Here is a 57,671-nt window from a genome sequence, read left to right on the forward strand (position 1 = left end):
TTTTGACAAACTCAAGTCAAGCTTTGAAGCCATGATCTGCTTAGCGCTTTGCGAGATCAGCTTTAGGAGAATCGATTCGTCAGACAGAGCCTAGTCTAGCTGGATGAAGACGAGCGACACTGGATAGTATTTATCAAGGCATATCAGATGCTTGTATTGGAAACGTCAACAGACCCCGGAGCTACTCTCAATATTTCTAAAGACTAAACCGATTCTAGGGAACCGTAAACCAAGTGAGAACTCCACGATGCTCAAACTCATCTTGTCTGTGTTTCTAGCCACGAGTTTAACGTCCTCTTTATTCGGTGCTACACGATCCGAGCTGAAGCAGTACAAGGTCGACTGGAAGCCCCTACAAAAATATCCAAGAATGTATGACGAATATCATCAGATTTATCAGGCTTCCAAAGATAGGCAGAGTATCGATGAGATGGCTAGGGCTTTAAACTTAGTGGAGCGAGTGCTTGAAAAGGAAGAGCAGTGGCTTGATGGCTATTGGCTTGTTGGTAGCATCGCATTTCAACTTGGGTCTAGCTACACCCATGAGAAGGATTTGCCCGTTGCCCGTGAAATTTTCGTGAAAGGCCGTCATGCCACCGAGCAGTGCCTTAAAAGAGATCCAAGTCACGTTCTTTGCAAACTATTTCTTGGGTCATCTCTCGGAAAAATCGGCACTATCGATGGTATTTTTGCATCCCTAAAAAAGGCTCGGAAGATTCAAGACCTCTGGACCGATGTCGCCGAATCGGACGTGGACTATCGCTTTATGGAAAGCGTCACCATGCAGGGCTCCGTCAACTATGCCCTGGGCATCTTCTACCGACTGATTCCCGATATGCTCATCCTGGACTGGCTGTTCGACGTACGCGGTGATATCGACAAGAGTATTCGCTACCATCGTCAGTCCATTGCCTACGACGGACCCAATGCTTGTAATGTTCTAATGTTATCAGTTTCACTCCTCTGTAAGGCGGATGGAGACTTCAAAAATTCAGAAGGGCGGGAGGGGCTTAAGCTTTTGTCGCAGGTGGAGTCCATAAAAACTGAGCATGCTACGCTCAGGGTTTGTGTAAAGGACGCCGGAAAGCTTAAAGCAAAGCCAAGTTTATCTTGTGGTTACGATACTTCGAAGCAACAAGATACCAGCCAGGACGCTTTCGAAAAGAGCCAGGATTCAGAACCAGTAGCCCATTAGGTCATAGCTTCACCATGAGAGCCTAAGCGTAAGTCTGAAATGACTAACCCTTAGACATTGAGAAAGAAGCCTCAGGCTAGTTCAGGGAAAATCCAAGCAAATTCCTCAGGTTAAAAATATTCTTATACTAATGATTTCAGGTAGTTAAAAGATATTGAAAATAATTCTCATAATTACTATTATAGATACCGATAGGGGTGAAGTAAGCCCTGACTGAGGAGTTTTTCAATGTATATCTGCTTGTGCCATGGTGTGACCGATTCCAAGATTCGCTCCCTATTAGAGGCCGGAGCATCGATCAAAGATATCCAAAAAAATTGCCACGCCGGCACCGATTGTGGTGCATGTATCAATTCGATTCAAAAACTCAAGAAATCGAAGAACCCACTCGATAACGGCTGTCCTGAATGCTAAAAAGCAGCAGTTCTTGCGACCTGCTGCTTGTATAAGTTGTTATCGTGACAATGTTTTTTGCCCAGGGAAACTCCCTGGACTCAAAACCTAATCAAACGTAAAACGTGAAATTACCGGATCATGGTCAGCAACCTGCCCCATGAAATCTGTATTGATATGCAAGGCGTCAACTTCAGGTTGTCGCCTTAGAAGTGCTGGACTCACCAAGATAAAGTCGAGAGGCTGAGAGTTGCCACCGTAGTTGTAAGTGTAGACATCGTTGGGCTGAATAATCGGCTCACCGTTGGCTTTCTTGACGTTAGCTAGGTTCTTCAGAGCCCCGCCACCTTCAAGAACCTGCATCGCACGCGACTCATTAAAATCGTTAAAGTCACCTGTGACAATGACATTAGCATTTTTATCGCTACGCAGGATCAGCTCTACGAAATCGTTTACCACATCTGCGATCTTCGATCGACGATCAGAAGAACCCAAAACTGGCGGCTGGTCTGCAGACCAGAGTGAGGTGTCGCCACCCTTAGAGTTAAAGTGGTTACCAATCACGAAAATCCGCTCGCCTTTAAATGTGAATTCAGCTACCAGCGGTCGTCTAGTACCTTCAAGTTCCTCGTGATTCAAGCGACCTGGGTTCTGTAACAACGAACCATCAGCTGCGAGATAGCTATTAGAGATCGGTCCTGGCTCTCCTTTTGGATTAAAGCCAACCCGAAGGCTGTTGTAAATCATCGCCACGCGAATGTTTCCGCCTGGCTCACCACCCTCCTGGTTCTTTACTGGATCAACGTTAACAAACTTGTATTCAGCAGGATTGGGACAATCACGGATATTGGTAATAAGATCCATAAGCGTCTTTTCCGCAACCGTATCGTCAGTACCAGGCTTGTAGAGATTGCTATTGGTATAACCAAATGCACCATCATCATCCTGAATCTCAACAAGGTTGATAATATCAGGACAGTGCAAATTATAGGCAATCGTACGGCCGAGACGATCAAAACGGAAGGCATCCTTACCAGCTGTTAGGTTTTCTACATTGAATGTTGCTACTGTGAGCTTGTCCTCTTCAGGAGCTAATTTTGATTGAGGCTTTTGCTCTGGAGTTGGTGGCGTTGAGTCTTGAGTTCCTTCGAATTGTCCAGTAACGAAGAAAGTATACTCACCACCCCCGAATAGATTCTTCTCGTAACCAAAAACCCCTTCAAGATCATGCTTCATCATGTCGCCAACTTCAAAAACTTTTGAGGAGGTAACTTTCGGAGCAAGGTGATGATCAACGATACGGATGATCTCGGGGTTGTAATCAAACTCAAGGTTATCAATCATCAAACCACCGACTGGTGTTTTTTGCTCTTCGTTAGCCGTCCCTTCAGCAACAACGAATACAGAGATATAGCCCTTGGGTCGGCCCTCTTCACTAACGTCTTTTTTGCCACCAGCAAAGCCAACCACCCGCGGAGACTTCACTACGATCTTCATGCCTTCCAAACTTTCCCAGAAATCGATACCGTCTTCCAAATTTAGGGCTGGTTTGCGGTTAATGTTTCCAAAGTAAGTCGAAATACGCTTGTTGGGGATATTCACTAGTGAATCACCGCCAAGAACCACTGGCTCAATTGTGTAAGGAGTTGGTGTCGGAATCACATCGACAGACTGAACCTTGCGAATGCCCGTTCGAGAGAGACCTTCGTTCATAGCGAGCTCTTCGTAAACCGTGCCTTTAACCCTGATCAGGCTACCAACTTCTACGTCAGCTAGAGATCCATAGCCGAGATCCAGATAGATACCCTCAGAACTTCGCGGGTCGTCGTCGGGAGTCACTGATTGGATATAAGCTTCCTTGCGGCCTTTATGAAAGCCGTCTTTTACAGTTCCAAGGACAGTAACAACCCCTTCGACAGTAACGATATGGCCAAGAAGTTCAGACATGTGGCTGATACCCTGCACCTTCGAAATAGGTGTAATGCCCGAAATTTCAGACTTCTCGTCGATAATCACCCTTGAACGGATGGTATCGAAAGGCTTCATCACTTGGATCTTAGCGAGATAGTTGGTCAGAGCTTGCTCTAGATTAGCAGTCTTAGTCTCTTCTCTAAACGAGCGACTCATGCCATGAGCAAACCAGTAGCCAGGGAATGTTCGATAGTTGGTTGCGTCAATCGCAACCCGGTAGTAGCGACTGTCTTGGATCTCGTCACCATTCTCGGTGGACAAGTAGATGAAGCGATCAGGAAAGCCACCGACCATTCGAAAACTGTAGTGCATTCCCGCAACATGAAGTTCATGGCGTTGCATCTCCAACGTTCGACTGACAATGAAGTCCTTAATGGCAGAACCCTTCATCGTCCCTAGCTTGTATTCTTTCCAACGAGGCTTTGAAGCATCCATCAAGCTCAGAACTCGTCGGGTAGTGAGTTCTGGTTCCATACCTGGTTCGATCAGCGTATAGGCCTGATCCAAGAGGTTGCTACTGGGAACAAAGGCAAAATCCAGGTCGTATTCTTTTTGAAGGGCAGTGGCGAACAGATTACCTACACTACTGGACTGCTCGTAACGACCTTCTGAACTCACCAACAACTCGTTGTTGGTGTTCACGCCAGGATCTTCAACGCACGCACTCAAACTGCAAATAGCACCAAGAGCGATGATGACTTGTGAGAACTTAGAAACCATAACTTGTTTCCTTTCCATCATGATTTGTCGCGCCTACTCTGATACCAAAATCTCGGCCACAGCCCAGCTGATGGATGCTTTCGATGTTCCTTCGTATTCGAAGCCAATCACAATGGTATCGCCAATAAATTTTTTCAAAGGAATCTTTCCAGACACAACGAACTTATCCACTTCGGGGGAATTTCCTCTTATGTTAAGCAGCTCCCAAGTTACGGCAGGATCTTCTGGGTCACCCTTGTAATTGTTGGAGACCTTAACTTTTAGATTGCTTAGTGGATTGTTATTCAAAAACTTGATTCTATCCACAATCTGTAAATAAGGGTCCTTCGCATTGCTTAAATCAATCACTGGGCTAATAAGCCAATCATGATTGTCACCAGAGTTATCGTTAAACCCAGACATGCTCAAGCCGACTGGTCGATTGCCATCATTTTTGTCCTTGTAGGCACGCCAAACATATTTACCTTTAAGACTAATCTCTTTGAAGCCTAGGTCAGCAACCGAGCCTTCGAGGGCCTTGTAGTAAATCTCACCTGCTCCTGGTGTGAGGCGCTTGACAAACGTTTTGTTCGGTGCAGGAGTTTCACCATTCCCGTTATCACCACCCTTTGAGCCATCAGCTAACTTCAATGGAATCGGAGTAAAATCCCCCTTGCCCACACCTTTCACACGCAGCCACTCGATCTCCCAAGTCGGTTGGTGAGATTGCGGTGCAACGTAGTGGAACGCGATCGCGATTTTCTTGCCAATGTAGCTATCAAGGGAAATCTCTTCTGAGTTCTTCCACTGCCAGTTTTGGCCGCCTGCTTCTGGTTTTTCTTCTACCGGGATCACATCCCAATCAGCAGCTGTGGGGTCACCACCTGTAAAATTGGTGGAAATCTTCAGCTCTAGGCCGTCCCACGTAGAAAGGAAGCCCACAGCTTGACGGAATGTCATCGCAGGATCAATGATACCAGTTAGATCTAGGACTGGTGAAATGAGCCATGCTTCCACATCAGTTTTCTGGCCAAAGGCCGTAACTTTTGCGTAACCACCAGCGTCACCCTTCCACTCAACACTGCTTTTTACAGTCACGTTGCTGAAGCCACCTAAGCTCTGACCGTTAAACTCTTCGGCAAAAAGGTCCCGAAAGAAAGCCAGATTTAGGGATTGAAGGACTTCGCCACGGAAGAAGTCAATAAGGTCGCGAAAACTATCGTTGTCCTTATCTTGAAACCCTGCGTTTTGATTCGAGAGGGCATTCACCCGCACTGAAAGCATCGCTGCGGCTGCATCACTCTCAAGATCATCCTTCAAGCGATAAAGTGCTACTTTGATCCAATGAAGGTGATCTTCTACCATCTGCTTTTCCTGTTCTCTCACACTAGAGAGTAGGTAGCCTTGGTTGATATCTTGCTCATATATACCCACACGGCGAATACCTTCCTGAACAAGTGCGAGCTTCTCTGGATCTTGGCTCACATTCGACTGATTATCATCATCGGACGATGAGCAGGACACACTGCTCAAAAGTCCTGCTGTTATAAACAAACTTACTGTTAGTCGCTTAATTAGGGTGTTCATAGTCTAAGCCCTTATGTGGTCCCTAAAAGTTATCAATGGCGATACACAAAAAAAATGCTGCTAAATAAAATAGCAGCATTGTTGTCTTAATCTAATGAGTAAATCAATTCGACAGTAAAGCGCGAAAGCTTCTTGTTCCGTTCGACAAGATTGTCATCTTCTCGCAGATCTGACTTGTTTCCAAAAACCTTGTTTTGGGCCACAAGATACTCGTACTCTGGTACGATCGTGTAATCGCCACGCTTAATTTTAAAGCCAGCACCAAACATTTTAAGGCCGCCATGACCCTCGGTACGGTCTGCAGAACGAAGGCGGTGAACCGACTCTTCTTCCCAGAACACAAAGTGTTCGCCAAGGGTCTTATAAGATACGTATGGAGTTAGACCACCAAAAACATCATAGGATGCCTTGATGCCGTATGCGTAGTCATCTTTACCTAGCCAATCTTGAGGTTCTAGGTTGTCGTCAACGTAGATACCCCGGTCGTTCAGAGGTGGGTTCCAGTTGCGGAACCAACTGGCATCGTATGGAATGTCATAGGCATTGTCACCAGCTTTCGAGTATCCAGCTTCTAAATCTAGAGCAAATCGACCAAATTTTTGGCCAACTTGGATGTTACCAGCAGCTTCAAGGAGAGCACCTGTCTCTTTGGCTTCTTCATGGGCTACGTACTTGACAATAACGGTGGTATCGTCTGTGACGAAGTCAACGCCGACCTTAAATCCGGTGTCATTCTTGGCACTCCAGCTGTCCGCTGTAGCTTGAGCATCGAGTTGGAAATTTTCGTCGTTCGGATAGTAGTACCGCGCAGATCCGTATCCAAAAGTGAGAGTCAATGATTTGAGCGGTTGATACTTCACATCAAGACCAGGAAGAGTCTTGACGCGAATACCTTCAAAATCAGAATCATCGTCTGCGGTTGGGTCGGACGCAGGAATCTGATCAAAAAGATCTTCGAAGTAGTAGATGCGAGTCACGTCGTTCGTGTAGAACTCGTTACCGACTTCGCCGTTGAAGTTGAATGGGTAATAAGTGATCGCCCATTCGTCGTTCGGCTTATAGCTAATGAATGAATAATCAGAATCGGTATCCGGGCCGAAGGACATCCCACCGCCATCATTAAGACGCCAGTCTGCATCGAGCTGAATCTCGAAATCATAAAGCTGGTGATTCATGATCAATTCTAGCTTGGATGTCTTATTTTCTTCGGGGTTTTTCTTGGGGTCAGTATTAAAACGGAGGCGAAAGAAGGAGTCGTCGGATGGGTGGTACTTAAACGCTGCTTGAACTTCAGTATCTTCTCCCAATTCGGTGCCTTCTGAGGAGCTATGAACCCTTTGTTTGTATTTCACAAACTCAAGATAGGCTTTGGACTCTGGTTTCTTGTCAAAGCCAACACTACTTTCCACTGGAACAGTGGCAAATGCTGGGGCACCCAATACCAGGGCGCTAAGGGTCATGACGGAAGACTTGCTCGCTAACTTCATTGGACGTTCACCTTAACAATCGTTGATTGGAACTTTGGTCTTGGCAATAGGGAGATACCCCAGACCAAAGACCTTATGCGCCAAAAAGGTACGCAATAGGGTATTAGAGGTGTAGTATAATCTATATAAAAATTCAATATTCTTTATAAGATTTTTATATTTATTCATTCAGTTTTTGGGAATTAGCTAAGAATTCCTTTTGCATAGATCCAACCAAAATGATAAGCTATTGTTTTTATTATAGAATAATTTAAGAAGTGACTAAACTCGTCACCTAATTCAAACTGGCTAAGATGCTCGGCAAGAAATGCCTGTGGAATCAGCGGCTCGTGATAACACCCATGCACAGACATTCCCGTAACACTTATTGTTTCCCAAGCGCAGAAAACATTTCCAATAAAGCGTAAACCTTATATATAGGTTTGGACTTAACATAAGGAGATATTGTGAAGGCGATAATAATATTTTTAAATTTCTTTTTAATGATTTCATGCTCACAGAAGTCTCCAGAACATCGTCGCCTTGACAAGCCCCATGACCAAACTTCGTTGATCACCCTTGTGAACAATTGCCAGGGAAGCTGTGAGCAGAGTTTCGTAAGCAGCCACCAAGATCTTCCCGGAGGAATCTTATCCGTGGAGACTTTGATTCCAGAGACGAACGATGGTAGCAGCCTCTTACATGTTCGGTTGAAGGAGCCTTCCCGCCTGGAAGATTCCTTAGTGTGGCTCGAAAAGGAACAAGGCATTGCCTTTGCTGCACCTAACTATATCTACGAGACACAGCGTGAAGACCAGGAGTTTCCCAGCAGCGGCAATCGCGATCACTTAAATGCTATTGATGGCTACAAAGCTCGGATCATAGAACCAGGGGACTCATCCGTATTAATAGCAGTGACCGATGATGGCTTCGACCTCGATCATGAGGATTTGCAAGACTCATTCTACATCAACCCTGGAGAAGATGGGTTTGACGCCAACGGTTATAGTAAGCGTAACAATGGCATTGATGACGATAATAATGGCTTGGTTGACGACTATCAAGGCTGGGATTTTACCGGTGCTGGTGACAACGATCCACGGCCCACATCAAGCGATTATCATGGCACTCATATCGCAGGAATTATCGCTGCCCGTGTCGATCAAGACAATGCAGCGGAAGGACTCGCGCCAGGGCTACGAGTCTTGCCCATTCGCTTCTCAGGTGACGGTCAATGGAGTTCGGTACGCGTGGTTCGCTCTTATCAATACGCTGCCGATATGGGAGCCAAGATCATCAATACCAGTTACTCTATCGACCAATACGCCGATGATATTGTTTACCAAACCATTCTTGATTCCATGTACGATCGAGGCTTGTTGATTTTTAATTCCGCTGGCAATCGAGGAATCCGAAATCCATCGCGACAGAAATTTGAGAAGCTTATCCTAGTTGGCAACACCTACGCGAAGTCCTCTCGTCAAGACGAGATAAACCCCAACTCTAACTATGGAGTGGGAATTGATATCTACGCACCAGGGGATGTTTATTCCACCCTACCCGGCAATCGCTACGGCACCCGTACTGGCACCAGTATGGCAACTCCCATTGCAGCCTCAGTTGCAGGGATGATCTGGTCCCAAAACCCGACCTGGACCCGTGAGCAAGTCGTTGCTCAGCTTTTCGGCACTACCGACTCCCTTGCAGAAAAAAATGTCAATAAGGCTCTCTACACAGGCCACGGCAGAGTCAATGCTAGACGAGCCCTTGAAGGTGACGTTTCGTTACCCGAAGTTGAGCTGGTTTCAAACTTGATCCCTGAATCTAGCGGAGACATTCTAGTTCGTGTAAAAGGCTTGATCGACCCTCGATTTATCAATAACCATTTCATCGTTGTGGTTAATGAGAATGGTGATCGGATTGATATAGATTGGCAGAACGAGTATGCTGTTGGCTCTAATATTCTTCGGCTTAAAATTCGCAGCCCAAAACTTGGTCGCTATCGATTCATTCTATCAAAAGCGATAGAAAACCCCCTAGGAACACGAATATCGGAAAGCACACAACGATTTGAATTTCAGCTTGTCAGCGATCGTGAAGCTCTACCAGTTATCAATCGTTTCGAGCTAGAGTCATTAGCGGTTCCCCTTGGTCGATCGCTCGGTATAGAAGTTGATATGGTTCCCAGAGGCGCACCACTAGCTAAGTTAGGCCTAAAAGTTCGCCAGATAGCCAGCGATCAGGTTTTGAACTTGGAAGGCTACCTCGCTCTGAACCAAGAGATTCAGCGAGTCAACATTCAGACATTTTACCCTAGCCTTGACGCTGGATCATACGAAATCCAGTCAGCCTACCTGGAAGACGATTACGGCCAGGCCTTTACCATCCCCAACGAGGTTTTTGCCCTCTCGAATCGGTTTTCAATCTTGGGGGAGGGAGAGTATGACTTAGTTCAATCACCAGTTTCCCAGATCATCCTACCCGAGGTTGCCCAGGGGGGGACCATACTTCCTTTGACACTCAACCTCGATCCAAATACCAAAATACAGTCTGCGTTTGCTGAGTTACGTGGTGTAGAAACTCTCAATGCCATCAGAAGTGAGGAATACCAATTTTTAAACGGGAACACCCTACAGATCAATATTACACTTGGCGAGATCACTGTGCGAGAGGATTACTATATCTCAAAAATCATATTAACTCTCGACAATGGTGAGACCAAGGCTCTGTTAGGACGCCCTGGCAAGGCATTCTTCAACGATTCGAAACTCAGAAACCAGCTCATCTACATCGTTGATGACTTAGAATCCGACATTGCCAGGCCTGTGATCGATGATATTCAAATCATTGGTCAAGATCTGAGCAGTCGTGATGTCGAAGTCTTGGTTCACGCGCGAGACGACCAAGATGATATCACCGATGTTCAAGTGGTGCTAAGCAACAGCTTCTTGCTTGTCAATTCTACGTCTTTTGAAGAAGTGGCACCTGGAAAATATAGTGTAACAATAGAAATGCCTGAATGGTCTCAAGACGGATACTACCAAGTTTTTAAAGCCTCTGTAACAGATGGTTCAGGCAACGCTCGGATTCTTTCCCGTGGCCCCGAAGAGTCAAACTTTTTCCAAGACACTGATATCCCAGTCGAGAGCATCTCATTACTTGGCGCTAGCAGTCAGGATTACAAGAGTCCCGAAGTTGTGGGGTTGATCTTAAGCTCGAAAAACCCTGATATGATAACCGCAGATATATTCATTCGAGATCAATCTCCCATCAATTGGGTGGATCTCGCTTTAGTAGATAGTTTCAATCGTCGAGTTTATGTGGCCCCAAGCTCATTTTCGCAGACGGGGCGCCGGATTTCACTAGTGATTCCTGTGGATGATAGTTCTTTGCTAATTCGGCCTGAAACACTTGTAATCAGCGATCAGGCTGGAAATACCACTGCTCTTGGTCGGTGGGAGTTGCTTGATATTCTTAGGTAATAATCTCTTACTCAGAAAAAGATTTCATCTTCCAGCACATTTTACAGCTGCTTACCCAACTAAGCTTCTGAGCAGATGAGTTTCCCTGCTGAGGGTCTACTATTTGAAGCACCCTGTGCGCTCAAGCATACTAATGAATCGATTTTCATAGCCTTTCTATCAAAAAGTGAGCTCCAATTCAAAACCGGGCCTCATGCTGTCAAACAAATGTACAATTGCCACTAGACTCATCTATGACTCAACCCAAAAATCTCAGATGTCGCAACGTTTTCTATCAAGATTACCTTTAGTATGCCCTCAACTATCCAAATTCACCCAAATAGTGAGTCTCTAACAAGATTTTTTTTCAGAGTCTTATTTGCATAGATCAGGCACGAACTTTGAATGAACACGGATGACTGTGACTGTTGAGGTGTTCCTAATGTTGTTAAAGCTGAATTTGTTCTTTTTTCTTTTTCTACTACAAAGCTGCCTTCTAGAGCCATCGCCAGAAGATGTCACTATTGTTCCAGCCGAGCCTTTATCGATATCTAGAAATATGACAAATGATGAGCTTAAGAATTTCTTTTCCGATCAATTCGATACAAACACGGAGTTCATTTTTTCAAGAGCCCCGCGAGAGAATAGTCTTGAAGGATCAAAAAATCTGCAATCTCCGGATAGTATGACAGATGGAAGAGCTCGTTTTTTACATCAAAATTCTCTTTTGCTAGCAAATGAGATTGTAAAAAACAATCCAAGCTATGAAGAAGAGTTTACTTCATGCCTTGACGCTTCCACTTGCCTTACTGATGAAGCCAGTTTAATTCAGCGACTTGCATTTACATTTTATCGAAGGAAAATAGATGAATTCGAGAAGCGTACTATAGAAAGCCTTATTTCAAATTCTCAAGGTTTAGTGCCTAATGATTTGTTAAAGGTTATACTAGGGTTCTTTATTCAATCTCCTCAATTTCATCTGTTGACTCACACAAATGACCAAGATTCTCAAGACCATTTACGTGAATACATAACTAACGTATCTCTATTTCTTTGGAAGTCTCCACCTAGCGTCGACCTTCTAAAACGATCTGAATCGATCAAAAGCTCTTCCCAACTGAATGAATTTCTGAGCCAAATGATCGACGACCCTAAAACAATTAGGGGCATACGCTCTTTTTATAGTGAGTGGCTTGGTTTAGCTCCATTAGATAGTATGGTAAAAAACAAAGATGTTTTCCAAGTTTTGTCGCCAGAAGTATTCTTGGATGCAAAAGAAGAAGTTCTTCTGACCCTAGAGATGATGTGGAGAGAGGGTCTAGATATTAGAAAACTTCTTTATAATGACCACACTTACATTAATGATCGACTTGGCAAGATCTACGGCATTGAGATAGTTGGTAACGAATTTAGAAGAGTTGAAATAACCAACTTGCCTAACAGAACCGGGCTGCTAACTTCTGTTGCCTTTTCTTCTCTGCTTAGTAAGTCAATCTACTCGTCACCTACTTCGAGGGGGATGTATGTTATAAAAAAATTGTTCTGTGAAGATGTTCCTCCACCACCACCGGGCCTTGGTGCATTTCTACCAGATACTATTGATCAGCCAGTTAGCCGGAAAGAGAAAATGTATAGTCATGCGTCATCGGAGAGTTGCTCTGGCTGTCATATCCTGATGGATCCAATTGGACTTGGTTTAGAGAATTTTAATGCGATTGGTGAATTTCGATCTGACTACACTAGGTTCAACCACATACTTCCTCTTGGCAACCGTCCAATAGACATAAGTTCACAACTGAGGAGCAATGGTGAGATAGTAGAATTTAGTACCGTTACTGAGTTATCGCAAATCATAAGCGATGATGAACGGTTTACTCAATGCTTGTCTCAGCGACTCGCATCCTATGCATACTCTAAAATGTCCCACAATATGTCTATAGAAATCATCGACTACCTAAATCAGTATTTGATCGCAAAAAAAGGCGATATGAAACAGCTGTTTTTAGAAATCGCAAAGATAGGGTCACCAAAGTTGGTTGGAGAAGATTTATGATAACACGACGCAAAGCGATCAAATTTGTAGGCAAAGGTTTTATCAGTCTCCCACTTCTTAGTACATTTGCAAGACTGAGCAAGGCGCAAGATACGAGTCAAAATAATTTTAACTTCATAACCTTTAGCTTCCCTAATGGTTGCATAGATACAGCTTGGAACTACGAAGCCGCACTTTCGCCTTTAGCAAATGTACAAGACAAGATTGTTGTTTATAATAGAATTCAGAATGAAGTTGGTGAACGACAAGGAGGCGATGGTCATCAGCAAGGAGGCGTAAATCTATTTACCGGAAAAAAGCTAGCAAATGACAACCAGTCAAGCGGCTATTCTTTAGATCAATTCATTGCATCTAAAGCATTTCCAGATTCCCCTATTTCGTCCCTTGTCCAGGGCGTCTACAGGGGCTGGGCTGGTGGATCATTCAGACCAACTTCTTGGAGCCGACGCAGTTGGTTAGCGAATGGCTATCCTGTGACCCCGTTCATTAACCCGTTGGACTCATTTAATAGTATCTTTGGCATCCCAGAAGATCAATCCGACCTTTTCTTAAAGACTCGAACAAGTATCCTCGATGCGTTACTTGAGCAATATAAAAGTCTTACAGGAGAGGCTTCAAAACTGGGTTCAGAATCAAAGCTATACCTATCAAGGCTAGCAGATCAAGTAAGAACGGTGGAACGAGAGATTCAAGTTTTTTCTCAGCAAAAGATTATTGACGCTAAAACCAATTTATCACCTCCAGAGCCGGCTTCCTTGGTGAATGGAATGCTTGAGTATGATCAGTTCGATACGGTCTTTAAGCAGCAAATAGACTTAATCACTTTGGCATTCCAAAATAACATTTGCCACTGTGCTAGCCTTATGTTTGGCTCTTCAGGTGAAGAGTTTAAGCACCCTGGGATGAAGATCACTGATCATATGTCGTCTCACTTTTCAAATCGGGACGAGTACACCGACTACTTAGCTTACAGGAGGTATCACATGACGAATCTTAGGTACCTTATTGAGCAACTTAACACGAGTACAGATAGCGAAGGAGCACCCCTTCTTAACAAGACAATTATCATGGTGGGCAGTGAGTTTGGAGATGGTCGGAGCCACACTTTCTCATCTCAGCCACATCTAATTGCAACGGGAGATAAAAGGTTTCCTATTGGTACCACAATCGAAGAAAAACTTAAGTCTCACGACCTATACGAAGGTACGATTGCAAAGCTAGGCATTGATATCAAGGGGTTTCTATGATCTATTTTACAAATAAAAGTAGATTACTGGTAGTTTGTATTGGAATCTTACTTCTTGCCATCCAAGCCTGCAAGATAACTCAATACGAGCATAAACGGCTCGATAACGATTTCACAGCGGGAAAAGAAAAACCTATTGAATGCGAACAGCTTCAACTTGCCTATACAGAGCATGTCGAACCATTGGTAGAAAGTAAGTGTATCAAGTGCCACGAAGCCAATGGTGGTGCTGGTAACGTATTTGCTCTCGCAGAAGGTGAGACTCAAAAAAACATCAACACCCTGACTTCACTCTTCGCAGGCAACTACATTGAGGTAATCAACAAGACCACAGGAAAAACTAGCCACGTAGGTGGCGCATTGTTAGGTAGAAAAGAAGCCGCCACTATGGAGCATTTTCTAAGTTCTTACCAAGCCTGCAACGATTGAAACCTTGGAAATCGGTAGTAAGATCGCCTTTTTGACTACAATATCAAGAAACTCACCCTTGTGGCACTTGACTTTAGGCACTTAGCCCCTAAGTTCCTAGGGTAGTCGTACGGCTGGATATCCCGGTCCGAAGAAGGAGGTTCTGCAGATGTCAGATCGCGAATACCCGATATTGGTCACACGTGACCTAATCATTTTTCCAAGCAATTCTATGCCCCTAACAGTTGCATCGCGACGCAATCGTAAGGCGATCGATGCTGCAATCGAGTCAGATGGGCTTATTTTAGTTGTCCCAGTTGCTACCCACGCCAAAACAGGTGAGGCAACTCCAGATGACCTTCATCGTTTTGGCACAGTTTGCAAGGTAGACCGTTCAAAATCAGACAGCCAGAATTACCAAGTAATCTTGAATGGCCTATACCGCGCCGAGATCGAAAGAATTAGTTATACTCCAGATGACAAGGATATCATCCTGGGGAGCTACTTCGCAGTCGACTCTCATATGGATATCGATAGTGAAACCCTCGACAAATTGCTTTCTAGTGGCAAAGGCATTGCCATCGAAATCCTCAAACTATCTCAGGGCAATGGTGCACAGAAGCTCTCTGATATTGTGCGAGGGCTTGACGACCCAGAAGTTTTCATATATTTGTGTGCCTCCAACCTCGATTTAGGCATCGAAGAGAAGCTGGAGCTGCTAAAGACGATATCGATCAAGTATCGCCTGCTTAAGATTATTGACATCCTACACATGCGCAAGAACTCTCTGCAAGTTCAAGTAGAGATCAATCACAAACTCAGCAATCAGATGGATAAGAAGCAGCGTGAGGTGATTCTCCGTGAGCAGCTCCAGACGATTCGTGAGGAGTTAGGGGATATGGATGAAAGCGGCTCTCAGCTTGACTACATCCCTCGGATTGAAAGCTCAGCAATGCCTGATAGTGTCAAGAAAATCGCTATCGATGAAGCCCATAGATTAGAGGCCACACCATCAGCCTCTCCTGAAGCGCCAAATATCCGAAACTACCTTGACTTACTCCTCGATCTTCCATGGGGCAATCCAGAGCACGAAGACATCGATATCACCGATGCACGAGACACTCTGGATGCCGACCATCACGGCCTCACAAAAGTAAAAAATCGGATCATCCAACATCTCGCCGTTACGCAGCTCAATAAGGGGCAACAGGGAGTCATCCTTCTTTTGGTTGGCCCTCCTGGGGTAGGAAAGACAAGCCTAGGCCGTAGTATCGCCAAGGCCATGAACCGAGAGTTTGTGCGAATTAGTCTTGGTGGCGTGCGAGATGAAGCCGAGATTCGTGGTCACCGCCGGACGTATCTTGGTTCGATGCCTGGCCGTATCATTCAAGGTATAAAACGAGCTCAGGTCAATAATCCGGTTTTTCTTTTGGATGAGATCGATAAGCTTAGTCAAGGTTGGGGTGGTGACCCTTCGGGGGCGTTGCTTGAGGTTCTTGACCCTGAACAAAACAACAGCTTCGAAGATCATTACATGGATGTTCCCTATGACTTATCCCATGTTATGTTTATCGCGACAGCCAACTCCCTAGAAGGTATACCTGGTCCTCTCCGAGACAGAATGGAAATCATTCAAGTCTCAGGCTATACCACAGCTGAAAAATTCCATATTGCGAAAAACCATTTGTGGCAGTCAGAAATTAAGCGCCACGGCCTGATTGATCAAGATGTAGCCATTGAAGACAGCGCCTTAGAGTCTATCGTTCACCGCTATACTCGCGAGTCTGGTGTCCGTGATCTGAAACGCAAGCTAGCATCGGTTTGCCGCCATCTCTCGGAAGATGTGCTAACTCAGGATCGATCAGGAACCCGAACGGTTGTCGAGTCTGAGTTGGAAGATATTCTAGGCCCAGAGCCTTTCAACCCTGAAAGTGCACAAGAAAAGCTACCAGCTGGAGTCGTAACAGGTCTCGCTTGGACACCGATGGGGGGTGAGATCCTGTTCATCGAGAGTAAACTGATGCCAGGCAAGGGAAAGCTTACCATAACAGGCCAGCTAGGGGACGTGATGAAAGAGTCCCTGCACATCGCCATGAGTCACGTACGCTCCCATATGCATAAGATCAACCGCGACTTCGACTACGAACGATACGATATCCACGTCCACGTTCCTGCGGGAGCAATTCCTAAAGACGGGCCTTCGGCAGGGATTACAATGGTGACCTCGCTCATCTCCCTTCTCTCCCATCGCCTCGTGTCACCAAAACTGGCTATGAGCGGTGAGCTGACACTTCGGGGTGCAGTGATGCCCGTAGGCGGGATTAAGGAAAAAGTAATCGCTGCACACAGAGCTGGTATCGATACAATTATTCTTTCGAGTAAAAATCAAAAAGATCTCCGGGAAGTTCCTGAGGAGGTTAAGAAGGATGTCAAGTTCCACTTTGCTGATACTATCGAGGATGTTATTTCGAAAGCGCTTTCTTTGGAGCTAGAGTTGAACGAAGTGTTCACCACACACGACTATGACCATCATCGCCCTCAGATTCTAAGCTGACGCCTACTAGGGTCAGTGATAGCCTAGGCTTCAGTCTAGGCTATCTTTTGTAAATCTTTGCGACAATCCATCAAACGCTGACGCCATTGATGCTTTTCTATAACCTGCCAATAGATAGAAGGAACTGCCTGAACTACATGTGCCGGAATTGTGAGAATCCGACTTTCTTCAACAACCTCTAGCCGTCTCTGCCGCTGACCAGTTGCCACCCAGTCTTCACAGCAAAAATCCCCCTGACTTAAGCTCTCACCGATCTCTGGCATATAGATCTTTCCACTTTCTAGAATAACTAAGCAGGGGCCGTGAGCACTGATCTGCTTATCGAAGCTAACATCGGGCTTCACTCTTAACATGCCCAACTCCTGAATCGTATCAGAGTAGTGGATTGAAGGTGCAATTTGTGAAAAAACTTCTGTTTTCGATAAAATTCGACCTTTTTGATACAGATCCTTAAGATATGGCTTAAGGTCTAAGCGCGAGATGAATTCCCTATAGATATCCTTTGGAATCTGAGAGGTTTGAACGTAGCTGATAGCCCTATAAGTATAATTTTCAGCGATATCCACTAATGGTGCATCACCAATTATAGATCCAGCCAGTAGCTGTTGACTAGTAAGGTGATCTGCAGTGATACGCTCTACAACCCCAGATACAATAAGATTGATAAAGGGGGGGGCATCACGCTCTCGGAAAAGAATACTCCCCGCTACCTTTGTTTCCACAGGGCACTGTAAGAAGCTTCGAAACTCTTCGAGAGGAACCATAGGAAAGTACTGCCTGAGAAAATTTTCAATCCTCTTAGTAGGGTATTTACTCTGGCTGGGAACAAGTATATCAACACTTCCAAAGGGAGCCGAAGAGCCAATTTCTTTCTCATCTTTACTCAGCGCCTCTGCTTTATGGGCTAAAATTACCCGTTTCGATCGATCATACTTAAAATCAACCGCATTGCCATGAATCATACCGCCGCCAATATCAATCTTTTTAACATCTGCTGGCTCTAGGTATTCTTGTTTAATCTTACCCAATAAACTTGGATCAATCACCTTCTTATGAACCATGGTATCCATGACATCGTAAGATGAAATATCGGCAAGGTGAAAGTAGGTTCGATGACCTCCTTCCCAGAGTAGACGAAATTTAAAAATTGTCGTTTCAATAGGGTGCGGAGAATAGCTTGGTTTGACTTCCAAGCCATCAACACGATTCCAGTCATCCATTTCCAAATCGTGTGGCTGAAAAAAATTTGACAGTTGTTCCATAGAAATACCTAACAGAGCGCACATCTTCTTGTAGACTGAGGCACGGACCCACGGGGTTGCGAAGAACTTTAAACGACGATGGCAGTGAAATAAAGAGGTAAGGCCTGCACAATGGTCGTCATGACCATGAGTTTGAAAAACTCCCTTTACTGAGGCCATGCTGATCCCGAGATTCTGCAAGATAAAATCAATATTAGGACCAGCGTCAACTAAATAGTAATGACCATCGAAATTTAAAACACTGCCCATACTCCCTCGCTCAACATCCCAACCATCGCCTTCACCTGAGTGAATCACTGAGAAGTATTGATCTCTCAAAAATAGAGGGTTTTGCGCAAGGGGGGATTTATACTCTTCATCGGGTTGCAAGTTCAAATCAACCTGAATCGACTCCTTTTGATACTTAAATTCGTAGTGGTTCAATCCTAGCCTCTTGACTTGCACCCCGTGATGCAAGTCGCTAACACCCTGGTCCAAGTAGCAAAGTTCCAAAAACTCTTCTGGATGACAGATTTGACCGAATGCAAAGTGGATTTTTATCTTCATCATTTCACTTGCCAAGCCCTTGTCGAGGCCTGTTGCAGTCAACTCATCAAGAGATGTCAAACCGTAGTTACCACGATAGATGTATTCAAGCTGATCTCTTACCTGCTGTCTGGTGCCTATAAGCAGAGGCTTTTGGCCAGTGTTGTTGATATGGCCAGGAATCAAAAAGCCTTGTCGATAAAACATCTGTAGAATTGGAAACTCAGCTAGGTTGCACAAGTCACCCTTTTGAATTGAAAGATCACTCAACAGAATGGCATTGGGGCCTGATTCAAATGCCAGCCCGTGACTCTCCATTTGCTTGATGAGGCCACGCTTTAACATAAACTTGACTGAATCAGAAGGGCAACCACATAGGATGCGAAGGTTGGCATCTTTAACCTCTAGCCAATACAAGCCTGGTGCAAGTTTTATTTTTTCAAAATATGCCATGCAGCCTTCTTTCAGTGAGTCACAGAGGGCATCGGCTAGAAGTCGGCAGAATCTTAGCGCGAATATGCCTAGTAACTCTAGCCACTGGATCGGCCAAACTACAAGTTTCACCCATCACAGAACCCGCCCCTGATTGCCCATATCTAATTGAATTCTCTGACCTGAAGGAGATCAACTTTAACGCTACAGGACCGATACGAAGTTTGGATTAGGAAACCCTATTAAATAGGTCCATAGCCACAAGATATGATGCAGAAATTACTCGCTAAATTTGAGCCTATCCTGACCTGGTTCTTCCGACCTTCCCCTTACCTGAACGACTCAGATCATCAAGTAGCCCAACTGTCATCTGGATTCATTTTTGTGTCATTGGTTCTTGTTTTCCTGACTAACATCTTGAATCATATGACCGCCGGAACAGATGCCAGTACCAACGCTCATCTTCTAGGCTGGCTATGGTTAGCTGGTATTTCAGTCATTTACCTCCTCAGTCGCACTACTCGGTATCGGCTAGCTGCCCATGCCTACGTAATTGCTAGCACCGTTCTCCTGATAAGTGTTCCATTGCGGAATCCAGGAATCTTCCACACATTTGTAACTGTCTCGTTCTTCTATATTCTATCAATCTACATCGTTACGGTTTTTAATCGCCCGACGAACATCCTATGGGTCCTAGGCATTGCTGTTGCATGCTATTACTTATGCGAACTCGCAGAGATGCCAACCCTCACCACGATCAATGCGATAGCTACCTTGCTGATGATTTCAAGCCTTACAACTCTCTTGAATCACCTTAGGAAACGAAACTTTGACAAGCGTTTGAACATGGAGTCACAGGTCACCGAGCAAAGGCTCAATATTGAATATCTGAAAAAAACTGAAGCCAGCAATAAGCTGATGCTACTTGGTGAGATATCAAGCGGCATTGCTCATGAGATCAAGAACCCACTAACTGCAATCGCAGGCAAAGCGTTGGTACTAAAGACCCGAGCATCCAACGGTAAACTCACCCATGATGAGTGTATTCGCCACACCGAACAAATCCTTAAAACTGTTGAGTTGGTTAGTAAAATCATTACCAACGTGCAACGTATGGCACATAGCGGTGACCAGAGTCAGAGAGAGGTGAAGCCACTTCAAAGTATGATACAAACCGCTGTTGAAATGACTCGTGAAAAGCTAAGGCGATATCAAGTAAACCTAGAGGAACCCAAAATCGACCCTAGTATTCGCCTCAACTGTGACGAGGTCCAGATAACACAGGTTATGATCAACCTTATCTCTAATGCGATTGATGCTGTCGCCGCACTTGATAAAAAGTGGATCAGAATTGAAGCTCATCGAGAAGATCCTGGAGATCATATATTCGTCCGCTTTATTGACAGTGGCCAAGGAATTCCCCGAGACATCCAGCGGAAGATCATGACACCATTCTATACAACGAAGAGTCAAGGGGAAGGCACTGGTATGGGCTTAAGCTTCTGTCGCAGAATCATAGAACAGCACGATGGGGAATTTGGTATCGACACTTCGTTTCCCAATACATGTTTCTATTTTCGACTTGCCATCACCGATGTCAAAGCAGTTGAAAGGCAGGCGAGTTAAAAAGTGTTCTCATAGTGAAGCCACTACATCGAAATATGATGATTATGAGCTACATAGCAAACTTAGTTCAAGAAATGGAACTTTGAATGATCATACGTGGAAACCAGATAAAAAGTTTTAGCCTTCTCTGGATTTTCTATTCCATGTTTATTGTGGCCTACGGCCACACGGAAAGTTTCAACAAGATAAGAATAGAGAAGTTCCCCCAGGATTATGACAGTTATAGCTATGAAGAGCGTCTAGCTTGGATCTTATCCAATACCAATAAGCTCACTGTATGGGAACGAGAGTACTTTCAGAAAAGAGAATCTATAGATCGAGCAATTACCCTCAATGACTTCAATAAAGCTGCTAAAAATTGTTCCAGCTTTCGCCCTTTCCCGGATGACTTTTACGCACGAATCTCATGCGTTGATGCCTTTGAGGGCAAAAAGGATAATAAGCAGTTGGTTGCTGAAATGGAGCTTATCCTGGAAGATGCTCTTGACTATGGAAGTGACAACGACATTATCACTACCTATGCAGGCCTCGGGTGGTTTCAGTCCCTCATTGGCGACACGGGAGAAGCACTGGACAGCTATCAGAAAGCCTTATCCTATGCTGGGAGTAAACTGTCAAGTAAAAGCATCCTTATTAAATATAACATTGCCACGATCTATATTATTCATGGGGATGAAGCCCTTATCCAAAAGGGAATTAACCTGCTACAGGAGGTTATAGAATATTCAAAGAAACGGAGTCGAGAGCTAATCATTAGCAGCGGTGAAAAGGAGGAGCTGAGAAGAGACATTGCGATGGCATCTCATAACATTGGTGTTGCCTATGCCTTACATCTTAATGAATATGAAGAAGCCATACCCCTCTTTCAAAGAGCTATGCAAGAAGAAGGTTGGCAGTTCGAATCAGCAAGCTTCGGCGCCCTTTCAGCTGCCTATATTGGAAACGTTTCGTTAGCAAAAGAACTTCTGGACCATGCGAACAAGGCAAAAAGTAAACACACTGTTCGCAAGAAGTACTTCGCTTGCTACCATGCACTCACGGTCAGAAAGTGGCAGCCAGATCGTTCGCTAACAGACTGCTTACACCTTGACCCTGAGACGTCACTTGAGGTACTTATCGATGTTAACAAAAGACTTTTAGAGTATCGAGATACTGAGATTGAAGTGGCAGCCCTTAGAAATTTCGTTACTATGTATCTTGATCGCATTGAACCCGAATATCGCAATAGAATCGGCAGATCAGCATCTCGTCTAGAACTTCGCCGTCTAGAGTATGAAAATCGTCTCAAAGATGAGAAGATTGAATTTGCCGATAAAGTCAAAAAGCTACTTTATGCTGTCCTTATCATTTCCCTGCTACTGCTGATATTTTTGATCATCACCTTAAAGGCTTATAGAGTCATAAAACAGCAATCCAAACGATTGAGGGTTCAGTCCGCAAACTTTGAAAAGGTTCTAAGTCATATCGATGAGGGCATAGTTAGAATCGGTAAGCGCTTAACCCTACTTCCAGCTCATTCCCAAGCTGCAGAGAAGATTCTCGGTAGCGATCCTCAAAATCTCTCCATTCCCTCATTACTCAATCACCTCGGCTTTAGTTCAGATACAGTGAATAGCATATTCGAAGCTCTTAAATCTTCATTGGGTGAAGATGAACTATCATGGGAGTTGAATAAGCATCACTTCCCACCCGAAACAATAATATCCCAGAATAGCTATATTCTCTTCTGGGACCCAGTGATAGTGTATGGCAAAACTGAGGAAATCATCATTTCTATCCGTGATGCTAGCAACCTTGTTAACCTTAAGGCCCAGCTAGTGGAAAAGGATAAAGTGATTGCTGTGCTGAATTCAGGCCGTGACGGCATCGAATACATCTCATCACTTGATGGCAAGATCAAGGACATCCGCTCCAGCTTACCTCGCGACACCAAGTTATCATTGACGACCATTCATACGTTGAAAGGAGAGGCTCGCCATCTTCACCTTGAAGGCGTTCAAAATATCTTTCATGATCTTGAGCGATCTATCATTGAAAATAGTAGTCACTCATCTAAATTACTTGAACAACTTGATCAAGAGCTGAAGTCTCTAAAAGCAGTATTGAGCAGACTTTCTAGCTACGAATCCAGCTACGGCAACTCCCAACTTCTAAAGATTATAGGGCCAATTCTTAAAGACAGCTGGAACCGTCTTCAGGCAGAAGGCTTACATTTGATTTCAAGAATTGAGCTTCACTGGCAACCCCTTAGCACCAAGGAATTGAATTGTCTGAAGACAATTTTGATACACGGAATAAATAACGGTATTGACCATGGATACCTTCTAAAACTTGACCAACTACCAGCTAAAACTCGTAACGCAATTATTGAGATCCAGTTCATAGCAAAAGATACGACTAGATCTCTGGTAATAAAAGATCACGGATCGGGACTCGACTGGCAAGCCATTCACAATATTTGTGCTAAACGGAACATGGATCCCCAGAATATCAATCTCGTTGAGCTGCTATTTAAAGATCAAGTTTCAACAGTGCCCAGCGATCAAGGTAGCAAATCATCTGGCCATGGCATAGGGACAACCGCGATATATAATGCGGCTCTAGATCTCGGTGCGAGCCTTCATTTTGAAGAGGGGCTCGACCGAGGAACAATTCTGAAAGTTTCATGGCAGCAAGGTACTACGGAAATGGACAGTAAAAATTACCTTATGAGTGGCTAAGCCTATGACTTGAGCCGGAACAGAAAAGAGCGCTTACATTGAAGCGCTCTTTTAAATCTTGATTTTCCACAGTAAAACTAGCTTTGAAAATGCTCTTCAATCTGTTCCTTGAAAAGAGCCAAGACTTTCTTTCGCTTGACTTTCATCGAGGGAGTCAAAAGCCCATTGTCTGTAGTCCACTCGTCAAGGGTGAATAGACAATCCGAAGGCCTTTCATATTTCTTAGCTTTTTTGATCATGCCGAGGATATCTTTTGTCAACTCTTGCTTTGTGGAAGCATTATGAATCGCTTCCTCTGCCGTCATATTGAGCTCTTTCTCTCCAAGCCACTTGACTAGTTCCTCCTGATTGATCTGAGCAAGAAGCACATTATGAGATCGACCTTCACCGTAAAGAACCGAGTTATCAATCAAGGCATGCATAGAGATTTCCTCTTCAACTGGCCCCGGTACCACATATTTACCATTTTCCATCTTATACTGCTCTTTGATCCGCCCCGTAATGTGAAGATAACCATCTTCTAGGCGACCAATATCTCCAGTGTGAAACTTGCCATCAACTAAGACCTTATTCGTCTCTTCATCAAGTTTGTAGTAGCCGAGCATGACCCCTGGGCCAGAGACAACAATCTCCCCCTCGTTTTTCTCGCAACCTTCAACATGCTCTAAGGTAAGTTCTATATGTGGGAATGTTCGCCCTACTGAGCCTATGCGGTTGTATTTCTGGTTATTGACCGAAATCAAAGGAGCTGTTTCAGTGAGACCATAGCCCTCATAAATAGGCAAGCCAAGTGCGTGGAAAAATTCATTGGTCGGCTTTCGTAAAGCCGCCGCACCACTGATGCAATAGCGGAGTTCACCACCCAAGTTACCCTTGATTTTCTTAAATATGAGCACACTTGCGAGACTGTAGATTAAGCGATCAATCACACTAATAGACTCGTTAAGCCGGCGGTGACCGATCTCAATAGCTTTGGCGAAAAGCTTCTGGATGATCTTTGGTTTGGCAGCGATTTTGCCAGCAATACCGTCGTGGACCTTGTGAAAAATCCGCGGCACACCGACAAGAAGGGTTGGCTTCACTTCTTGGATGTTAGCCTGAATGGTTGTAAAGTCTTCCACGAAAGCACTGGCAAAGCCAAACCTAAAGTGGGAATGAAGTTCACAGGTTTGGCCATAGATGTGAGCCCAAGGCAAGATCACCAAAGATCGGTCCGTGGGGCGAATATCAAGAGTCGCTTGGATGGAATCACACTGCACAATGATGTTCTCATGGCAAAGCATCACACCTTTGGGGTGACCTGTAGTGCCAGATGTGTAGATTAAGCCAGCTAGATCCCGAGGGGCAATATCTACAGTTTCTGCCTTAGCCTTTGTCGTTCTAAGAATCTCGCGATAGCTTGCAACCTCATCGCTAGCCTTGGCTGGATCGATATAAATATACTCTTTGACGAAATCATAGTCTTGACGTGGAAGCTTTGCCAGGATCTCTTCGTTGTAAGCGACTACAACCTTGGGCTTTGCATCTTTTATGATGTAGTCCCACTCATCAGGGTGTTGGTTCTCGTACATGGGGACATAAACCACTCCTTGATGGAGTGCGCCATACACCGTCGCCGCCCATTCGGGACAATTGCGGGAGATTATAGCGATACGATCGCCCTTTTTTAGACCAAGAGATGAAAAGTGAGCATGAAGCTTCTCGACATCCATTCGAAAATCATCAAATGTTCGCCACTGATAAGAACCAGAGACCTTTGTCCCAAATAGTGGCCGGTTGCCAAACTCGCGGCAGGCATGTTGAAATTGATCGATCAGGTTTTTAAACTGCATGACTTCACTAGGCTCCACGTTAAGGATCGCATCACGAATCAAGGTAGTCTCTGCCTAAGCATATTATAGCTGAGCTGTCCCTTAATGGTGCTTCAAAGTTAGGAATTTTGTGCCTACATGAGGGGGGTTGTCGGAGTCGTGACGCGAGCATATGGCTTTTGTCCCGTTGCTCACGGATCGTACTCCTTATGATAGTAACGCCAGACTCCCCTCAGATACTGGCATCGCCATTTGATCGGCCATGCTACAATCGCCCATAATCTTTGGCAAGTGTAGCCTGATGGATCTAGTTATTTTGTAAGCTGAACCTTAAGACCCTGGCTGAGCCCGAGACATATCAGACAAAAAGGCGTCGATATGCGCAAGACTGATGTTCGGCATGCATATGAGATGTGCAATATCGCCTTGGCAGGCTAACTGCCACTTGCTTATGAGTTCGCTGCTGGGCTTCGGAAATACCACGGTAATAGCGTCTCTATTGCGCATCACATCAAGGCCCAGGGCTCTCAGACGAGCTTCAGCATAGGCGGCATGGCTAAGACACCGCTCCACACGCTCCTGAAGACCTGCCTTGCCCAGCGAAATGAGTTGGTACCAAAGAAACACTGGGGTAATACCATTACGGGAACCCGTAATCGTATGGTCGAAGCCATCGATGTAGGAAACATACTGGGACTGGGTTTCCACATTATCGATCTTGCAAACCACCACGCCGCACGGCATGGGACAGCCAATAAACTTGTGCCCACTCACAGCGATGCTGTCGCAGCCATCGGCGAAATCAAAATGCGGCCGTTCCTTTAGAAAGGGGGCTATGGCACCACACAACGCAGCGTCACTATGGATGTAGATATCCTTGAGTCCCCGCTTTTCAAGGGTCGCACGAATCGCCTTGATATCATCCTTGGCCTCTCGCATCGTAGAACCGATGTTGGCAACCACAATCGCTGGTCTAGACGAGTCGACAACTTGTTCAAAATGAGCAAGGTCGATAATGTCATCTGCTCCGGTTTCAACCAGCACACTTTCCATTCCTAGGATATCGATGTTCTTGCGAATACTATAGTGGGCGGCATCTGTGTAGTAAACAAGGCCGTCTGGATATTTTTTTCGAGCCGTGTAGACTCCAAAGAGGTTCCCTTCAGTCCCTCCATTGGTCACATATCCCCAGTAGTTATCCTGAGGCGCCCGGAATAAGTCTGCAAAAAACTCGACGACCTCGACTTCAAGCTGATGAGAGTGAACTTTATAGGTTCCGGATTGAAATGGATCGCCCACGTTGTTGAGGGGAATTTTCAGAAATCGATAGAGTTTTGAGTAATCAAAACCCTTGGTTACAGGGTATCCCATAGAGGCTTCGTTCTCTCGCTCTAGTGTGGCGTAGAGCTGATCTAGCCGGGACATCGCCTGGTCGTAAAGGCTCGATTGCTGTTTCAAAATACTATCCATGACTCGCTCATCATTCAGTTTATTAGACGTATCGGATAATATTATGCTAACATTAGCGATGTAAATCGAATTATATTCGGATTAGAGGGAAAAATACCCAGATGGACCGCACCGATATTCAAATAATCAAAGCCTTGCAGAATAATGCACGTCTTTCCAATAAAGAGCTGGCTGGAATCGTAGGCTTAGCACCGTCCAGTTGCCTGGCAAGAGTTCGCAATTTAATCGACCAGGGGGTTTTGAAAAACTTCTTGGCGGAAATAGATCCAGACGCCGTTGGTGTAGGAATTCAGGCGATGATTGCGATCACCTTAAACATTCACTCAGGACACATCTTCTACCAACTGACTGCCTACTTCCAATCTCAGCCCGAGGTTCGTGCGTTTTATCACCTTTCCGGCGTCAATGATGTCCTGATCCACGTGATGGTAAGAGATACGCACCATCTGCGAGACTTTGTCATGGACAAGATCACATCGAGGGACGAAGTCGCTCGATGTGATACCTCGATCATATATGACGACTATCGCAGTTCTGAGATGCCTATTTATTGCAGCATCGAATAGCTAAGGCCGCGCTTTTTAGCTGCGACCCCGTTTATCAGAACTGGATTAGAGAGCACTGAAGCGAAATGACATCGAAGCACAATGAAATGATAGGCAGTTTTGAGGCCAGCCTTAGTGTAAGATATTAGGAAAGTGATATTTAAAACTTTCAGGGGAGCCACCATGATTCGGGCTCAGCAGCTCTGTAAGACTTATAGACTCTGCGCTGCAGTTAAGGACCTGAGCTTCGAAGTTCGAACTGGCGAGGTGGTGGGCTTGATCGGACCCAATGGGGCTGGAAAATCTACAACCATGAAAATGATCACCGGCTCCATTTATCCTGACTCAGGTACGATCACGATCCTAGATCATGATTTCACACCTCAAAGCCGCGACCTAAAGCGGGAAATAGGCTACCTGCCTGAGAACTGCCCTCTTTATCAAGATCTCACTGTTTTCGAGAGCCTCAACTTTCTTGCTGATCTACGGGGTCTATCGCCCTCAAAGCGACGGGAACGATACGACCAGCTCGCCTTGCAGTTATCCCTTGAAGACGTGTGGTATCAACCGGTATTGAGCCTTTCGAAAGGTTTTCGCCAGCGACTGGGCTTGGCTCTAGCCCTCTTACCAGATCCGCAGCTACTCATCCTTGACGAACCCACAGATGGGCTCGATCCAAGGCAGACCCAAGAGGTCGTCAACCTTATAAAGCAACTTAGCCATAGTAAAACCATACTCATCTCCACACACGACTTAGGAAGATTGGCCAACTTTTGTCAAAGAGTGATCATGATCCATCGGGGTAGAAAAGTTGCGGATCAATCGATCGCAGAGCTGACTAGGGACTTAGGCTTGAAGAGTCGGTTCAAGCTCAGCTTTGAAAACCACCGGTGTGCAGAAAAAGCCATGGACACTCTTAGGAATCAGAATTTCCTTTCATTGGTATCTCATGAGACCGAAGTAACAGGATTGATCTCTGGCGCGCCCCCAGAACTGATCCGTCTATTGGGTCAACTATCTCCCCAACCTCTAGCCATGGAGATCCATCCCCCACATTTGGATGAGGTCTTTAATCTTCTGACTCAGGAGGGCTCGAAACCTTGATGCCCTTTTTAGCCATAACCAAGAAAGAGTTTCTGGACTTTGGCCGTTCACCTCTGGTGATGGTGATTCTTGTTAGTTTCCTGCTAATGATCAATAGTGCAACGTTTTTTTTAGGACGTATACTCGATCGCAACCAGGCGGATCTTGCCAGTTTCTTCCAATTCATGCCTTGGGTCCTCAGTTTTTTTACATCAGCCATAGGCATAAAATTCTGGGCAGAGGAGCGACAGAGAGGAACCATCCAGCTGCTCCTCACTTGGCCAGTGACACTGATGGAACTTGTAATTGGAAAATTTTTAGCGTCGTGGTTCTTACTGCTTATTGGCCTAGGCTTCACGTGGCCCTTGATTGCAAGCATCGCCTATCTAGGTCAGCCTGATTACGGCACGATATTCTCTGGCTATCTAGCAGCTTGGCTATTGGCAGGGACCTTTTTAAGCCTCGCACAGCTAGCATCTACTTTCAGCGGAAGCCAGGTCCTAAGCTTCATCCTAAGTCTGTGCTTTCAGCTGGCTCTGCTGCTGCCAAGCTGGACAGGCTTCCTAGCCTGGCTAGGTGATTTCTTACCCGCATCTCTGATCGTTTGGCTTCGAGAGTTTGGTATCCTTCATCGATTCCAAAACTTAACACAGGGTGTGCTCTACGGTCGCGATATCGGATTCTTTCTAAGTATCACGCTACTCGGGCTTTCAGCGACGATTATCAGCCTCCGCCGGAACAGGGATCGCTTATGACCAAGCTCAGCCAGAAAGACTCTTTGATCCTGACTGCAATAGCTTTTCTGACCCTTGTTTTTAGCCAGCTGACTGATTTCGCTATTGATCTTAGCTCTGATAGAAATTTCACGTTATCTGAAGCGAGCCTGCAAATCGCAGAAGACCTTGAAGATGAGCTTGAGATTCACTACTACCATTCATCGTCTTTGAGTCATATGCCCTATGCCATAGAAAGGTTTTCCCGCCGTGTGGCTGAGCTATTGAAGCAATATGAAACGAACAGTCAGGGGACGATACGCATCAAAATCATCGATCCGTTCCCAGGTTCCAACGAAGAACGATGGGCTCTACGCTATGGAGTCAAACCCATTAAGATCAAAGGCAGCCAAGAGTACTTTAGCGGTCTTGTTTTCTTAAGCGGCCCCAAGGAGGCTGTGATACCTTTTTTGGACGCACGCGAGTCATCGCAACTTGAATATCAGTTAAGCTCCCAAATCCTTAGTATGCAATATGCTAGCAAACCGTCTCTAGGTATTATATCGTCACTCCCGCTCCTACCAACCCCCGAACAGGGCTTCTACAGTGAGAATACTCCAGGCCCCCGCTGGGTGATTGCCTCTCATTTAGAAAAGCGATTTACATTAAAACCATTGAGTTTGGATATCAATGCTATTCCTGAGTCAATCCAAACCCTGCTCATCGTACATCCTCTGAACATGCCGCGTAGCACCATCACCGCGATCCAAAACTATATGGCTGGCGGAGGGCGATTGGTGATGTTTTTAGATCCGCTAGCTCGCTTTGCTCCCCCCGATCAGCCGCAGGGCTTTACCCAATCTGACCTCAACGAGCTGCTCAAGCATTGGCATATCGAGCTTGTTGATCAAGAGGTCACTGGCGACTTGTCGCTCGCTCAGACGATAAACTATCAGGGTGCGAGCCTTTCCTACCCCTACTTTCTGGTTTTGGATTCTGAACAGATGGACTCACAAACGCCAGTGACCCAGAGTCTTGACCAAGTGATGCTTTTCGAACCTGGGCACTTGGTATGGCGTCCACACCAAAAACTTAACATCAGACCATTATTGCAAACAAGTCATCAATCCGGAGTCATGCGGGCCATGCTTTCCCCTCTCTCTGATCCAGAGCGCCTCAGCCTGAGCTTTCAAGGAGACAATCAGAAGAGGTCTTTGGCCCTTTATGTTCAAGGAAACTTCCCTTTTAGTCCTGAGGTTTCAAACCAAACATCGGCTCTTGGGGCAGCTGTTATTATAGCCGATGTCGACCTACTCGCTGATCGTCACCTAATTCGAGACACAGTTATCAATGGTCAACGGATTTTGGTTCAGGAGAATGATAATATCCCCTTCATTGAAAATGCGATCGACTTTGTCAGTGGCGATACCCGCCTTTTGGATGTCAGGATTCCTACTAGCAAGCCACGGACTTTGAGCAAACTTACCGCCATTGAGAAGCAGCTTCATCAAGATTGGAGGAGAGACGATCGTAAGCTCGCTATAAAAAGGAGTAAACTTCTGGCACAAGTAAAGAAGCTTGAAGCGTCCCAAACCAATGGCGATCGCGTGACCGTTGATGTGGGTCAGAGGCAGGAGATTCAAAATCTGAGGCAGGAAATAGAAGCTCTAGAACTTGAGCGTCGACAGCTACGAATCAGGCAACAAGGGTTTATCGATGTCATCAAAGCAAGATTGATAGCGATAAACGTCTTGGCGATGCCACTTTTTTTATGGTTCGCATCCACCCTTTGGTTTAGCTATAAGCGAATTTATATCAATAGGAAGAAACCTCAACTCCATACTGCATCATAGTGGGGGAGGAAAGCCCATGCAATTTATAAAAAGCCTTTTATTGATCGTTCTCTCAATCCTCGGGTATCTTTACCTACAGAGCCAGCTGTCCAAACCGAAATCCTATACCTACTTTCCTTTGGTCACAGAAAAAGAGTTTCTTGAAATCGATTCAATCACTTTTGAGTCTCAGACCGAAAAAATTTTTCTGAAGAAAACTGATCAGACCTGGCAAGTTCAAGAGCCAGAGACGGGACCCGCTGATGCTGCTAAGGTTTTGCAGGCTCTTGATCTATTAATGGCTGTAAAAATGATCCGTATCGTTAGTGATCAAGCTAGTGCTTGGCCTGATTATGGTTTAGACAAAAATCACAGTATCACCCTCAGGCGAGGTGATCAGATGCTCAGAAAAGTTATTTTGGGAGACATCCCAAAGCAAGGAGGTCATTATATTGGCTTTGAGGGTATCGGGGATGGAGACCTGATATTCCTCATTGATCAAAGTCTAGTGGTAAAGATGAGTCCTTCGGCCTGGCTCCTTAGTGCGAAGCCTTCGAACTAAGAGAAAGCCCGATGATAATTCAAATTGAGCCTCGTTTCGTCCATGATAATCATAAATTATAGCAAAGTATGATTTCTTGTTGCTTAAAAAGCATACTCTATTGAGACTTGTCAAAATCCAATCCAAAACTGTCTAAACACTTCCACATTTATCAAACATCATTTCAAGAAAAATTCATCATTGCGATAGTTTAGTCTACTCACATAAATGTGATTATCTGGAACCAATCTTGCTGCTCCTAAAAATCAATAACGAAAATCTAGCGGTGAAGCGATGGGAGTTCGCAGTCATTGGACTCAAAAAAAAGTTCTTTCCGAAAAATTACGGATCAAAGATAAGTTAGACCTGATTCAGGCCAACGATGGTGATCAGGCCAGGCTGAGTCATATTCTCACGAGAATAGCCGAACTCGATCAGAACCTCGACCCTGAATCCATGCTCTCGCGCTTCATCTATGTGGTTAGCGCTCTCTATCATCACGCCCGAATGGGTGGGCTACGACCGAAGCAAGTCAGTAACTTGGAAGAAATCGGCCACGGTCTTCTAAGAATTAATCGTGTCAAGCCACGCAGCTCCCTTTTGAGTCATTTGTACTCAGATTTGTTTTCAGCTATGAGTCAAGTTCACCTTATAGAAGGCAAGATGCTGGACGCTTGCTGGGAAAAGGCTCTTGCTTCTCGCTTTGACTATGAAACCTCGCGGGATAACCCGTACCATCTTCTAGGAATGGGCCTGAAGAGCTTTCGCAATGGCAATGGTCACCTAGCAGAACAATACCTTACAACTGCTCAAAACCATCTTACTGGCCGAGCATGGGAGTTATGCTTTATCAATAGAATCAAAGTATACCGTCTCACAAATCAAATTTCTAAGATTGAGCAATGTAAGCTGATTTTGAATGGCAAGTCTGTATCCACTGAGTTAAAAACCGAACTCATGTGGGAAGATTGTCTCCTGCGCCTTGCCCAAGACGGTGATCCCAGATCCATGCTGGCATTAGTAAAACGCAATGCCAGCCATCATCAGGAATCCTATCTGCTTGAAACTCAACTTTGGCTTAGGGCGGTTCCCTCCATGAACTGGATTGAATCCCTACCTAAAATCGCATCTTGGCAGAAGAATCGAAATTTTTGCCTTAAGCCGTATCAAGCTCTCGTTAAGTTTATAAGCTGCTTAGAGTTTCTCTACGACAAAAATATACCACTAGATCAAAGGCTAAACCATGCTCGGGGAGCCATTGCCATTATTCGGGACTTTAGGCAACTCGACAAAGAGCTGCTCGCCTGGTTAGGGCTTTCTCGATGGCTTGTGCGTGTTAGGGCTTATGATGTTGCCGCCTTCACCTTTGAGGAATACCGAACAATCAGCTTAAAACTCAGCCGCGGTACTTGCCAAGACGCTTTAGGAGTTGGGGAAAGCTTGGTCGAACTTGATTGGATGGCACGAATACTTTAGGAACTACTATGAATTTAACAATTAGAATGTTGGTATCTATATTTTTCGTTTCAGCTTGCCAGGGCAGCCCCCAATTGTCTGATGAACATGGTCCTACGGCCTCAACTTTAGAGCAAAAAGGCACCACCAGACCATCAGAAGACGATATTCCGCTTCCAGGTTACCAACTAGCCTGTAATATTCTATCTGAACCAACAGATCTCGCTGAGTTAGCCTGTAAAGTAGCAAACCAAAGCAACCAGCTTTATGATGAGTTTAGCAATGGCAGTGAGATGACCTGGACCATTTCACAGAGCGGGTTCGCAGTTCATACACGAACAACACCAAGTGACCCCTATCACGTGAGATTCAAATCGTCTCTGTTGACGAGCCTAGAATTCACTGATGACCTAAGCAGACTCCAAGTTGGCGTCATAATTGAAAACGATGGAATCCTCATTGAAGCGAAGCAATGGCCTCGGGATGACGGTCATGGGCTTTCGCCAACATTTTCTGGGTGGCTGAGCAATAGCTTGATAGATACAAATGATCAGAACCGCCTCACGCCACTCAACAGCATTGGTACCCAGCAAAGCATTCCATTGTATACTTGCCGAGCATTTTCAGCCGCTGTCGGCATCCATTTACCTGGAACCCTATCTATCGAGTCACCACCATGGACATGCACCGTCAGGACTCTAGAGGGAGACTTGGCTTTGAGCAGCGGTTTCGATGTCTTACTCAACCCATCACAACCGGGGGAACTCTACCATTGGGAGCCCTCTAATTTGGCTGTGAAGCTAACCCCGATCCATGTTCAAGGACTCAATAGGATTGACCTTTGCCGTTACCAAAACAATGGTATCTTCACCATTGGTTTGATTGATCCAGGTGCTAGGATTTGTAGTGGCCGTGTGGGTTCCAGCACAGAACTTAGTACCATTTATGAGGTTCTAGACCAACCCTAGAGCGGGTGACTAAGAGCTTCTTTATTTAAAACCACAGCGGACATACCACTGCCTAAAATGCCGAATTTACGTTGTTAATTCGGAAAACTTTTCAGAACATCCGCTGGCTCGCTCCCACCCTGCGATAGATTACATCACAAATATATATAATCATTGAATTATCATAAGATCCAAGACGCTCTACATTCCTGCTTTAGAGTTGCGCGATTCTATCTTTCCTCCTTGTTTTAGAGCCTTAGGGGTGTGGTACAAAGTTCGCTAGGTATGAGTGCAATTTCGAATTCAACTGGATATATTAGGAGATCAAACTATGAAGTACAGACATCTGATTCTCGTGTCATGTGTCGCCACCCAACTTGCTGCCTGCGGTGGCTCTGAGGATTCTAAAAACAGCGGTAATCGGCAAGACATAAGTCATTCAAGAGCTACAGAGACTGTTTCTAGGCCGACCATCCCGAATCAGGACGAAGTTCATGTACCTGGAATCGAAAATAAGGATGCTCTTGAGGCTAAGGGAACAGAAGCACAGAATCAGCCATCAGCGCAAGCAAGCAGCGACCTGGAAAGCCAGAGTGTCTCGCCTCAAGAGACACAAAGGCAAACAGCTACACCCGGTTCCCAAGGGGAGTATTACTGTGACAACCACCGTGCTGTTGACATCACGTGTAAGGTTCCGTCACTTGCAAATACGGTTATTGTAAGAAACTATTCAGTCGGTATGATCAAACTCGAAGGCGATCAAAAGATCAACCAGCTCTACATTCTTAATTACTCTGGAGGTATCGTCGATGCTAGGGAACCTGGTGCAGTAAATGTTGAAGCATTTGCTTATAGCACCGGTGATATCATGGTTGATGCAGACAACCTGGAATTTGTCGAGTATTCAACTGGTAAAGTGATGAATGCTCCCTAGGGCAAAGTAGAGAGCAAGTATTAAGGGGAGCCAAACCTATGAGACAAGGCTTGGTTAAAAAATGCGAAGTGATAGTACAATTCGCAGTGACGAGTATTTGTTAAGCATAACGAAGTATCATAGTTTTTGCTCCCTTTAATAGATGCTAAACCCCAGACTTTTGAGCATCTACACAATCGTTCTTAGGCTGTTTCTCGAAAATCGCGAAGTCCATCTGAATCGAGATAAAAGATATCGCCCCACTTCAAAAACAGCGTCTGATTCGTTGCCGATAGGCCATCCCAAAAATCTCTATCAATAAAGATAAAGGAATGGCTTTCGGGGGTCGAGTTGTGGATCAATTTTATATCTTCGATTCGATAGGTCAGCTCAGCAGAGCGAGCAATAGGAAGGCCTGTTACCACATATTTCTTCTGGGCATCGCCCTTAAAGTCGCCTTCCACTTCACCACAGCAAATTCCCATACTGCATTCAAATTGATGATCCCCTATTTTATCTAGGAAGTCATGGAATGCTTCCTGAAACTTTAAAGCCAAGAACAAAGTATTTTCCTCTCTTGATAGGAGTTGGTTTTCTTTATGAAATGGGAAATCAACACAGCATGTGAAGCTATTATAGTTTGAGCCGACCTCAAACGCAGAGCATGTTAGCTTGGTGGTATAACCCTGGAGTATCAATTCTCGGCACTTAGCAAGGAAGGCTTCAAATTCTTTTCCCCAGTAATGATTATCTTCTAAAACTCCCCCAATCTGGACCGTGATCGAGCAACAACGACCACGACCTACGGGAAGAGTTTCTTCGAGCAACTCCCCTGCCTCAATCTCTTGGGCTTGGTGGTAGAAGGCCATCTTTCTTAGCTGTGAAATAGTGTGCTCTCGATTCTTTTTTGAAGTGGAAAATATATAGAAACGATTGACTCGCCTATTAGCTAAGGTCCAACTAAAAAATAAGCCCATAAAAAATCCTACGTTAAACTGCTGGGCAATTCTCATGAGGTAGTCAGTACTGTAGTCCGCCAACATGAAAGCCGCGGTGACAGTTAAAAGGACGTTTCTTGCGATAGTTGTCACGAAGTGGGGGTGAAGGCTAACGCAACTTCCCATAAAAAGAGCCATTTGTATGGGAGCATTTAGCAAAACCATCTCTTTATCACGGAGGTAGATGATGGAAAAGTATACGGTAACAAGGCAGCAGTAGAATACTGCTATATCAAGATATAGGATTGAAAGATATTTATACCAATAGGATTTGTCAGCAAAATGCGAAAACACATAGGGTAGGGATAAGGTAAAAAGCACAGCTGGAATGTTAAAAACCAGAGCGAGAGAGCCCAGAAACCTATAATTGTAGTAGGTAGTCAATGCAAAAAAGAAAACTACAAGAAAGTGCTCTTTAGAGTACTTGCTTTGCTCTTGGATGATGAAGTCAACATACTCTTTTCCATAGGTTTTCAGATGCTGTTTCGTAAGATGAGAGTCATGAGCCCTCGTTAACTGAGATTCAGTGATTTCTACCATTGCTATGATCCCCTGATAATATGAAACGTGCTTCGACGAAAGACTCCCGTCAAACAAGAGTTTCTAACACATCGCGATGAACAAGCGGAATGCCTATGAAACCGGAGGTTCACGACCACCAAGCACACGTAAGTTTTCGGTAACAAGTGAATTTTCTAAAGGGAGTCTCAGGAATCTTAGAAGCTAAATACCCAGCTTTGGAATGATCTATTTTCTATACGTGCAAATTAAAACTTTCCATCGTGATAAAATGACGTTTTGAAACTGAACTTACTTGATAACAAGAATTAATTGAATCTGACCTACGACTGACAGATAGCCATAGTCATTGCTTATTTGTAAATCAAAAATTTTTCTCTAAAGCAAAAAACTACGATTCCCACTTTGAGTTGAAAAATGAACGCTTACTTTAAGATTCGATTTTTTATTTCTTATTTTTATGGCGATGTTCTTCCTGTCCTTGGCGTAGCAAACCAGGGCCGTAATGGAGGAACCTATGATAAAAGTCAAAAAAGCCAACTCAAACGAGAAACTGGAACTTCTTGCGACCTTCAATCAGGCCATGGGTTCGAATATTCCAGATGCCTACGCACTCCAGTCTGACGTTTGGATATTCGTCGATCATGACGAGATTGTAGCCGGCTTTTCGATCAATACTTCCTCTTTGCGCGCCTTCTCTTTCTTGCCAGCAGCGCAGCAGATAGAACTGCGAGGGAAATATCAAGCTGACAAGAAAGCAGTAGAATCAAATCTTACCTGGATTAAGAAAGAAAAGCGTGGCAGTGCGTTTTCTGTGTTCTTTTGGTTCTTCCTACTTGCCAAAGTTTTTCTTACCTTCAGGCCTTATTATATCATCGCATGGAATCCTGAAAATAAGCGTTTGAGTAAGCGTTACCAAAGACTGGTTCGCGAGCCGATCTACCTTGGGCCCAACGCATCTGCCGAAAGCACAGAAAAAATTGCCGTTGGAGTTTCGAGCAGCATGCGCTGCCTGCTATCACCATTCCTTTACTGGCAGAATATTTTTGCGTTTCTCGGCGGGCGTAAGGCAATACTTCAACTTCGTTTACTGAAGCTCCAGGAATCAAGTTACTCCATAAGCAACCATGGCATCCGCAACCCGCTTAAAACCAGCTATATTAGCTCCTTTAACGTAGTTCACCTTTTTGGAGTTTTGCTCGCTGCTGCCGTAAGTCACACAGTTATCGTGGATATTTTTCATAACTCCCTGAAGCTTACTCTCTAGCTCATCTCTAGACCAAGAGAGCCTCATACTATTCTGGGTCATCTCCATAGCCGAAACCGCCACGCCACCAGCGTTGGCTGCCTTTCCAGGAGCATACAAAACCTCCGCATTCTGAAACACCTTCACGGCAGATCTTTCAACAGGCATATTTGCACCTTCACCAAGACCCTGAAGTCCATTTTTTACTAGGGTTTTGGCATCCTCTTCGCTTATCTCGTTTTGAGTTGCTGATGGAAAGGCAAGATCGCAGGGAACAGCCCAAGGCCCTTTGCCAGCTATGTACTCGACACCAAACTCCTCTGCAAACTCTCTAATCCGTCCACGACGCTCCATCTTGAGCTTGATAACCCAAGCCAGCTTTTCATCATCAATACCGTTCTCATCATAGATAAAACCATCGGAATCAGAAAGCGTCACAACTTTAGCGCCCTTGCTTATGAGCTTCTCAGCGGTATAAATCGCTACGTTGCCAGAGCCGGATACAACACAAGTTTTCCCTTCAAGCCCATCGGATACATGGTTAAGCATGTTCTCCACAAAGAATACGCAGCCATAGCCTGTAGCCTCTTTACGAACATGACTTCCACCAAAATCGATAGACTTGCCTGTAATTGCTCCGGTGTGGGTATTGGCCAATCTCTTATACTGACCGTAAAGGTAGCCAATTTCACGGGACCCAACACCAATGTCTCCTGCGGGGACATCCACATCAGGACCGATGTGGCGGTGCAGTTCCATCATAAAAGCTTGACAAAAGCGCATCACCTCACGATCTGACTTACCTTTCGGGTTAAAGTTAGCACCTCCCTTAGCTCCACCCACAGGCAGGGAAGTCAGGCTATTCTTGAAAATCTGCTCAAACCCCAGAAATTTTAGGATACTGAGATTCACCGAGGGATGAAACCGGAGACCTCCTTTATACGGCCCAATGGCTTGATTAAACTGAACTCGATAACCTCGATTCGCGCGAACATGTCCCTTATCATCTACCCAGCAAACTCTGAAGATCACGATACGATCTGGCTCAGTCATTCGCTCAAGAATACCTTCTTGCTGATACGCTTCATGGTCTGCAACGAACGGCATCACATCCCTGGCAACCTCTTCAACCGCCTGATGGAACTCTGATTCCCCTGGGTTTCGCTTTTCTAAGCCACTCATGAATCTTTCAATACTATCGACCGAGTTCATCTAAGTCCCTCCAGATTGTTAAAGCCACAGTATGACGGGAACCAAGTGATAGCGAAACGAGCAAATTCTTGCGGACAACAAAGAGGGGCTCTCATTATGAGAACCCCCTACTTTCATTTCTTAACAATGTAAGTACCGTCTTCCTCTTAGCGTCGCCCATTAGGAAATCTGGCATAAGCCATCGCCGGCTTTTGGGCTGGTGCGGGGAATAGGTCGATTTTGAGATCAGGAAGCGGGTAGTGATCCATAAGGTTGCTAGCAGTGTAGTAGACAAGAGCAGGAACTGCGGTAGGAAACATAGCACCCACCGAGTAGCTGACAAACAGTGCTGACTGGGTCGCCACACCTTCAATCATGCAAGGAGCTGTACTCAATCCTACGAAGCTTCCAAATAGGATGAGTGGCGCAATAACTGCTAGATTCAAGTAGGTGGTCCAACTCATTCTCATAGCAGCTAAACAGAAGAGGTTGATCGCACAAACGGTGCAAAAAGCAGCCATGAGTACACCTTCCCTCTGCCAGGTGAAGTACATCAAAGCCGGAATCGCCAGAGCCAGGCCAACAGCAGTTTTTGTCATGGTCTCACGCCACGAGCTATTCATCGCAATCATATTTTTCCCCTATGTGCTTATTTGGTCTTGCTTTATTTTGAAGCAAAAAGCTTGCGCTCGTAAATGAATGAACTTACCTAGCCTTCATGGATTTCTTGCAGAAGACTCATACGGCGTCCAACCTCACATGCTCTTTTGTTCGGACGTACTCGTTGAAACCTTTGCCTTTTCTTGCGACAAGGTGGGAAAAGCCTAGAAAGTTTAAATATTTTTACTTAAGAAATAATTTACTTTAATTTGACTCTCTTGGCTCTGGCCTTTGGCTTAAGATTAGAGTTCGCTAGCATCTGGCGTTAAGTGAATGAGATATTTTAAAATAGGTTGTCATTTTGGTAAAGTCGATTCAGAAGCAATTAGGTAGCCTCCTCCTCAAAATGACGGGCTGGACGGTGGAGGGCTCCTACCCGGACCGTCAATCCATCATTATTGTAGCTCCTCATACGTCAAATTGGGATTTTATCTATTTTCTATTTCTGTGCATGAAGTGGGAGAAGCTCGGCTCAGTGATGTGGATCGGCAAACACACTTTGTTTCGCGGCCCATTCAAGTCCATCTTAACCGCTATGGGCGGCAAGCCGGTGAATCGCAAGAAAAATAATAACATCATTCGCATTGTTACAAATCACCTAAAAGACGATCCCTCCATGTGTTTCGCCTTGGCTCCAGAAGGTACGCGAAGCTACACAAATCACTGGAAAAAAGGCTTTTACCGAATGGCCCAGCGAAGTGGTCTGCCCATTGCCTTCGCCTTTATCGATTTCAAGGATCGACGGATCGGGATCGGCCCCTCTCTCGATGTGACGGGTGACCAAGAGCAAGATTGGGACGTGATCCGAAATTTTTACCGCAAGGAGTGGGCCGCTTACCCAGACCAATTCAGCGATATGCGCTATTGATACAAATATTTGAATACTACTTGGCTGATAAGCACACCTCTTATCGAGGCGCTTTCACCTTACAAATCGCCAAACGCTGATCAACTCACGGCATGTAGCAGCCTCGAACAACCTCATCTCGATTTTCTTATTTTCTTCCAAAAGACCATTAAGTTTTCGGCGAAGTAACCGATAGGTTACTTAAGTAACCAGTCAGTTACAAAAAAAGGAGGAATTATGTATAAATATCTGTTATTATTAACTCTATTAAGTACTCACAGCCGGGCTTCAGAGATCAATATCGTTAGTGGTTTAAGCCAGCCTTTGGTCGTAAACGGTGGTAATCTGGAGATAAATTACCTAACCGAGAATCTAATCTTCGAGTACTCACATGGTTGGTCACTCGATTTTGCGGCGCACGGGGGTTTAGCGCAAACGGAAGCAGAAAATGATCAAAATCTAGAGCTTTTTCTCCCCTACTCTACAGGTGGTGGAATTGGCTATCGCCTCAGCAAACAGTTCAACGCACGGCTTGAATACAAAGAGCATTACTATGAAGTTAATAGAAAAAATAGTGATGAGAGTTTTCAATACATCACAAGATCTTTAGGGATAGGCCTCTATTGGGAATGGCAACCCTGGCAAAACATGCTTCTTATTGTTCCGAGCCTTCGGTATTGGCCGAACCTAAATAGCAGCCTTGCAGGTGACAAGTTTGAACTTGCAGACGGTGAGATACATAAAGCACATGATCAGGGCCTATTCGCCAATGTATCCATAGGATGCAAATTTTAAGGAGTTTCCCATGAATCGTCGCCAATTCTTTACATCTAGTTTCGCTGCTCCCATGTTGATGTCTGTTTCTGCAACATCGGCCTGTGCCTCCACTCAAAGTAGGGGACTAGAAGTCCACAAAAATCTGCTTGAGCAAATTTTAAGCTTGGCAATGACATCGACAAACCCACACAACACTCAAGCTTGGATATTTCATAAAGTGGGAGTAAACAAAGTTACGATCGCCCTAGATTCATCACGGTTTCTACCACATACCGACCCTATCCAACGCCAGATAATGATCGGTTTTGGCTGCATGCTGAAGACTTTAGAATACGCTGCTAACTGCTACGGATACAAAGCCAACTTTGAAGAACTAGACGTTGACGATTTTCGCACTGGAAAACCCATCGTCGGGCTAACTTTAGAACCCTCAGAGCAAGCACCGCCAGAACTTATGATGGCTCTTCTTTCACGGCGAACCATACGAACCCATTACAAACTTGAGGCCATTCCAGAAAATATTAAACGCAAAATCTCTAGCCTAAACCCTAGCAATAGCGCTATGGAAATTAGCTGGCTACCAACGAAGGATAATGGGATTTTACGCAAGGAGTGTTTTCGTGCTATGGAAATAGAAACCAATCTGAAGAAGAAACATGGTGAATCCCTCAAATGGTTTCGATTTACCATGAGTGAGATAGAAAAACATCGGGACGGAATTTCACTCTATACGAGTATGTCAGAATTAAAAGCTTGGTTCGCCGGTCTTTTTATCATTAGTCGAGATAACTGGTATGAGCAAGACACGATCAAAAGCAGTCTTGATCACTTCAGAGATCAGCTCGAACAAACCCCACAATTTGTGAGTATCTCAACCCCTAACCAGAACTTCCGCGATTGGATTAAAGCAGGAAAACTCTACCAAGACTTTCAGCTTGAAGCGCAAAAACATGGTCTATATCTTCATCCATTGAGCCAAATTCTTCAGGAATACGACGAAATGCAAGGTCTTCAGAGAGCTTTTAACAAGAGATTAGCAGTCAAACAAGGCCATAAAATACAGATGCTTCTAAGGGTTGGAAAACCAATTCATATGGATGGCAGACACTCACCCCGCCGCGATGTTAAGGAACTGCTACGTGGTTAACGATATGACCAAAGAGCGCAATAAGGAAAAGACAAAGCAGGCCTTAATCACTACAACTCTTGAGATCTTGGCTGAGGACGGTTTTGCAAACTTAGGTGTCAATGAGATTGCAAGGCGATCAGGGGTTAACAAAGCTCTTATTTATCGCTACTTTAAAAGTTATAAAGGCCTCCTTGAAGCCGTTGCTAAAAGTGGCGACTTATTCCCTAGCTCTCATGAGATCTTAGACGGGATTGATCTCAATGAAAGTTCGGCTGCAATTGCCTCACAAATTTTTAGGAACTACATTACGGGGATAAGAAATAGGCCTATCGCTCAAAAAATCATGGCTTGGGAACTGAATCAGAATAACAAGATTACTGAGATACTAGCGGACGCACGAGAGGCAGTAAGCCAAGATATATTCCATTTTCTCGCCCCAAAACTCCCTGAACTAAAGGAACCTGAGAAAATTCATTACACGACAGCTATCGTTGGCTCAGGCTTGCTTCATTTATGTCTAAGATCAATATCAGCAAGTCACTGGGATGGCGTTCACTTAAGGGACGAGAAGGAGTGGCAGCGGTTGTTTGCAGCAGTTGAACAGATATTTCAGATTCTTTAAAACAGCTACTCCCAATGGTATCGACTGTAATCACCACACTGATAGGACGCCATACTTATCATATGAGAGACTCCAGCTTTTACAGTTATGACATAATTTCAATACTTTACATTGCAATCCCAGCCTCACGAACATAGCCTTATCCCCCGGGCCAATGGTTTTCCAGCAATTGCCTTGCTCTGCCTGAAAGGACCGTCTATAAGGATGGGTCACAAGGGAGGGAAAGATTTTGAAATTCACAGACTTAGATAGGCACATGCGCATCTATGAAACGGCTCACGATCATTGTGCGTTGCCAGGAATTTACTTGGTAGCTCGGATTGACGGCCGCTGCTTCTCACGTCTGACGAAGGAAATTCATGACTTCAAAGCACCTTATGACGAACGGTTTCGGGATTACATGATCGAAACCATCGAGCATCTGATGCAGTGTGGATTTCGTGTTATCTTCGCCTACTCCCAGAGCGATGAAATTAACTTGCTGATGCACCCCCAGGAATCTTCGTTTTCGAGGAAGCTTCGAAAGTATAATTCGGTCCTTGCTGCCGAAGCCAGCGCTCGGTTCAGCCTAAGTTTTGGTCACCTGGCAACATTTGACTGCCGTATCAGTCAACTGCCTCAGGTTGATGATGTCATTCGTTACTTTCGCTGGCGGCAGGACGATGCTCATCGAAATGCCTTGAATGGCCATTGCTACTGGTTTCATCGTAAGCAAGGGCTTTCCGATCAGGAAGCGCATCAGAAGCTGATGGGTGTGAGCAACAGCGAGAAAAACGAATTTCTTTTCACTGAGGCCGGCATAAACTTCAACGAGATACCCACTTGGGAACGCCGTGGTTTTAGTCTCTACTGGCAAGATCAAGTCCGGCTTGGTACCAACCCCAAAACCGGCGAATCTCAAGAATCGAAGCGCCAGGTATTGAAGGTCGACCTTGAGCTGCCGATGAAGCATGGCTTTGAATTGATGGTCAGAAACATTCTTGAGGCTCAGTTGTGAGAGTCTATTTTGATGCCAATGTGATGTTTGCCGCTGCCTACAACCCCAGAGGAACCCCTCGCCAGGTGATTGATAAGGTTCTCCAGCAAGGCTGGCTAGCAATCACCTCCGATTACGCTTGGGCTGAAGCTGAGCGAAATATACTACGGAAGGCTAGAAAGAAGGCTATCCACTTGGATGACTTACATCGTTTGATCCATATTTGGAGCGATGTCGATGACATGAATGAAGACATCGAGCTTAAGGCTAAAGATATCCCAATTTTTCGTGCCGCTCTATATCATCGATGCAGCCTACTAATTACTGGTGATCTAAAAGACTTCAGCCCTCTCATGGCTGATAGCTATCGGCGGTTGATCCAAGTTTTGACACCTCGCCAAGCCCTGACAATGATGGAAAATAAGCAATTATGACAAGACTATCCTTTCACCTGGATGGGGAAGCCCCCGGCTCACAAGCACGGGCCACTAGCTTTAAAACTCTTCATACTCAAGTAGAAACACCGTTGTTTATGCCGGTAGGAACTCAAGCTACCGTCAAAGGTCTTAGAGTTGAAGACCTAGAAAAGACAGGAGCTAACATTCTCCTGGCTAACACCTACCACCTTCTGCTTAGACCAGGCCCTGAAGTATTCGAAAAACTGGGTGGTATCCATCGCATGATGAATTGGAGTGGCTCAGTATTAACTGACTCCGGGGGCTTCCAAATCTTTTCATTACCGAACGCCCGCACCATGACCGAAGAAGGAGCGCGATTCAAAAGCTACGTGGATGGTCGCAGCATATTACTCACTCCTGAAAAAAGCATCACGACCCAAAAATCTATCGGTAGCGATATTATGATGGTGCTCGACCAATGTGTTCCTTCCACGTCTGAACACAAGTTTGCGAAAGATGCTATGGAACTAACCCATCGCTGGGCCAAACGAAGTCTTGCAGCTCGCGGCAACTCACCTCAATCCATGTTTGGGATTATCCAAGGGGCATGTTTCGAAGATCTAAGGAAGCAAAGTGCAGACTTTATATGTGATCTGCCTTTCGATGGGTTTGCTATTGGTGGACTCGCAGTAGGGGAAAGCAAACAGGAACGAGAGGACTTTACGGAACTGACAACTCAATGGATGCCTAAAGATCGACCTCGTTATCTCATGGGTGTCGGCACACCCATCGATCTGCTAGAAGCGGTTCATCGTGGGGTTGATATGTTTGATTGCATTATACCAACCGCTTACGCTCAACAGAGTTTTGCGTTTACCACCAAGGGCCAACTGCGCTTGGAGCGCCAGGTATATAAGTTCCAAGACGAAGCTCTTGACCCTGCTTGTGACTGCTATACCTGTAAGAACTACTCACGTGCTTATATCCACCATCTATTCAAAGCTCGGGAGAATCTTGGAGCTCAACTCCTATCAATTCATAACTTGCGTTTCTACGACCGTCTAACCAAGGCAATGAGGGCGAAAATTTTAGACGGTAGCTTTCTCAGCTTCTACCAAGAGCAACGCGAACTCCTAGTTCGAAGGGACCAAGAGCACCCTAGTCAACCACCTAAACCAAAACGACGAACCAAGACCCCTCCCCAGGAACTCGGAACCTTTGTCATTCATCACTCCAAGTATGGATTTTCCAGTATCAAAGAAAAGGTGAGCGGCGAGATCATGCATTCTGTCAATCACCCTGACGAAGAAGCCAAGGCGTTATATGTTGATCAAGTTGATTGGCAGGAGAAGCTTCAAGGTGACTTTCAAGAGCCTCTCCGGGTTTGGGACGTTGGGCTCGGCGCTGCTCACAATGCGATGGCATTGATTCAATTCTACGAGAAGCAAAATGACGGTAACCTCCGCCCTATTGAAATCTATAGCTTCGAAAGTGATCTGGACGCCTTACGGTTAGCATTGCGCAACCACCACCTTTTCACTCATCTTCGCCACGGAGCACCTCACCACTTATTGAAAACTAAATCGTGGCAGCGAGACCCCATCAAATGGTTCTTACGAGAAGGGGATTTTCTTGATCAGATTAATGAATCACCAGTGCCAGATATTATATTTTACGATCCGTTTTCCAGTGCTACCAATCACGAGCTTTGGACTCTCGATTGCTTCAACAAAGTAAAAAATGCCTTAGGTGAAAAATATTGTGAGATGATCACCTACTCCGCCTCCACTAGCGTCCGAGCAGGCTTGCTTGGGGCTGGTTTCTTCGTTGGCAAGGGAGTGGCCACGGGCCCGAAAAGTGACACGACAATTGCCTATAATGGCCTCGTGGAAACGACCAAAGCAAATCTTTTGGATCGAAAATGGTTGGAGAGGTGGTCTCGCAGCCACAAACCCTTTCCGCTGGGTATATGCTCTGCAATGAAGCAGGATTTCCTTGATACGATCCCTAAGCACCCACAATTTTTATCTCATTTGAATGAGCGTCAGCAATAACGTCAGTACTGACTTGTTTTTTAAATCCTGACAATCAAGAATGATAAAATTTTTTAGTTATCGCCACGGTCTCACTGGTCGACTCTGAACTTAGACGGCCACTGAATGGTGAGGCTCTTCATGAAAAAACTAAAACAGCTCGTCACGGTATCATGCGGAATCCTCCTTTGCAGCTCGATAACTTCGAGCTGCTCAAACGGGCTGGAAGAGCAAAGTCTACACCCCACCACACCTTTTCGCTCGGATCAGAATTTTGACAACGATCTCGCCCTCAACGGCCAAGATGGTGCCATTACATGCCGTGTCGAGACGCCTCGCAGGATGACTTACCCTCAGCTAAACATGTTCTGTGCTTTGCTTAGAGAGGATGGAGATGTTCGAGCAAACCACGACGACGAAATCTGGGATTGGCACTTGGAGGTCCTAAATCCCGAACTCATGGTGTCATCTCAGCCATTGATTAGCCAAGCACCTTGGCAAGTGCGATTTACCATCTCCGGAGCCGATCAACAGACCTTGCAAACTCAGGCATGGCAGAGCGAGGTGACCCTCAACATTGAACACATCGAAGTGAGTGAGCTCGATCGTCGCTTCACCAGTACGGCCGATTCCATGAAGGCTCCCGGTACTATCAAGTCTTTCGCCCTAGGAGCCAATCATAGCTGCGCTCTTACGTATGGGGAGCAGCTCTACTGCTGGGGTGCAAACCAATTTGGTCAGCTGGGCCTTTTCGGCCTCGACAGGGCTAGTTTTCCGACTCTTGTCGCAAGTCGCCGAGGGATTCGCGAACTTGTAGCTGGGACCCAAAACACCTGTGCCCTGTTTTACGACGGATCTGCCGATTGCTGGGGTGCTAACCATACGGGTCAACTAGCATCCGACGAACCTGGTATTTTTTGGCAGGCGAGAACCCTGGATCTGCCATTCCCGGTAAAAATGTTAGCCCTCGGTCAATCCCATACATGCGCACTCGACGATAACCATCGCGCATTTTGCTGGGGCTACAACGCCGACGGCGCTCTCGGTGTTGGCGACATCTCCGATGACATTGTAGAATTTCCCCTTGAAGTGGAGTACGAATTCGAAATACTTATCGCGGGAGAGACTCACACCTGCGGGATTGCAACGGACGGCACCTACTGCTGGGGTGAAAACAAACGCGGTCAACTGGGGCTTGACCATCTCAGTACAATCGCAACTCCAACCCTGACCGCAGCGACGACTCCATTACTTCATGTCGACACTCATGATGTTAACTGCGGATTAGACCGATTTGGTCACGCCTACTGCTGGGGAGTCAACGATGGAGGCCTACTCGGCACGGAAGAGAGCCTTCATAGCGTCCCACGTCCATCTCAAGTTCATAGCCCGGTCACATTTCGGCATCTAGCAGCAGGCAGAAGACATATATGCGGGATAGCGAAAAACGAAGGGATTTATTGTTGGGGTCAAAACACATTTCGACAACTCGGTCATGGGAACCAAGGAACCTTAGAAAGACGCCCACAGTATGTAAAAGGTCAAGATAAGGCAGTACCCTTCACAAAGATAGCTGCGGGAAACGACTTTTCTTGTGCAATGAATAAAGATCACTCTTTATTTTGTTGGGGGGATAATAGCTTCGGTCAACTAGGACAGGGATATGATGGTGCTCCTGAAGCAAACCTCGTTCAGATTCATCTTCCTACTCATGAGTGAATCTTGAGTCCTTCGAAAAAGCTAGATGTATAGAGAAATATATCCATGATAGATTTTATCCAAATACTCCCTTCAAAGCTTCTAAGATGTTGTTAAGGTTAGTCTAGTCGGGCTATTGCACTGCTAGTTGTATTTCCATCATCCTGTTTTTGCAACGGTTTTCCTCACTTTGTATTTTTTTCATAAACCTTCTTCAGCTTAAGCCGACTCCATATCTATGAGCTTGTGGAACTCAGAAACCATCGAGAGTGAGTGTTGAAAAAGCATATGATAGAGAAACTTCAAGAGGTGATAGCTGGGGAACAGGGGCGTTCGAGTCTGCCCCTAGTTGCTATCCTATCGCTCTCCGGGCTAGTTGGAATCTACTTATCACAACAAAGCTCTAAGCAGCAACAGGCTCTTCAGAAGGCCCGAATGGAGATTTCAAACCAAAACTTAGACGACGAACTTCGTAATGCCCTAGCATCATTTAAATCTCTTATGTCCAATAGAAAGATTGCTACCGACCAGTATGAACCAACTCTATTTGCAGAAGACTATTTCGCATCGAAATGGTCACTTCAGAAAAACACATTGGCAAAGACAAGCGGAATTACAAGCTCGAACAGCGGTTCCAAGGTAACTATTGAAACACTCAAAGCCTTGACAAGTGCTAGCTCCGAGGATCTATCTGAGATCTATGAGGGTAGTAAAAGCGTAGCGGAAACCGCTAAAGAAACTGTTGACATCGAGATCATAAAAGTCGTCTTTGATGACAGCAATCCCTATCTCGCAAAAGGAATACTTGTGAGGGCATCAACTGCAGGTGCAGAAGGCGAGAAATCAGCCAAAGCTCTCGTGCCTCTTACCGTTCCCGAACCCAGCGATATCAAGCTCTGGGTCAAAGCCCCGGGCTCATCGACATTTCAACAAGTCTATGGTTCCGAAAACTCACCCTTGCCTGCTGGTGATTATGAACTCATGATAACAGCCGATGGAGTTGCGCTGGACGCTGAAATTTCGATCAACAACGGGACGCCAATTGTTATTGGTAGTGACGTAAAACACGACGCCCATAACATTCGCGCCGATGATGCTTCAATTGGCGTCATCAAACTGAAAGCAGGTGGCAACGGTGAGCTTATTTATGAATTTGATCACAAAACATGTTCTGCGACCCCTACGACCGCCTCTGGATCGAACAAGTATAACATCGATGTAACTGTCTACGACCCTTCTCTCAATATTCATAAGCCCAAAATTGGGCTAGTCAACCTTTTTGTCGAGAATAAAGCAGCTTCGAGCAAGAAGATGAGTTTTGCGGAACTCACTGCTCTTTGCCCAGGAAAATGTGCAAGCACAACCTACACTCCAACCGCTGGAGTTGTACAAGGAGGTATCAGCCTTTCAGCCAACAATTACCTAGCTAGCAAGGCAGATATTGAAAAGATTGTCGGTCACTCAATTTCTGAATCTGGTATGATTAGTACAGATTATTATCAGCTTGCTCACCGAGAGTACTTCCCAACCTATAGCTATACCGCATTCCACAACCAAACCCAGAAATATGGGATTTTTGATGCGAAAGTCTGTGCGTCTAACTCTCGGGGCTTAGCAAAATCTTTAGCTGACCATAACTATGATGTCCAAAAAGCCTATGACAAGATCGTCAATACTGGTAACTATTATAAAACGATTCAAAGAATTTACTATCAGGAACCGTCATGTAAACCCAGGCTACTATTCAATAGGAATAGCTGTGGATGTTTCGCTGAAAATACTGAAATTCTACTAGGTGATCAAAAGTCTCTACTTAGAATTCAGGACATCCAGCAGGGTGATCTAGTCTGGAACCCCAAAACTAAAGCAGCGGCGAAGGTAGCGAGGGTCATCGTCGGTCCTGAAAAATTCCCTCTGATACGAATAACACTGAGCAATCAGCAAGCGCTGAGAATCACTGGCAAACACCCCTTCCCTACGCCATCTGGGATCAAAGCTGCCTTTCAACTGATGGCGGGGGAGACTGTGCTATCAAATAACGGAAACCCACTAAGAATCCTTGAAGTTCAGCAAGAATCAAGTAGCCAAGAAACGATCGTTTGGAATTTGCTTTTAGAAGGAGAGCGCTTGCAAGACCACTATCTCGTTGCCAATGGAGTGGTTACAGGAGACTACTTTATACAGCAAAAGCTGGAATCCTCTCCAGGAAATAGAATCGTCGATCGTCGTAGGTGAGGCATTAATGAAGTATATCACCATAATCGCAGCTGCTATATTAGCAGCCATCATATTCAAAAGCCGAAGTAACGATCGAAGTCCTCTTGCGACTAAGGACCCACAAAAAAATCTGCCAATATCAAACACTCGTGATATCAATCCTGCCGAGGAAGAGCGCGAAGCTAAAGCATTAGAAGTTCAAAGACAGCATTTTTCAGCACGCCGAAAATTAAGGCTAGCATCTAGTTCCCTAGAAACAAATGGCGACTCCATTTCTATAAAACTGTCTATCGATTCTGAAAAACGATGGTGTAAAAAGGGAGACCTTGATCTTATCGCTTCCCTTGAGGAAACCTCTCACAAAAAAGACTTCCTTGTGACCATTCAGAATCTCTCTACCAAGGATGTCATTTACAAGCAGCGAAGTAACTATAAGTCACTCAAAGCAGGAATAACAAGTACAATCGCTATTAAAGCTCCCCAGAAAACACTCCACCTGGGGCTGTTTATCTGTCATGACCCAGCGATGACTTCAAGCTGTATCGGCAAAAAAATTTCTCCTCATGGTCGAGTCCTAGAAAATTTGACTTTCAATAAGCCTGTTAAAGATATTGTTGTTTTCTTTCAATATTTTAATCTAAAGGGTACCGCATTAACAAGTATCCCTTCAAACCGATTCGGAGAAAGATACTATAAAGATGTTTCTCGCATGCTAGATCAAGACATTTCGAAATCACAATTAAAAACTATACGCTCGATGAATGAAACTTTGAAATCTGAGCCCGTTGTGATTAACAACAACACTATCAAAGTTATTTTGCCCTATAACGATGAGAAGTGTAATGTCTAGTGTTTCAAGAAATGGATTCAAAGGAGAAAGGGGATTCTCACTTCTCAATCTCCTAGTGGCTGGGTCTATAGGCCTCCTGTGCGTTGTCTTAGTTTCTCGCTCTATGGTTCATGATCTATACTTTTCTAAACTTGTGGGCTCAAAGCTTTCTTCTGGGAACGTCTATCAAAATTTAGGCTACGATCTATTATCAAAGGTTCACAATGAACTTGATGATGTTGGAAATTGTATCAACTTAAACAAAGTCATTAAGAACAACACTTTAGGGGGTAAATCCCAATATACGATCCTGAACCCAAGTAAACTTAAGGTCAGCTCGCCGCCGACATTTATTAATGAGGCATTGAGCCGCTGCTCACAAAGTCGCCTACCCTCTGATATTACAGATGCAAACCAGAACAACATGTATTTTTGCATCCATATTGAGTCAACCCCATCTCATGCCAGCGACTCCTCCCTCGTGAATTCGGAAATGGCATTTGCTGAAGTTTCTATGGAGCTGGTGGATTTGAATACCTTCGACGGTCTTTCCTGCACAGAGTATAAGGTGAGGCGAGATGATACTAAGGATCGAAGTGCAGGAATTGCTTTAGCAATGACTCTATACTGGACGGTTTCTGGATCTGGAGTGAAAAACTTCAATCGCCGCAATGTGTCTCTCCTAGCGAACCCAAATCCTTAGTAGCAAACTGTTGCACCGTGCTGCAGAGATGGATAGTACCCAATTTACTGGAATAGGAGTCCAGTGAAGATTCTTTCTTTCGAGTCAGGCACCTCCGGAACGACAATTTCCCTAAAGTTCCACAAGCATTGAACCGAAAATCTGGCGATAATGAAAAGGAGGGACCGATCGTATGAACCCAAGGCTGTCGATGCTAAGTATCTGGCTTCTCTCAGTGGCTGCTTGTAGCAGTAAAAATACGACTACCACATCGCCTCGCGCAAGTAGTGAAACCACCGAAGATAGATCTGAAAATTCTGATAGCTCGAACAACACTGACCAAGAGACAGATGATCAATCGCAAACAGATACCTCTAACGAGGAGGTTCGATTGATCACAGAAAGCCAAGCTCGATCGATCATGGAAGCTTCTTGTATCGCTGCGGGCTGCCACGCTGATGTCGATGAAATCTTTGACTCCAATACGATCGTAACGCAAATTGAAAGCGAACTCATGCCTCCTCCTGACCAAGGCAGGTATACCTTAAGTGACGAAAAGCGAGCTGAACTGCTACTATTTTTTAGCAATCGAAATGGCGGCTAAAAGGTCGCCCAACTCGTAATCGCCTAGAAATAGGTACTAAAGAATCGAATCCTAGGGTGGTGTTCCTCACAAATGTTACCATGAGCCCTCTGGCGATTTTTACCTGTCGAAAGAATTGACAATATATCACCGATGACAGTCCTTTTTCGGCTCCTTCCAGTACTTTCTTCCAATAAACAGAAGTTTAGAACGGTTTCTATTTTGCAGTGGTGGGACGGGTTATATATCAACACCGCGTAAAGGATCTGTTTATGAAATCATCTCCCATGAAACTTGCACTTGCTACTTCTTTGTTACTTGCATTTGGAACTGTTGCCTGTACTGATGATGAGAAGAAAGTTGAAGAAGTTGTCGCCGCCGAGACTCCAGAAGAACATAAGTTTGAAGTCGACGAAGAAAGCGGAAAAGTCGAATTCAAAGCTGAAATTGTTTACTTCGGTTTTGATGAGTATACACTGACTCCTCAGGGCATCGAAAGACTCACTGCATTAGCTAATTACATGAAAGATAATCAGAAGCTTAAGATTAAGGTTGAAGGGCATTGCGATAGCCGTGGCTCTACCGAGTACAACCTCGCGCTAGGACAGCGACGAGCAGAATCCGTAAGGAAATTCTTGCTTGGTGCTGGAGTGGAAGAAAGTCGCCTCCTCGCTGTGAGCTTTGGTGAAGAACGACCAGCCAACAGTGCCGCTGACGAGAAGGCTTTTGCGGAAAACCGTCGCGCAGAATTTACTTTTGAGAATCACCAGTCTATTCAGAAACAAGCAGATAAAAAAGAAGTAAAGTCTGAAAAAAAAGCAATCGCTAGCAAGAAAGACGATGCTAAGGCAGAAAAGGCAAAAGCTGTAGCAAAGGCAGAACCTGAAGCTCCTGCTAAAAAGGAGGAGAAAGCTCCTGTTAAGGAAGTGAAGAAAAAGGTCGCTAAAAAAGCTCCTGAAGCTAAAGCTGAAAGCCCGATCGAAACTGTTTCAGACGCCAAGTAAATTGACAAAGCGAGCGCCCTCAAGGCGCTCGATCTTTCCGACACCCTGCCCCTTATTATTGAAACAATTCAGTTTCTAGCCTACACATAGAACTCCCAAAAATAACAACAGACGGAGTAACTATGATGAAATTACCCATACTAATATGGCTAGCGCTAAGCTCCTTTAGCTTGCAAGCAAATTCAAGTCAATGGTCGAACTTCACAGACACCTTCTTAGAAGAGCTTTGGTTGCAATACCCAGTTTGGGCCACGCAAGTTGGCTATCACAAGTACGATGAGCAGCTCCCGGCACCAAACTCCAAGAACCTAGAGAATGAACTGGTTTGGCTTAGAAGCAATCAGAGCAAGTTGGAGAATGTTAATCCCAAGGACCTGGGCCCTCACCAACGATCCGACTTCCTTCTCATTAAAAACTTTATCGACAAGCAAATATGGTATGCAGAGGTTTTTAAAGAGCATCTCTGGAACCCCGCAACTTATAACGTAGGTGGCGCCTTCGCTGGTATTTTGGAAAGCTCCACTCTCCAAAATAGCCAGAAAGCTGCGAGAATTTCGAAAAGACTTAGCTTGGTTCCAGCCTATTATGAGGCAGCGCAGAACATACTACAGACACCGACCCGTGAACATCTCGATCTAGCCATTCAACAAAGCCAAGGCCTTCTGGGTCTATTCCAGCGGCAGCTAAAAAATGCGTGTAGTCACTGGCTCAATAAATCTAACGATGTAAAGCTCTGCCTAGCACGCCATCAGTTGGCTCTTAATGCGGTTAAGAATTATGGGAGCTTCCTTGATGAACTTAAAAATCGAACAAAAAAATTCCGCTCTTTTCGCATTGGCTCAGACCTTTACCAAAGCAAGTATCAGCTTGAAATACAAGGCAACTTGAGCGCTCACGAGGTTTATCAAAAGGCTTTGAAGCGAAAAGAAGAACTCCATAGCGAGATGGTTCCCCGAGCCAGTAAGTTATGGAACAAATACTTTCCTGATAAAACTCCACCTAAGGATGAACGGATTCTCATCAAGAGCGTCTTGGAGAAACTATCCGACCGACATGTAAAGCCAAAAGACTTTATCGCCTCAATAAAAAGACAAATTCCTGAACTAGAGCAATTTGTTAAGCAGAGCCAAGTCGTTGAGCTCGACCCTACAAAACCACTTAAAGTTAGAGAAACTCCACCATACATGCGAGGCTTTGCAGGAGCTTCGATCAATGCTCCGGGGCCCTATGATAGTAAACGTGAGACCTACTACAATGTCACTCCTCTCGATCATATGACACCAACGGAAGCTGAAAGTTATTTAAGAGAGTATAACCACTATATGATGCAGATTCTCAATATTCATGAGGCAATTCCGGGCCACTACACGCAACTCATTTATGCGAATAAAGCTCCAAGCCTGATCAAAAAGATCTTGGGTAACGGCACGATGATCGAAGGCTGGGCCGTTTACTCTGAAAAGATGATGCTGGAAGAAGGTTACGGACAAGACCGCGATGAGTTGCTCCTAACATATGGCAAATGGCATCTACGGGTGGTATGTAATGCCATTCTTGACTACTCGGTCCATAACCTGAACATGTCTGAAGAGCAAGGTCTGAAACTGCTCATGGACGATGCATTTCAGCAAAGAGCAGAGGCCGAGGGTAAATGGCGACGGGCAACCTTATCCCAGGTGCAGCTCAGCAGCTACTTTGCTGGCTTTACTGAGATTTTTGCGCTGCGCGAGCAACTTAAAAAGCAAAAGGGTGAAAAATTCGATTTGCGTCAGTTCCACGATGAGTTTCTGAGCTTCGGAAGCGCTCCGGTTAAGGTTATCCGGCAACTGATGATCAGAGATAAGCAGGAGACTTAGCCAGCTCCTAGCCCTCCTACAACAGGGGGGCTGGAAGCCTCGCTAGCTTTTTAAAGCATACCCCTCAAGTATCCGATTACTCATGGGTGATGCGTAAAGGCGAATTCTATTAAACGGCAGGCTTTTAGCTTTGAAATTTCGACTCCTAAAACCAACCATCTGCTTTACAGCCTTGCTTCACATGGCAATCTCCGCAACTTTAAATGCCAACACGATGCATGTCGATCCCCGTGCCTTAGAAGAGGGAATCAAAACCAGTGAGGTATTTTACTATCATGCTGATAAAGAGATGACATGGAGGAAGGTTAAGCAATCAGAGTATCTGGCACTTCCTAATCCGGAGGAGAAGCGACGGTTCTTCTTCGATCACTACGACAAGCTGCTCAGAGAGTCCTCAACCCCTGACATCGTTGAGGTTAGAAAATTAGATGAATATTTTCAAATACTTAGTAGGCCAAGAGCCACATTTGGCCTAATCAACCGGCCTGTCTGGTATCGATTATCTATTGAAAACTCCCAACGCTATCAACAGGACTTGGAAGTCGTTTTTTCGGGCTATTTGTTCGACGTAGAGCTTTTCGCTTTCGACGAGAGCACCCTTGTACACAAAGCCAGGAAGAGTATCCATGAGCCTAAAATATTAAAGAAGCTACCAGCTGGGAAAAGCAACCTGGATATTAATTTCCCTATTTCAATGCCCCCTAATTCGAAGCTCACTCTTTACCTCCGTGCCTACTCCGCCGTGGTCCCGCACGACCTCAACATTAGGCTTCTCAGCCAGGAAACGTGGCTCCTGAAAGAATCTCCTATCCATCGATTTCATTGGATTTTTGTGGGTTCAATCCTGATGCTTATCCTGCATAATTTTGTGTTCTTTATTATGTCGAGAAACGTGACAAACCTATACTATGTCTTCTGGATTGGCTCAACTTTAGCACTGGTTTCTGTGGTGAACGGTCTTCACCTTGATCTGATCGTAGAAGATGCTTGTGTCTACTGGCCCTATCTGATTTCATTACCCTTGGCGATTACTGGGATCTCTATTGTAGCGTTCTTGAGACACTTCCTTCAACTCAGTGATTATCCCAAGCTCGATCGTGTCGCCAAGGCTGCCCTTATTTACGGCTACATAGTCTTCATTCCTTATCTGGTTGTCGATCCAAAAACATTTATCCATATCGGCTTTGCAGGGATATTTATAGTCACTCCAATTATACTTGGTCTTGTGTTCGTTTTGGCTATTCAACACAAACATCATCGCGCTTGGCTTTTTTTGATGGCATTCATTCCTTACATTGTTGGAAGTTGCCTTCGAACCTTGATGATTCAAGGCATAGTACCAGAAATCCCCATGCTGCGGAATATTATGGAAGTGGGTTCGTTTACCGAAGCATTTCTTCTATCATTTGCACTAGGGGATAAGCTTAGAACCTTGAACATCGAGCTATCTCGCTACATTAATGAAGTTGAAGACATTGTTGCAGAAAAGACGCAGGACATCGCATCCATCATGGCCAACATAAAGCAAGGCATATTTACTGTTAAATCAGATTTTAAGATTGATGAGGTCTATTCGCAGCACTTAGAAGATATTGTTGGAGCATCTCAAATTGGTAACAAAGACCCTCTTGAGCTTATCTTCAAGAAGAGCAACCTCTCCCCTGATGCAAGATCTCGTCTGCATAGCGCCATGAAAGAGGCTTTTGGAGAGGAAATATTTAACTTCGAAATCAATGTCAGCCAATTCCCAAAAGAGATCATCTTTCAAGGCAAATATCTGGCCTTAGATTGGCAGGCTATTTCAAATCGAGAGGGCCAAACCTTTAAGATCCTCGTAACCGTTCGCGATATCACTCAGCTCCGAAGACTAGAAGAGCAGAGTCACAGGCACGAGCGTGAAATGTCAATCCTTCTTGAAATTTTACAGGTGGAACGAAGAGACTTCCCTCTTTTCCTAAGTGGAGCTAAAACTCATTTACAAACTATCAGAAACCTTTTGAAGAGCTCTGATACTTCGACGTCTAATTTGATACGCGACATATTTATTCACTATCATACGCTCAAGGGAATCGCTAGATCCTTTGAACTAAGTTACATTGTTGATGCAGTACATACGGCTGAATCCAGGTGCTCCAGACACTCAAGAATCGAATCAGATATCGAGCAGAAAAGATTTCTCAACGACTTAGAAAATGTTGAAGCGGTGGTCTTGGAGTACGAAAATGCGGTAAAGGAAAAGCTACAGTTCTCTGACCGGTCACAGGCCATTGACAATGATTTAGCAAGCGAACTATTGACTCAAATCGAACATCTACCTAGGGAGTTTCAAGGCAGGTTTAGCGAAGCTCGCCAGAAACTACTCGATGCTGTCTATATTGCGTTCGATCAGCTCTATGATGAAGTGAGTCGATTCGCGACTACGGCAGCCGAGGAGCTTAAAAAGCCATCACCAAAGATCAATATGCCATCAGAATCAATTTTGCTCAAGCATCACTGCT

At 45.0% G+C, this 57,671-nt stretch carries 41 protein-coding genes (1 of these 41 running past the window's edge); 32 read left to right on the forward strand and 9 right to left on the reverse strand.

The genetic code is table 11. The features are described 5' to 3' along the window. The first annotated feature begins 247 nt into the window (after nucleotides 1–247). On the forward strand, nucleotides 248–1,195 hold the full coding sequence (locus tag B9N89_RS24725; RefSeq protein ID WP_132323774.1) for a hypothetical protein: 948 nt from the start codon (nucleotides 248–250) through the stop codon (nucleotides 1,193–1,195). Between the two features lie 228 nt (nucleotides 1,196–1,423). After that, complete coding sequence (locus B9N89_RS24730) at nucleotides 1,424–1,609, forward strand: (2Fe-2S)-binding protein (protein ID WP_132323776.1); 186 nt, start codon at nucleotides 1,424–1,426, stop codon at nucleotides 1,607–1,609. 87 nt (nucleotides 1,610–1,696) lie between these two features. Here B9N89_RS24730 and B9N89_RS24735 read toward each other — a convergent pair whose 3' ends face one another. From B9N89_RS24735 to B9N89_RS24745, 3 genes are all read right to left on the reverse strand, one after another. Continuing rightward, nucleotides 1,697–4,279 (reverse strand): endonuclease/exonuclease/phosphatase family protein, encoded by a 2,583-nt coding sequence (locus B9N89_RS24735; RefSeq protein WP_159455611.1) that lies wholly within the window; start codon nucleotides 4,277–4,279, stop codon nucleotides 1,697–1,699. 33 nt (nucleotides 4,280–4,312) lie between these two features. Further along, entirely contained in the window at nucleotides 4,313–5,845 is a 1,533-nt protein-coding gene (locus B9N89_RS24740; protein ID WP_132323780.1) for a choice-of-anchor J domain-containing protein, read from the reverse strand. 86 nt (nucleotides 5,846–5,931) lie between these two features. After that, a complete protein-coding gene (locus B9N89_RS24745) occupies nucleotides 5,932–7,332 on the reverse strand; it encodes a hypothetical protein (RefSeq protein ID WP_132323782.1) in 1,401 nt (466 codons plus the stop codon). A gap of 446 nt (nucleotides 7,333–7,778) precedes the next feature. Between B9N89_RS24745 and B9N89_RS24750 the strand changes: the two genes are divergently transcribed. The 5 genes from B9N89_RS24750 to lon all read left to right on the forward strand — a co-directional run bounded on the left by B9N89_RS24750 (nucleotide 7,779) and on the right by lon (nucleotide 17,033). After that, a complete protein-coding gene (locus B9N89_RS24750; RefSeq protein ID WP_132323784.1) occupies nucleotides 7,779–10,793 on the forward strand; it encodes a S8 family serine peptidase in 3,015 nt (1,004 codons plus the stop codon). Between the two features lie 421 nt (nucleotides 10,794–11,214). Next, nucleotides 11,215–12,825: a DUF1588 domain-containing protein gene (locus B9N89_RS24755; RefSeq protein WP_159455612.1), complete on the forward strand. Its 1,611-nt coding sequence runs from the start codon at nucleotides 11,215–11,217 to the stop codon at nucleotides 12,823–12,825. Next, entirely contained in the window at nucleotides 12,822–14,072 is a 1,251-nt protein-coding gene (locus tag B9N89_RS24760; protein ID WP_132323788.1) for a DUF1552 domain-containing protein, read from the forward strand. Before B9N89_RS24755 ends, B9N89_RS24760 begins: the two co-directional genes overlap by 4 nt. Then, nucleotides 14,069–14,500 carry a hypothetical protein gene (locus B9N89_RS24765; RefSeq protein WP_132323790.1) on the forward strand — a complete coding sequence of 144 codons (432 nt, stop codon included), beginning with the start codon at nucleotides 14,069–14,071 and terminating at the stop codon, nucleotides 14,498–14,500. The genes B9N89_RS24760 and B9N89_RS24765 overlap by 4 nt, the downstream gene beginning before the upstream one ends. Nucleotides 14,501–14,648: 148 nt before the next feature. Then, nucleotides 14,649–17,033: an endopeptidase La gene (gene lon, locus B9N89_RS24770; protein WP_132323792.1), complete on the forward strand. Its 2,385-nt coding sequence runs from the start codon at nucleotides 14,649–14,651 to the stop codon at nucleotides 17,031–17,033. A 35-nt stretch (nucleotides 17,034–17,068) separates the two neighbouring features. Here lon and B9N89_RS24775 read toward each other — a convergent pair whose 3' ends face one another. Further along, nucleotides 17,069–19,273, reverse strand: coding sequence for an MBL fold metallo-hydrolase (locus B9N89_RS24775; protein WP_143478262.1), 2,205 nt, complete (start codon nucleotides 19,271–19,273; stop codon nucleotides 17,069–17,071). Nucleotides 19,274–19,678: 405 nt separating this feature from the next. Between B9N89_RS24775 and B9N89_RS24780 the strand changes: the two genes are divergently transcribed. Both B9N89_RS24780 and B9N89_RS24785 read left to right on the forward strand, forming a co-directional pair. Continuing rightward, nucleotides 19,679–20,878 carry a sensor histidine kinase gene (locus tag B9N89_RS24780; RefSeq protein ID WP_234996160.1) on the forward strand — a complete coding sequence of 400 codons (1,200 nt, stop codon included), beginning with the start codon at nucleotides 19,679–19,681 and terminating at the stop codon, nucleotides 20,876–20,878. Nucleotides 20,879–20,964: 86 nt separating this feature from the next. After that, nucleotides 20,965–23,598, forward strand: coding sequence for a histidine kinase (locus B9N89_RS24785; RefSeq protein WP_132323798.1), 2,634 nt, complete (start codon nucleotides 20,965–20,967; stop codon nucleotides 23,596–23,598). A gap of 77 nt (nucleotides 23,599–23,675) precedes the next feature. Here the strand turns inward: B9N89_RS24785 and B9N89_RS24790 are convergent, their stop codons facing one another. Both B9N89_RS24790 and B9N89_RS24795 read right to left on the reverse strand, forming a co-directional pair. Next, nucleotides 23,676–25,472 carry an AMP-dependent synthetase/ligase gene (locus tag B9N89_RS24790; RefSeq protein WP_132323800.1) on the reverse strand — a complete coding sequence of 599 codons (1,797 nt, stop codon included), beginning with the start codon at nucleotides 25,470–25,472 and terminating at the stop codon, nucleotides 23,676–23,678. Between the two features lie 267 nt (nucleotides 25,473–25,739). After that, nucleotides 25,740–26,879, reverse strand: a complete 1,140-nt coding sequence (locus B9N89_RS24795; RefSeq protein WP_132323802.1) for a histidine decarboxylase — start codon at nucleotides 26,877–26,879, stop codon at nucleotides 25,740–25,742. 101 nt (nucleotides 26,880–26,980) lie between these two features. On the opposite strand from B9N89_RS24795, the gene B9N89_RS24800 reads away from it, so the two are divergent. From B9N89_RS24800 to B9N89_RS24835, 8 genes are all read left to right on the forward strand, one after another. Beyond that, complete coding sequence (locus B9N89_RS24800; protein ID WP_132323804.1) at nucleotides 26,981–27,445, forward strand: Lrp/AsnC family transcriptional regulator; 465 nt, start codon at nucleotides 26,981–26,983, stop codon at nucleotides 27,443–27,445. Between the two features lie 162 nt (nucleotides 27,446–27,607). Continuing rightward, complete coding sequence (locus B9N89_RS24805) at nucleotides 27,608–28,528, forward strand: ABC transporter ATP-binding protein (protein ID WP_132323806.1); 921 nt, start codon at nucleotides 27,608–27,610, stop codon at nucleotides 28,526–28,528. Continuing rightward, complete coding sequence (locus B9N89_RS24810) at nucleotides 28,528–29,262, forward strand: ABC transporter permease (RefSeq protein WP_234996161.1); 735 nt, start codon at nucleotides 28,528–28,530, stop codon at nucleotides 29,260–29,262. Before B9N89_RS24805 ends, B9N89_RS24810 begins: the two co-directional genes overlap by 1 nt. Beyond that, complete coding sequence (locus tag B9N89_RS24815; RefSeq protein ID WP_132323810.1) at nucleotides 29,259–31,073, forward strand: GldG family protein; 1,815 nt, start codon at nucleotides 29,259–29,261, stop codon at nucleotides 31,071–31,073. Before B9N89_RS24810 ends, B9N89_RS24815 begins: the two co-directional genes overlap by 4 nt. 16 nt (nucleotides 31,074–31,089) lie before the next feature. Beyond that, nucleotides 31,090–31,614 (forward strand): DUF4340 domain-containing protein, encoded by a 525-nt coding sequence (locus B9N89_RS24820; protein ID WP_132323812.1) that lies wholly within the window; start codon nucleotides 31,090–31,092, stop codon nucleotides 31,612–31,614. 273 nt (nucleotides 31,615–31,887) lie between these two features. Further along, the gene (locus B9N89_RS24825; RefSeq protein WP_132323814.1) at nucleotides 31,888–33,069 is read left to right on the forward strand and encodes a hypothetical protein; all 1,182 of its coding nucleotides are present in this window, start codon (nucleotides 31,888–31,890) and stop codon (nucleotides 33,067–33,069) included. A gap of 8 nt (nucleotides 33,070–33,077) precedes the next feature. Beyond that, nucleotides 33,078–34,016, forward strand: a complete 939-nt coding sequence (locus B9N89_RS24830) for a hypothetical protein (RefSeq protein ID WP_132323816.1) — start codon at nucleotides 33,078–33,080, stop codon at nucleotides 34,014–34,016. A gap of 310 nt (nucleotides 34,017–34,326) precedes the next feature. Further along, nucleotides 34,327–34,929: a hypothetical protein gene (locus B9N89_RS24835; RefSeq protein WP_132323818.1), complete on the forward strand. Its 603-nt coding sequence runs from the start codon at nucleotides 34,327–34,329 to the stop codon at nucleotides 34,927–34,929. A 182-nt stretch (nucleotides 34,930–35,111) separates the two neighbouring features. On the opposite strand, the gene B9N89_RS24840 is transcribed toward B9N89_RS24835, so the two are convergent. The 3 genes from B9N89_RS24840 to B9N89_RS24850 all read right to left on the reverse strand — a co-directional run bounded on the left by B9N89_RS24840 (nucleotide 35,112) and on the right by B9N89_RS24850 (nucleotide 39,494). Then, entirely contained in the window at nucleotides 35,112–36,446 is a 1,335-nt protein-coding gene (locus B9N89_RS24840) for a hypothetical protein (protein ID WP_132323820.1), read from the reverse strand. A gap of 1,084 nt (nucleotides 36,447–37,530) precedes the next feature. Beyond that, complete coding sequence (gdhA, locus tag B9N89_RS24845) at nucleotides 37,531–38,883, reverse strand: NADP-specific glutamate dehydrogenase (protein WP_132323822.1); 1,353 nt, start codon at nucleotides 38,881–38,883, stop codon at nucleotides 37,531–37,533. 146 nt (nucleotides 38,884–39,029) lie between these two features. After that, nucleotides 39,030–39,494, reverse strand: a complete 465-nt coding sequence (locus tag B9N89_RS24850; protein ID WP_132323824.1) for a hypothetical protein — start codon at nucleotides 39,492–39,494, stop codon at nucleotides 39,030–39,032. Between the two features lie 374 nt (nucleotides 39,495–39,868). On the opposite strand from B9N89_RS24850, the gene B9N89_RS24855 reads away from it, so the two are divergent. The 15 genes from B9N89_RS24855 to B9N89_RS24925 all read left to right on the forward strand — a co-directional run. Next, nucleotides 39,869–40,390, forward strand: a complete 522-nt coding sequence (locus B9N89_RS24855; protein ID WP_234996162.1) for a 1-acyl-sn-glycerol-3-phosphate acyltransferase — start codon at nucleotides 39,869–39,871, stop codon at nucleotides 40,388–40,390. Between the two features lie 216 nt (nucleotides 40,391–40,606). Next, complete coding sequence (locus B9N89_RS24860; protein ID WP_132323828.1) at nucleotides 40,607–41,164, forward strand: hypothetical protein; 558 nt, start codon at nucleotides 40,607–40,609, stop codon at nucleotides 41,162–41,164. A gap of 10 nt (nucleotides 41,165–41,174) precedes the next feature. Next, nucleotides 41,175–42,293 (forward strand): hypothetical protein, encoded by a 1,119-nt coding sequence (locus B9N89_RS24865; protein WP_132323830.1) that lies wholly within the window; start codon nucleotides 41,175–41,177, stop codon nucleotides 42,291–42,293. Beyond that, entirely contained in the window at nucleotides 42,286–42,897 is a 612-nt protein-coding gene (locus tag B9N89_RS24870) for a TetR/AcrR family transcriptional regulator (protein WP_159455613.1), read from the forward strand. The genes B9N89_RS24865 and B9N89_RS24870 overlap by 8 nt, the downstream gene beginning before the upstream one ends. A gap of 229 nt (nucleotides 42,898–43,126) precedes the next feature. Continuing rightward, complete coding sequence (locus B9N89_RS24875; protein WP_132323834.1) at nucleotides 43,127–43,894, forward strand: tRNA(His) guanylyltransferase Thg1 family protein; 768 nt, start codon at nucleotides 43,127–43,129, stop codon at nucleotides 43,892–43,894. Continuing rightward, complete coding sequence (locus B9N89_RS24880; RefSeq protein ID WP_132323836.1) at nucleotides 43,891–44,307, forward strand: PIN domain-containing protein; 417 nt, start codon at nucleotides 43,891–43,893, stop codon at nucleotides 44,305–44,307. The genes B9N89_RS24875 and B9N89_RS24880 overlap by 4 nt, the downstream gene beginning before the upstream one ends. Further along, on the forward strand, nucleotides 44,304–46,325 hold the full coding sequence (gene tgt / locus B9N89_RS24885) for a tRNA guanosine(34) transglycosylase Tgt (protein WP_132323838.1): 2,022 nt from the start codon (nucleotides 44,304–44,306) through the stop codon (nucleotides 46,323–46,325). The genes B9N89_RS24880 and tgt overlap by 4 nt, the downstream gene beginning before the upstream one ends. Before the next feature lie 120 nt (nucleotides 46,326–46,445). After that, nucleotides 46,446–48,023, forward strand: a complete 1,578-nt coding sequence (locus B9N89_RS24890; protein WP_159455614.1) for an RCC1 domain-containing protein — start codon at nucleotides 46,446–46,448, stop codon at nucleotides 48,021–48,023. 267 nt (nucleotides 48,024–48,290) lie between these two features. Further along, nucleotides 48,291–50,237 carry a Hint domain-containing protein gene (locus B9N89_RS24895; RefSeq protein WP_132323842.1) on the forward strand — a complete coding sequence of 649 codons (1,947 nt, stop codon included), beginning with the start codon at nucleotides 48,291–48,293 and terminating at the stop codon, nucleotides 50,235–50,237. Nucleotides 50,238–50,244: 7 nt separating this feature from the next. Next, complete coding sequence (locus B9N89_RS24900) at nucleotides 50,245–51,069, forward strand: hypothetical protein (protein ID WP_132323844.1); 825 nt, start codon at nucleotides 50,245–50,247, stop codon at nucleotides 51,067–51,069. After that, nucleotides 51,062–51,751, forward strand: coding sequence for a hypothetical protein (locus B9N89_RS24905; protein ID WP_132323846.1), 690 nt, complete (start codon nucleotides 51,062–51,064; stop codon nucleotides 51,749–51,751). The genes B9N89_RS24900 and B9N89_RS24905 overlap by 8 nt, the downstream gene beginning before the upstream one ends. A gap of 172 nt (nucleotides 51,752–51,923) precedes the next feature. After that, nucleotides 51,924–52,334 (forward strand): hypothetical protein, encoded by a 411-nt coding sequence (locus B9N89_RS24910; protein ID WP_132323848.1) that lies wholly within the window; start codon nucleotides 51,924–51,926, stop codon nucleotides 52,332–52,334. 251 nt (nucleotides 52,335–52,585) lie between these two features. Beyond that, nucleotides 52,586–53,317: an OmpA family protein gene (locus B9N89_RS24915; RefSeq protein ID WP_132323850.1), complete on the forward strand. Its 732-nt coding sequence runs from the start codon at nucleotides 52,586–52,588 to the stop codon at nucleotides 53,315–53,317. A gap of 122 nt (nucleotides 53,318–53,439) precedes the next feature. After that, complete coding sequence (locus tag B9N89_RS24920; protein ID WP_132323852.1) at nucleotides 53,440–55,173, forward strand: DUF885 domain-containing protein; 1,734 nt, start codon at nucleotides 53,440–53,442, stop codon at nucleotides 55,171–55,173. 130 nt (nucleotides 55,174–55,303) lie between these two features. Further along, nucleotides 55,304–57,671 carry the 5' portion of a 7TM diverse intracellular signaling domain-containing protein gene (locus B9N89_RS24925; protein ID WP_132323854.1) on the forward strand. Its footprint extends 473 nt past the window's final position, so only the first 2,368 of its 2,841 coding nucleotides appear in the window; it begins with the start codon at nucleotides 55,304–55,306; the stop codon falls past the right edge of the window.

The sequence above is a fragment of the Pseudobacteriovorax antillogorgiicola genome, from assembly GCF_900177345.1.
Taxonomy (GTDB): Bacteria; Bdellovibrionota_B; Oligoflexia; order Oligoflexales; family Oligoflexaceae; genus Pseudobacteriovorax; species Pseudobacteriovorax antillogorgiicola.

Bases quoted from the DNA above. Each gene is read 5' to 3' on its own strand.
- B9N89_RS24725 (WP_132323774.1), top strand. From the start codon at position 248: ATGCTCAAACTCATCTTGTCTGTGTTTCTAGCCACGAGTTTAACGTCC.
- B9N89_RS24730 (WP_132323776.1), top strand. From the start codon at position 1,424: ATGTATATCTGCTTGTGCCATGGTGTGACCGATTCCAAGATTCGCTCC.
- B9N89_RS24735 (WP_159455611.1), bottom strand. From the start codon at position 4,279: ATGGTTTCTAAGTTCTCACAAGTCATCATCGCTCTTGGTGCTATTTGC.
- B9N89_RS24740 (WP_132323780.1), bottom strand. From the start codon at position 5,845: ATGAACACCCTAATTAAGCGACTAACAGTAAGTTTGTTTATAACAGCA.
- B9N89_RS24745 (WP_132323782.1), bottom strand. From the start codon at position 7,332: ATGAAGTTAGCGAGCAAGTCTTCCGTCATGACCCTTAGCGCCCTGGTA.
- B9N89_RS24755 (WP_159455612.1), top strand. From the start codon at position 11,215: ATGTTGTTAAAGCTGAATTTGTTCTTTTTTCTTTTTCTACTACAAAGC.
- B9N89_RS24760 (WP_132323788.1), top strand. From the start codon at position 12,822: ATGATAACACGACGCAAAGCGATCAAATTTGTAGGCAAAGGTTTTATC.
- B9N89_RS24765 (WP_132323790.1), top strand. From the start codon at position 14,069: ATGATCTATTTTACAAATAAAAGTAGATTACTGGTAGTTTGTATTGGA.
- lon (WP_132323792.1), top strand. From the start codon at position 14,649: ATGTCAGATCGCGAATACCCGATATTGGTCACACGTGACCTAATCATT.
- B9N89_RS24775 (WP_143478262.1), bottom strand. From the start codon at position 19,273: ATGGCATATTTTGAAAAAATAAAACTTGCACCAGGCTTGTATTGGCTA.
- B9N89_RS24780 (WP_234996160.1), top strand. From the start codon at position 19,679: ATGACCGCCGGAACAGATGCCAGTACCAACGCTCATCTTCTAGGCTGG.
- B9N89_RS24785 (WP_132323798.1), top strand. From the start codon at position 20,965: ATGATCATACGTGGAAACCAGATAAAAAGTTTTAGCCTTCTCTGGATT.
- B9N89_RS24795 (WP_132323802.1), bottom strand. From the start codon at position 26,879: ATGGATAGTATTTTGAAACAGCAATCGAGCCTTTACGACCAGGCGATG.
- B9N89_RS24800 (WP_132323804.1), top strand. From the start codon at position 26,981: ATGGACCGCACCGATATTCAAATAATCAAAGCCTTGCAGAATAATGCA.
- B9N89_RS24805 (WP_132323806.1), top strand. From the start codon at position 27,608: ATGATTCGGGCTCAGCAGCTCTGTAAGACTTATAGACTCTGCGCTGCA.
- B9N89_RS24810 (WP_234996161.1), top strand. From the start codon at position 28,528: ATGCCCTTTTTAGCCATAACCAAGAAAGAGTTTCTGGACTTTGGCCGT.
- B9N89_RS24815 (WP_132323810.1), top strand. From the start codon at position 29,259: ATGACCAAGCTCAGCCAGAAAGACTCTTTGATCCTGACTGCAATAGCT.
- B9N89_RS24820 (WP_132323812.1), top strand. From the start codon at position 31,090: ATGCAATTTATAAAAAGCCTTTTATTGATCGTTCTCTCAATCCTCGGG.
- B9N89_RS24825 (WP_132323814.1), top strand. From the start codon at position 31,888: ATGGGAGTTCGCAGTCATTGGACTCAAAAAAAAGTTCTTTCCGAAAAA.
- B9N89_RS24830 (WP_132323816.1), top strand. From the start codon at position 33,078: ATGAATTTAACAATTAGAATGTTGGTATCTATATTTTTCGTTTCAGCT.
- B9N89_RS24835 (WP_132323818.1), top strand. From the start codon at position 34,327: ATGAAGTACAGACATCTGATTCTCGTGTCATGTGTCGCCACCCAACTT.
- B9N89_RS24840 (WP_132323820.1), bottom strand. From the start codon at position 36,446: ATGGTAGAAATCACTGAATCTCAGTTAACGAGGGCTCATGACTCTCAT.
- gdhA (WP_132323822.1), bottom strand. From the start codon at position 38,883: ATGAACTCGGTCGATAGTATTGAAAGATTCATGAGTGGCTTAGAAAAG.
- B9N89_RS24850 (WP_132323824.1), bottom strand. From the start codon at position 39,494: ATGATTGCGATGAATAGCTCGTGGCGTGAGACCATGACAAAAACTGCT.
- B9N89_RS24855 (WP_234996162.1), top strand. From the start codon at position 39,869: ATGACGGGCTGGACGGTGGAGGGCTCCTACCCGGACCGTCAATCCATC.
- B9N89_RS24860 (WP_132323828.1), top strand. From the start codon at position 40,607: ATGTATAAATATCTGTTATTATTAACTCTATTAAGTACTCACAGCCGG.
- B9N89_RS24865 (WP_132323830.1), top strand. From the start codon at position 41,175: ATGAATCGTCGCCAATTCTTTACATCTAGTTTCGCTGCTCCCATGTTG.
- tgt (WP_132323838.1), top strand. From the start codon at position 44,304: ATGACAAGACTATCCTTTCACCTGGATGGGGAAGCCCCCGGCTCACAA.
- B9N89_RS24890 (WP_159455614.1), top strand. From the start codon at position 46,446: ATGAAAAAACTAAAACAGCTCGTCACGGTATCATGCGGAATCCTCCTT.
- B9N89_RS24895 (WP_132323842.1), top strand. From the start codon at position 48,291: ATGATAGAGAAACTTCAAGAGGTGATAGCTGGGGAACAGGGGCGTTCG.
- B9N89_RS24900 (WP_132323844.1), top strand. From the start codon at position 50,245: ATGAAGTATATCACCATAATCGCAGCTGCTATATTAGCAGCCATCATA.
- B9N89_RS24905 (WP_132323846.1), top strand. From the start codon at position 51,062: ATGTCTAGTGTTTCAAGAAATGGATTCAAAGGAGAAAGGGGATTCTCA.
- B9N89_RS24910 (WP_132323848.1), top strand. From the start codon at position 51,924: ATGAACCCAAGGCTGTCGATGCTAAGTATCTGGCTTCTCTCAGTGGCT.
- B9N89_RS24915 (WP_132323850.1), top strand. From the start codon at position 52,586: ATGAAATCATCTCCCATGAAACTTGCACTTGCTACTTCTTTGTTACTT.
- B9N89_RS24920 (WP_132323852.1), top strand. From the start codon at position 53,440: ATGATGAAATTACCCATACTAATATGGCTAGCGCTAAGCTCCTTTAGC.